This is a genomic window from Paraburkholderia sp. 22099 (assembly GCF_052045835.1).
Taxonomy (GTDB): domain Bacteria; phylum Pseudomonadota; class Gammaproteobacteria; order Burkholderiales; family Burkholderiaceae; genus Paraburkholderia; species Paraburkholderia terricola.
In genome coordinates this window covers 1-56,713 of the sequence record NZ_JBQEPU010000015.1, presented here as the reverse complement: position 1 = coordinate 56,713, position 56,713 = coordinate 1, and the positions used below count along the sequence as shown (strand labels likewise).

Annotated in this window: 50 protein-coding genes and 2 pseudogenes (1 of these 52 cut by a window edge); 25 read left to right on the top strand and 27 right to left on the bottom strand. The window is 64.8% G+C overall.

Annotated features, from left to right (window positions below):
- A protein-coding gene (locus tag ACTJLC_RS16000; protein WP_310133056.1) for a penicillin acylase family protein crosses the window boundary here: on the top strand, positions 1 to 305 show its 3' end. Its footprint begins 2,119 nt before the window's first position; the window shows 305 of its 2,424 coding nt (coding positions 2,120-2,424); its start codon lies beyond the left edge, outside the window; the stop codon is at positions 303 to 305.
- A 24-nt stretch (positions 306 to 329) separates the two neighbouring features.
- Here ACTJLC_RS16000 and lipA read toward each other — a convergent pair whose 3' ends face one another.
- From lipA to ACTJLC_RS15975, 5 genes are all read right to left on the bottom strand, one after another.
- The gene (gene lipA, locus ACTJLC_RS15995; protein ID WP_310133052.1) at positions 330 to 1,325 is read right to left on the bottom strand and encodes a lipoyl synthase; all 996 of its coding nucleotides are present in this window, start codon (positions 1,323 to 1,325) and stop codon (positions 330 to 332) included.
- Between the two features lie 2 nt (positions 1,326 to 1,327).
- Positions 1,328 to 2,440 (bottom strand): acetoin dehydrogenase dihydrolipoyllysine-residue acetyltransferase subunit, encoded by a 1,113-nt coding sequence (locus ACTJLC_RS15990; RefSeq protein WP_310133050.1) that lies wholly within the window; start codon positions 2,438 to 2,440, stop codon positions 1,328 to 1,330.
- 3 nt (positions 2,441 to 2,443) lie between these two features.
- On the bottom strand, positions 2,444 to 3,448 hold the full coding sequence (locus ACTJLC_RS15985; protein ID WP_073428382.1) for an alpha-ketoacid dehydrogenase subunit beta: 1,005 nt from the start codon (positions 3,446 to 3,448) through the stop codon (positions 2,444 to 2,446).
- A 158-nt stretch (positions 3,449 to 3,606) separates the two neighbouring features.
- Positions 3,607 to 4,590, bottom strand: a complete 984-nt coding sequence (locus ACTJLC_RS15980) for a thiamine pyrophosphate-dependent dehydrogenase E1 component subunit alpha (RefSeq protein ID WP_114164545.1) — start codon at positions 4,588 to 4,590, stop codon at positions 3,607 to 3,609.
- Positions 4,591 to 4,639: 49 nt separating this feature from the next.
- Positions 4,640 to 5,722 carry an ATP-NAD kinase family protein gene (locus tag ACTJLC_RS15975; RefSeq protein WP_114164544.1) on the bottom strand — a complete coding sequence of 361 codons (1,083 nt, stop codon included), beginning with the start codon at positions 5,720 to 5,722 and terminating at the stop codon, positions 4,640 to 4,642.
- Positions 5,723 to 6,172: 450 nt separating this feature from the next.
- Between ACTJLC_RS15975 and ACTJLC_RS15970 the strand changes: the two genes are divergently transcribed.
- The 4 genes and pseudogenes from ACTJLC_RS15970 (at position 6,173) to ACTJLC_RS15955 (ending at position 12,282) form a co-directional block, all read left to right on the top strand.
- A complete protein-coding gene (locus tag ACTJLC_RS15970) occupies positions 6,173 to 8,161 on the top strand; it encodes a sigma-54-dependent Fis family transcriptional regulator (RefSeq protein ID WP_310133046.1) in 1,989 nt (662 codons plus the stop codon).
- A 306-nt stretch (positions 8,162 to 8,467) separates the two neighbouring features.
- Complete coding sequence (locus tag ACTJLC_RS15965; RefSeq protein ID WP_440844587.1) at positions 8,468 to 10,528, top strand: TonB-dependent siderophore receptor; 2,061 nt, start codon at positions 8,468 to 8,470, stop codon at positions 10,526 to 10,528.
- Between the two features lie 157 nt (positions 10,529 to 10,685).
- Positions 10,686 to 11,901 (top strand): annotated as a pseudogene (gene chrA / locus ACTJLC_RS15960) (chromate efflux transporter).
- 210 nt (positions 11,902 to 12,111) lie between these two features.
- Positions 12,112 to 12,282, top strand: a complete 171-nt coding sequence (locus ACTJLC_RS15955; RefSeq protein ID WP_167363278.1) for a hypothetical protein — start codon at positions 12,112 to 12,114, stop codon at positions 12,280 to 12,282.
- Between the two features lie 141 nt (positions 12,283 to 12,423).
- Here ACTJLC_RS15955 and ACTJLC_RS15950 read toward each other — a convergent pair whose 3' ends face one another.
- Entirely contained in the window at positions 12,424 to 13,620 is a 1,197-nt protein-coding gene (locus ACTJLC_RS15950; RefSeq protein ID WP_310133040.1) for a GNAT family N-acetyltransferase, read from the bottom strand.
- Between the two features lie 286 nt (positions 13,621 to 13,906).
- Between ACTJLC_RS15950 and ACTJLC_RS15945 the strand changes: the two genes are divergently transcribed.
- Both ACTJLC_RS15945 and ACTJLC_RS15940 read left to right on the top strand, forming a co-directional pair.
- Positions 13,907 to 14,950, top strand: coding sequence for a rod shape-determining protein (locus ACTJLC_RS15945; protein WP_073428388.1), 1,044 nt, complete (start codon positions 13,907 to 13,909; stop codon positions 14,948 to 14,950).
- A 129-nt stretch (positions 14,951 to 15,079) separates the two neighbouring features.
- Positions 15,080 to 16,675, top strand: a complete 1,596-nt coding sequence (locus tag ACTJLC_RS15940) for a gamma-glutamyltransferase family protein (RefSeq protein WP_310133037.1) — start codon at positions 15,080 to 15,082, stop codon at positions 16,673 to 16,675.
- 45 nt (positions 16,676 to 16,720) lie between these two features.
- Here the strand turns inward: ACTJLC_RS15940 and ACTJLC_RS15935 are convergent, their stop codons facing one another.
- From ACTJLC_RS15935 to ACTJLC_RS15925, 3 genes are read right to left on the bottom strand one after another with little or no spacing between them, the layout of a single operon-like run.
- A complete protein-coding gene (locus ACTJLC_RS15935) occupies positions 16,721 to 17,311 on the bottom strand; it encodes a flavin reductase family protein (protein WP_310133034.1) in 591 nt (196 codons plus the stop codon).
- An 8-nt stretch (positions 17,312 to 17,319) separates the two neighbouring features.
- Complete coding sequence (locus ACTJLC_RS15930; RefSeq protein ID WP_310133031.1) at positions 17,320 to 18,054, bottom strand: GntR family transcriptional regulator; 735 nt, start codon at positions 18,052 to 18,054, stop codon at positions 17,320 to 17,322.
- Positions 18,051 to 19,016 carry a polysaccharide deacetylase family protein gene (locus ACTJLC_RS15925; RefSeq protein ID WP_310133028.1) on the bottom strand — a complete coding sequence of 322 codons (966 nt, stop codon included), beginning with the start codon at positions 19,014 to 19,016 and terminating at the stop codon, positions 18,051 to 18,053. Before ACTJLC_RS15925 ends, ACTJLC_RS15930 begins: the two co-directional genes overlap by 4 nt.
- Positions 19,017 to 19,332: 316 nt before the next feature.
- Here ACTJLC_RS15925 and ACTJLC_RS15920 point away from each other — a divergent pair, with 316 nt between their 5' ends.
- The 6 genes from ACTJLC_RS15920 (at position 19,333) to ACTJLC_RS15895 (ending at position 25,651) form a co-directional block, all read left to right on the top strand.
- Positions 19,333 to 20,391, top strand: a complete 1,059-nt coding sequence (locus tag ACTJLC_RS15920) for an ABC transporter ATP-binding protein (protein WP_073428490.1) — start codon at positions 19,333 to 19,335, stop codon at positions 20,389 to 20,391.
- 112 nt (positions 20,392 to 20,503) lie between these two features.
- Entirely contained in the window at positions 20,504 to 21,799 is a 1,296-nt protein-coding gene (locus tag ACTJLC_RS15915) for an ABC transporter substrate-binding protein (RefSeq protein ID WP_310133023.1), read from the top strand.
- Positions 21,800 to 21,820: 21 nt separating this feature from the next.
- A complete protein-coding gene (locus ACTJLC_RS15910) occupies positions 21,821 to 22,735 on the top strand; it encodes an ABC transporter permease (RefSeq protein WP_310120638.1) in 915 nt (304 codons plus the stop codon).
- A 2-nt stretch (positions 22,736 to 22,737) separates the two neighbouring features.
- Positions 22,738 to 23,643 (top strand): ABC transporter permease, encoded by a 906-nt coding sequence (locus ACTJLC_RS15905; protein ID WP_310133019.1) that lies wholly within the window; start codon positions 22,738 to 22,740, stop codon positions 23,641 to 23,643.
- 143 nt (positions 23,644 to 23,786) lie between these two features.
- A complete protein-coding gene (locus ACTJLC_RS15900) occupies positions 23,787 to 25,058 on the top strand; it encodes an acyl-CoA dehydrogenase family protein (RefSeq protein ID WP_154873259.1) in 1,272 nt (423 codons plus the stop codon).
- A 74-nt stretch (positions 25,059 to 25,132) separates the two neighbouring features.
- Entirely contained in the window at positions 25,133 to 25,651 is a 519-nt protein-coding gene (locus ACTJLC_RS15895) for an SLATT domain-containing protein (RefSeq protein ID WP_073428395.1), read from the top strand.
- A gap of 11 nt (positions 25,652 to 25,662) precedes the next feature.
- Here the strand turns inward: ACTJLC_RS15895 and ACTJLC_RS15890 are convergent, their stop codons facing one another.
- Positions 25,663 to 26,367: a YceH family protein gene (locus tag ACTJLC_RS15890; RefSeq protein ID WP_310120643.1), complete on the bottom strand. Its 705-nt coding sequence runs from the start codon at positions 26,365 to 26,367 to the stop codon at positions 25,663 to 25,665.
- A 226-nt stretch (positions 26,368 to 26,593) separates the two neighbouring features.
- Between ACTJLC_RS15890 and ACTJLC_RS15885 the strand changes: the two genes are divergently transcribed.
- Positions 26,594 to 27,166 carry a helix-turn-helix domain-containing protein gene (locus ACTJLC_RS15885; protein ID WP_310133015.1) on the top strand — a complete coding sequence of 191 codons (573 nt, stop codon included), beginning with the start codon at positions 26,594 to 26,596 and terminating at the stop codon, positions 27,164 to 27,166.
- Between the two features lie 6 nt (positions 27,167 to 27,172).
- Positions 27,173 to 27,700 carry a GNAT family N-acetyltransferase gene (locus ACTJLC_RS15880; RefSeq protein WP_073428398.1) on the top strand — a complete coding sequence of 176 codons (528 nt, stop codon included), beginning with the start codon at positions 27,173 to 27,175 and terminating at the stop codon, positions 27,698 to 27,700.
- An 82-nt stretch (positions 27,701 to 27,782) separates the two neighbouring features.
- On the opposite strand, the gene ACTJLC_RS15875 is transcribed toward ACTJLC_RS15880, so the two are convergent.
- The 3 genes from ACTJLC_RS15875 to ACTJLC_RS15865 all read right to left on the bottom strand — a co-directional run bounded on the left by ACTJLC_RS15875 (position 27,783) and on the right by ACTJLC_RS15865 (position 32,060).
- Positions 27,783 to 28,415 (bottom strand): LysE family translocator, encoded by a 633-nt coding sequence (locus ACTJLC_RS15875; protein WP_310133012.1) that lies wholly within the window; start codon positions 28,413 to 28,415, stop codon positions 27,783 to 27,785.
- An 81-nt stretch (positions 28,416 to 28,496) separates the two neighbouring features.
- Positions 28,497 to 29,654: an acetate/propionate family kinase gene (locus ACTJLC_RS15870; protein ID WP_310133010.1), complete on the bottom strand. Its 1,158-nt coding sequence runs from the start codon at positions 29,652 to 29,654 to the stop codon at positions 28,497 to 28,499.
- Between the two features lie 12 nt (positions 29,655 to 29,666).
- Complete coding sequence (locus ACTJLC_RS15865) at positions 29,667 to 32,060, bottom strand: phosphoketolase family protein (protein WP_310133007.1); 2,394 nt, start codon at positions 32,058 to 32,060, stop codon at positions 29,667 to 29,669.
- Positions 32,061 to 32,271: 211 nt separating this feature from the next.
- Here ACTJLC_RS15865 and ACTJLC_RS15860 point away from each other — a divergent pair, with 211 nt between their 5' ends.
- Positions 32,272 to 32,460: a hypothetical protein gene (locus ACTJLC_RS15860; protein ID WP_073428402.1), complete on the top strand. Its 189-nt coding sequence runs from the start codon at positions 32,272 to 32,274 to the stop codon at positions 32,458 to 32,460.
- A 161-nt stretch (positions 32,461 to 32,621) separates the two neighbouring features.
- On the opposite strand, the gene ACTJLC_RS15855 is transcribed toward ACTJLC_RS15860, so the two are convergent.
- A complete protein-coding gene (locus ACTJLC_RS15855; RefSeq protein WP_440844538.1) occupies positions 32,622 to 33,323 on the bottom strand; it encodes a PAAR domain-containing protein in 702 nt (233 codons plus the stop codon).
- A 294-nt stretch (positions 33,324 to 33,617) separates the two neighbouring features.
- Here ACTJLC_RS15855 and ACTJLC_RS15850 point away from each other — a divergent pair, with 294 nt between their 5' ends.
- Complete coding sequence (locus tag ACTJLC_RS15850) at positions 33,618 to 34,160, top strand: ankyrin repeat domain-containing protein (protein ID WP_310132999.1); 543 nt, start codon at positions 33,618 to 33,620, stop codon at positions 34,158 to 34,160.
- 61 nt (positions 34,161 to 34,221) lie between these two features.
- Here ACTJLC_RS15850 and ACTJLC_RS15845 read toward each other — a convergent pair whose 3' ends face one another.
- From ACTJLC_RS15845 to ACTJLC_RS15830, 4 genes and pseudogenes are all read right to left on the bottom strand, one after another.
- Positions 34,222 to 34,914, bottom strand: coding sequence for an HAD family hydrolase (locus ACTJLC_RS15845; protein ID WP_310132994.1), 693 nt, complete (start codon positions 34,912 to 34,914; stop codon positions 34,222 to 34,224).
- A gap of 27 nt (positions 34,915 to 34,941) precedes the next feature.
- Positions 34,942 to 35,061, bottom strand: a pseudogene (locus tag ACTJLC_RS15840) (phosphogluconate dehydrogenase (NAD(+)-dependent, decarboxylating)); the annotation flags it as partial.
- A 64-nt stretch (positions 35,062 to 35,125) separates the two neighbouring features.
- Positions 35,126 to 36,448, bottom strand: coding sequence for a sugar efflux transporter (locus tag ACTJLC_RS15835; RefSeq protein WP_310132992.1), 1,323 nt, complete (start codon positions 36,446 to 36,448; stop codon positions 35,126 to 35,128).
- A 247-nt stretch (positions 36,449 to 36,695) separates the two neighbouring features.
- Positions 36,696 to 37,037 (bottom strand): DUF2628 domain-containing protein, encoded by a 342-nt coding sequence (locus tag ACTJLC_RS15830; RefSeq protein WP_310132989.1) that lies wholly within the window; start codon positions 37,035 to 37,037, stop codon positions 36,696 to 36,698.
- A gap of 418 nt (positions 37,038 to 37,455) precedes the next feature.
- On the opposite strand from ACTJLC_RS15830, the gene ACTJLC_RS15825 reads away from it, so the two are divergent.
- The 3 genes from ACTJLC_RS15825 (at position 37,456) to ACTJLC_RS15815 (ending at position 39,397) form a co-directional block, all read left to right on the top strand.
- A complete protein-coding gene (locus ACTJLC_RS15825; protein WP_073428408.1) occupies positions 37,456 to 37,776 on the top strand; it encodes a thioredoxin family protein in 321 nt (106 codons plus the stop codon).
- 62 nt (positions 37,777 to 37,838) lie between these two features.
- Positions 37,839 to 38,258 (top strand): secondary thiamine-phosphate synthase enzyme YjbQ, encoded by a 420-nt coding sequence (locus ACTJLC_RS15820; RefSeq protein WP_440844534.1) that lies wholly within the window; start codon positions 37,839 to 37,841, stop codon positions 38,256 to 38,258.
- Positions 38,259 to 38,377: 119 nt separating this feature from the next.
- Positions 38,378 to 39,397 carry a class I fructose-bisphosphate aldolase gene (locus ACTJLC_RS15815; RefSeq protein ID WP_154873247.1) on the top strand — a complete coding sequence of 340 codons (1,020 nt, stop codon included), beginning with the start codon at positions 38,378 to 38,380 and terminating at the stop codon, positions 39,395 to 39,397.
- A gap of 49 nt (positions 39,398 to 39,446) precedes the next feature.
- On the opposite strand, the gene ACTJLC_RS15810 is transcribed toward ACTJLC_RS15815, so the two are convergent.
- From ACTJLC_RS15810 to ACTJLC_RS15795, 4 genes are all read right to left on the bottom strand, one after another.
- Complete coding sequence (locus ACTJLC_RS15810) at positions 39,447 to 42,743, bottom strand: CheR family methyltransferase (protein ID WP_440844532.1); 3,297 nt, start codon at positions 42,741 to 42,743, stop codon at positions 39,447 to 39,449.
- Between the two features lie 6 nt (positions 42,744 to 42,749).
- Positions 42,750 to 43,706, bottom strand: coding sequence for a chemotaxis protein CheB (locus ACTJLC_RS15805; RefSeq protein WP_440844530.1), 957 nt, complete (start codon positions 43,704 to 43,706; stop codon positions 42,750 to 42,752).
- A 150-nt stretch (positions 43,707 to 43,856) separates the two neighbouring features.
- Positions 43,857 to 44,135: a hypothetical protein gene (locus tag ACTJLC_RS15800; protein WP_073428411.1), complete on the bottom strand. Its 279-nt coding sequence runs from the start codon at positions 44,133 to 44,135 to the stop codon at positions 43,857 to 43,859.
- 141 nt (positions 44,136 to 44,276) lie between these two features.
- Positions 44,277 to 46,433 (bottom strand): hybrid sensor histidine kinase/response regulator, encoded by a 2,157-nt coding sequence (locus ACTJLC_RS15795; RefSeq protein ID WP_193615229.1) that lies wholly within the window; start codon positions 46,431 to 46,433, stop codon positions 44,277 to 44,279.
- 216 nt (positions 46,434 to 46,649) lie between these two features.
- Here ACTJLC_RS15795 and ACTJLC_RS15790 point away from each other — a divergent pair, with 216 nt between their 5' ends.
- From ACTJLC_RS15790 to ACTJLC_RS15770, 5 genes are all read left to right on the top strand, one after another.
- Positions 46,650 to 48,230, top strand: a complete 1,581-nt coding sequence (locus ACTJLC_RS15790) for an FAD-dependent oxidoreductase (RefSeq protein WP_310132978.1) — start codon at positions 46,650 to 46,652, stop codon at positions 48,228 to 48,230.
- An 84-nt stretch (positions 48,231 to 48,314) separates the two neighbouring features.
- Entirely contained in the window at positions 48,315 to 48,509 is a 195-nt protein-coding gene (locus ACTJLC_RS15785; RefSeq protein WP_073428414.1) for a hypothetical protein, read from the top strand.
- Between the two features lie 101 nt (positions 48,510 to 48,610).
- A complete protein-coding gene (locus tag ACTJLC_RS15780; protein WP_310132975.1) occupies positions 48,611 to 49,744 on the top strand; it encodes an HlyD family secretion protein in 1,134 nt (377 codons plus the stop codon).
- The gene (locus tag ACTJLC_RS15775) at positions 49,741 to 51,330 is read left to right on the top strand and encodes a DHA2 family efflux MFS transporter permease subunit (protein ID WP_310132972.1); all 1,590 of its coding nucleotides are present in this window, start codon (positions 49,741 to 49,743) and stop codon (positions 51,328 to 51,330) included. Before ACTJLC_RS15780 ends, ACTJLC_RS15775 begins: the two co-directional genes overlap by 4 nt.
- A gap of 1 nt (position 51,331) precedes the next feature.
- The gene (locus ACTJLC_RS15770; RefSeq protein ID WP_310132969.1) at positions 51,332 to 52,954 is read left to right on the top strand and encodes an efflux transporter outer membrane subunit; all 1,623 of its coding nucleotides are present in this window, start codon (positions 51,332 to 51,334) and stop codon (positions 52,952 to 52,954) included.
- On the opposite strand, the gene ACTJLC_RS15765 is transcribed toward ACTJLC_RS15770, so the two are convergent.
- The 5 genes from ACTJLC_RS15765 to ACTJLC_RS15745 all read right to left on the bottom strand — a co-directional run bounded on the left by ACTJLC_RS15765 (position 52,951) and on the right by ACTJLC_RS15745 (position 56,601).
- On the bottom strand, positions 52,951 to 53,097 hold the full coding sequence (locus ACTJLC_RS15765; RefSeq protein WP_310132966.1) for a hypothetical protein: 147 nt from the start codon (positions 53,095 to 53,097) through the stop codon (positions 52,951 to 52,953). The genes ACTJLC_RS15770 and ACTJLC_RS15765 overlap by 4 nt on opposite strands.
- 63 nt (positions 53,098 to 53,160) lie before the next feature.
- Complete coding sequence (locus ACTJLC_RS15760; protein ID WP_310132964.1) at positions 53,161 to 54,147, bottom strand: PoNe immunity protein domain-containing protein; 987 nt, start codon at positions 54,145 to 54,147, stop codon at positions 53,161 to 53,163.
- A 40-nt stretch (positions 54,148 to 54,187) separates the two neighbouring features.
- Entirely contained in the window at positions 54,188 to 55,327 is a 1,140-nt protein-coding gene (locus tag ACTJLC_RS15755; RefSeq protein ID WP_310133213.1) for a hypothetical protein, read from the bottom strand.
- Between the two features lie 295 nt (positions 55,328 to 55,622).
- Positions 55,623 to 56,351 (bottom strand): immunity 52 family protein, encoded by a 729-nt coding sequence (locus tag ACTJLC_RS15750; protein WP_440844525.1) that lies wholly within the window; start codon positions 56,349 to 56,351, stop codon positions 55,623 to 55,625.
- Positions 56,352 to 56,358: 7 nt separating this feature from the next.
- Positions 56,359 to 56,601: a Tox-REase-5 domain-containing protein gene (locus tag ACTJLC_RS15745; protein WP_310133203.1), complete on the bottom strand. Its 243-nt coding sequence runs from the start codon at positions 56,599 to 56,601 to the stop codon at positions 56,359 to 56,361.
- Positions 56,602 to 56,713 lie beyond the last annotated feature (112 nt).

Below are 56,713 nucleotides of genomic sequence, written 5' to 3'. Positions count from 1 at the left end.
TCAACGTCGGCCCCACCGGCAAGGGCGGCAGCGCGTACACGCCGAACCAGTCGACGTATCGTGCGAGCGACTTCCGGCAAACCAACGGACCGTCGTTTCGCGTGATCGTCGACGTGGGCAATTGGGACAACTCGCGCGCGGTGAATCTGCCGGGCGAATCCGGCGATCCCGACAGTCCGCACTATCGCGACCTCGCGACGATGTGGCTCAACGGCGAGTACTTCCCCCTGCTCTACTCGCGCGCGGCAGTGGAAGCCGCCGCCGAAAAACGCATTCGCCTCGTGCCGGGCGCGCAAACCAGGTAGCGACATGGCGCGCCCGACCCAGGCTCATGCCTGCTCGCGAATCAACGCATGGCTAGCCGCGTCCGCCACCCGGTCCGCATGATACGAGGACCGCACCAGCGGACCGGCCACCACCTCGCGAAAGCCCATCTGCAAGCCCGCCTCGCGCCACGCGGCAAACTGCTCGGGCGTCGCATACCGGCGCACCGGCAGATGAAAACGCGACGGCGCGAGGTACTGGCCGAGAGTCAGAATATCGACACGATGCGCGCGTAAATCGCGCATCGTGTCGAGCAATTCGTCGTCGGCTTCTCCAAGGCCGACCATCAAGCCCGACTTCGTCAATACCGACGCGTTCGCCTCTTTCACACGCGCCAGCAATTGCAGCGAGCCGCGGTAATCCGCGCCGGCGCGCGCCGCCCGATACAGCGACGGCACCGTTTCGAGGTTGTGATTGAAGACATCCGGCCACGCTTGCGAGAGCGCGGCCAAAGCCCGCTCAACACGGCCACGAAAATCCGGCGTCAGCACTTCGACCCGGATGCCCGGCATGCGCTCACGCAACAACGCGACGCAGCGCGCAAAATGCGCGGCGCCGCCGTCGCGCAGATCGTCGCGATCCACCGAGGTCACGACGACATAGCGCAAGCCGAGCGCCGCGACCGCATGGGCGAGGCGTTGCGGTTCCTCGTCATCGAGCGGCGCGGGGCGGCCGTGCGCGACGTCGCAAAACGCACAACGCCGCGTGCAGATGCCGCCCATGACCATGAAGGTGGCCGTGCGTTGCGCGAAACACTCGCCGATGTTCGGACACATTGCCTCCTCGCAAACCGAATGCAAGCGGTGTTCGCGCAAGACCGCCGCAATGCCGGCCACCGTCTCGCTCATCATCGGTTTCGCGTGCAGCCACGAGGGCTTCGACAAGACTTCGCCGTCGGACACCGGCACGATCTTCACCGGAATCCGCGCGAGCTTCTCGCCGCTGCGCTTGCCGTGCTGACCGAGCGCGGTAACGCTATCGCCATGCAGTGCGGCGCTCATCGTCAACGTCCCAGAAAATCGTCGAGCAGGCGATTGACCTCGGAGGCCGCTTCCATCTGCACCATATGCCCCTTGCCTTCGAGCACATGGACGCGAATGTCGCCCTCCAGGCTTTGCGCATGCGCGGCCGGAATGATCTGATCGTCGGCGCCCCAGATCACCAGCGTGCGCGGCGCAAGCTGAGCGAGCCGATCGCGATAGCGCGTGCGCTGCACGTTGCCGTCGAAAGCCTCGGATGCGATCTTGCGCAGCGTGTCGTTCACACCTTCGAGCCGCTTGTACTTGACGATATCTTCCACCAGTTGACGCGTGACGAGCGCCGGGTCGGCAAAGAGTTTCATCAGATGCGGCTTGAGCGCATTGCGGCTGCTGCCCTCGGCAAAGCCGGCGAGGTAGTCGCCGTTGATCTCCTCGCCCAGCCCCGCGCCCGCGATCAACGCAAGCGAAGCGACGCGTTGCGGTGCTTTCGCCGCCACCGTCATCGCGACCAGCGCGCCCATCGAATGCCCGATCAGATGCGCGTTGCCGATGCCGCGATCGTCGAGGAACGCGATCACGCTGTCCGCGAGTTCATCGACGCTGCCTGTTTCGACCGCCTTGCCGGACTCGCCGTGGCCCGGCAAATCGAGCGCCCACACGGTGCGATGCGCGGCGAGGTCCGCGTGATTGAACAACCAGTTGTTCAGATCGCCGCCGAAGCCGTGAATCAGCACCGCGGGCGTGCCGCCTTCGCCGAGTTTCAGATAGCGCACGGTGCGCCCGCCGATTTGCGCCTTCTCCGGTTGCGGGCCGCTCTCGCCCGCTTCCGCGCTGGCCGGCACGAAGTCGCGCTGGAACGCTTCGACCGCCGCGTCGATTTCCGCGTCCGGCGTTTGCGCGTCGGCCACCACGGCGAGCAATGCGCCGATCGGCAGCGTGTCGCCCTCTTGCGCGACCTGCCGCCGCAAGAGGCCGTCGAACGGGCACTCGACGCCGGACGAAATCTTGTCGGTCTCCACGTCGAGTATTTCGTCGCCTTTCGCCACCTTGTCGCCGACGTTCTTGAGCCAGCCGTTGACTTGCCCCTGCTCCATCGACAAGCCCCATTTGGGCATCGTGATCATATGAATCGGCATCGCTTAACCTCTCACTTTCAGAACGGCTTCGGCGATCTGCTGCGCCGACGGGATATACATGTCTTCGAGCACGCCGGCAAACGGCGTGGGCGTGTGCGGCGCGGTGACCATTTCGATCGGCGCCTTCAGCGAGTGAAACGCGCGCTGCGCGATCAGCGCGGAGATGTCGGTGGCGATCGAGCAACGCGGATTCGCTTCGTCGACCACCACCACGCGCCCCGTGCGAGCGGCGCTCTCGAGGATCGTTTCCTCATCCAGCGGCGAGGTGGTGCGCAGGTCGATCACGTCGACTTCGATGCCGTCTTTCGCGAGCTTCTGCGCGGCCTCGGTGGCGTAATGCACCATGCGTCCATACGTGACGATGGTGGCGTCGTCGCCGTCGCGCACCACGTTGGCCTCGCCGAACGGAATCGCATACGACTCTTCCGGCACGTCGCCTTCGCGGCCGTAGAGCAGTTTGTGCTCGCAGAAAATCACCGGGTCGTTGTCGCGGATCGCCTGAATCAGCAGCCCCTTCGCGTCGTACGGCGTGGACGGGCACACCACTTTCAGGCCGGGAATGTGGGTGAACAACGAAGTCAGCATCTGCGAATGCTGGGCCGCCGCGCGCAAGCCCGCGCCCTGCATCGCGCGAATCACGACGGGCGTCACCGCCTTGCCGCCGAACATGTAGCGGAACTTGGCGGCCTGATTGAAGATCTGGTCGAAGCACACGCCCATGAAGTCGATGAACATCAGCTCCGCCACCGGCCGCATGCCGCATGCGGCCGCGCCCACCGCCGCGCCGATATAGCCGCCTTCGGAGAGCGGCGTGTCGAGCACGCGGCCCGGATATTTGTGAAAGAGGCCTTTCGTCACGCCGAGTACGCCGCCCCACGCGTCCTGTTCGCCGGGCGAGCCTGCGCCGCCCGCGTTGTCCTCGCCCATCACGATGACGGTTTCATCGCGGGCCATTTCCTGGCTCAGTGCTTCGTTGATTGCCTGAGAGAATGTGATCTTGCGTGCCATGTCTGTCTCCTGTCGGCCGGAGTTAGCGCTTTAGCGCTTACTTCGGCCCCACGCAAAGCGAGTCGACAGGAGTTAGCGCTTCAGCGCTTACTCCTGTCCCACGCGTCGCGAGTCTCATAAAAAAAGGTTGGCAAATCGCTTACGTTGCAACGCAAGCGTTAGGGATACGACACGTAGACGTCGCTCAACAAGTCCTCGGCGGTCGGCAGCGGTGCGGCCTTGGCCTGCGTCACCGCGCTGTCGATCAACGTCTTGACCTCGGCATCGACGCCCCGCAACTGATCCGCCGAAAGCATCTCCGCGCGCACCACGCGCTCCTCGAAGCGCTTCAGGCAATCTTTCTCGTCGCGCAGCTTTTGCACTTCGCCCGGCGCGCGATAGGTTTGCGCGTCGCCTTCGAAGTGGCCGAAATAGCGCGAGAACTTCACCTCGACGAGCGTCGGTCCGCCGCCGTGACGCGCGCGCTCGATCGCTTCGCCAAGCGCCTCGTGCACCGCGAAGAAATCGAAGCCGTCGACGATCACGCCCGGCATGCCGAAGCCGCTCGCGCGATCCGCGATGTTGTCGGTCGCCACCGACCACGTCGACGAAGTCGCTTCCGCATAACCGTTGTTCTCCGCGACGAAAATCGCCGGCAGGCGCCATACCGAAGCCAGATTCATCGACTCGAAAATCACGCCCTGATTCGACGCGCCGTCGCCGAAAAAGCACACGCCCACGCCGCCCGACTTCTTGTACTTCGCCGCGAGCGCCGCGCCGCAAATCAGCGGCCCGCCCGCGCCGACGATGCCGTTCGCGCCGAGCATGCCCTTCGACAGATCGGCGATATGCATCGAGCCGCCCTTGCCGTGGCACACGCCGGTCTTGCGGCCGTAGATTTCGGCCATCATGCCGTGGACGTCGACGCCCTTGGCGATGCAATGGCCGTGGCCGCGGTGCGTGGTCGCCACATAATCCGCGTCGTTCAGATGCAGCATCGTGCCGACCGCCGACGCCTCCTCGCCCGCGTACAGATGCACGAAGCCGGGAATTTCGCCGGTGGCGAATTCCACATGCAGACGCTCCTCGAACTCGCGGATCGTGCGCATCATGCGATACGCCTTCAGCAGTTCGTCCTTGCTCAAATCACTCGAAACCGACATGGTGTGTCTCCTTTCAGTTAACAGCCTTGGTTTGCTTGCCGATCAACCCCTACTTGTGATGCGCGGCCACGTTCGCCACCTCCCGCACGAGTTGCCGCGACGCCGAATAACGCAGCGTGCGTTCGACGTCGACGGTGAGCGGTCCGTCCCAGTCGAGCGCGATTTCATAACGGTCGCCGCGCTCCAGTTCGATTTCGCGCTCGCCGTCGAAGGCGAGCGTGCCGTGCTCGGTGTCGAGCGGCATCCAGACGCCGACTTCGAAGCGCTCGCAGGTGCGCATGAACACGCGCTCGACGCGGCCAGGCGCGATCGGCGCGACGATCGGCACGCCGATCGCGCCGATGGCACCGACTCCGCCAGGCCGCGCGAAGCGCAAATGCAAGCCGTGCGACGCCGTGCGTTCGACCGGCGCCCACGCGCCGCCGATCGACGACAAGCCGATGCCGTCAGGCGAGGCGAAGGTGAGAAAGAGCGCTTCGATATCGGCCGGATCGGACACGGCTCGCGCGCCCACGAAACGTTGGCGGCTCACGCATACGTCGACCAGCGCGATTTCCTCGCGACCGCGATTCGGCCCGTCGACACAACGCACCACGAGGCGCTTGTTGCGCATGAGCGCCACCTCGGCCGGCACCGCGCCCGAGGCGACCAGGGCGCCGGCGAGGCCCGCGACGGTCGCCTCGCGCAGATCGGGAAACGCGTTGTTGGTGCCGGTCGACAAGGTCAGCAACGGCACCTTGCCGCAATGCGCGGCGACCGCGCGATGCGTGCCGTCGCCGCCGAGCACGGCGATCAGTTCGACGCCCGCTTGCAGCATCGCCGTGACGCCCGCGTGCGTGTCGCTCACGCTGTCGGTGATCGGCTGTTCGATGAACTCGACTTGCGGCCAGCGCTGTTGCGCGGCGACCGCCGCATGCGTGTCGAGCGCGCGCAGCAGCAACGCGGCGACGCCGGTCCGATCGCGCAGCGTCAGCACGCGGTCCACGCCGAGCACGCCGAGTCCCGCGAGCAAGCGCACGACCATGTTGGCTTTTTCAGCGGTCGGAAACACCGACGCATACGTGGTGAGGCGGCGAATGTCGCGACCCGAGGCGGGGTTCGCGATCACGCCGACGGTGACGGGTGATGGCACTGGGCTTGTCTCCTGCCCGCGTCGTGCGCGGACTCGTAATTGGAAGCGCCGTGTTCGAGCAACGGCGCTTGTATCGTGCGGAGAACACTGCAAGGCCTGTGCCAATTTTCGCGGCGAACGGTGGATGTGCCGGAAAGTGCCTTGTTTAAAGGGCTAAAAGCGAGCGTCGCGTATTCGACGCCGTCGAAAAACGCCGTGCAACGCAACCTGCGCGGCGTCTCAAGGCCAGGCATTGCGACGATGCGAACGCGAACTCGCGGCCTGCACACAACCGGCAAAACCTTTCCACGCTTGAACGCCGCGCATGACAGGCGTGATACCTGCCGTCTCAAGCGCGTGTGAGACGAACGTCTCACGCGTCTCGCGTGCTGCATTGCAGTGTGATTGATGAAGCCGGATGTGCTACAAGAACAGCCTGTACTCACTGGCGTCGCTCGACCGGAGCCGACCATGCCCTACGTTTCGCAGACCCAGCATATCGACCGCGTGCGCGGCGCCATCGAAGGAAGGCTGCCCGCGCCCGCCGATTCCGCGCGCCTCGTCTCGTCGTGGCAGCGATCGTTCGAACAGTACCGGCTCGATCCCGGTGCCGTGATCGGACCGCGGGTGCTGACGTCGGCGGAATTGCGCGAGGTGCAAGGCAGGCAGGAAGCGTTTTTGCGCGCTTCGGGCCAGTGCCTGACGCGCCTGCACGACATGATTCGCGTGGCCGACTATTGCGTGATGCTCACCGACGCGCACGGCGTCACGATCGATTACCGGATCGATCGCGAGCGCCGCGGCGACTTCAAGCATGCGGGGCTGTACATCGGTTCGTGCTGGTCGGAGCGCGAGGAAGGCACCTGCGGCGTGGCGAACGTGCTGACCGATCTCGCGCCGATCACCGTGCACAAGACCGATCATTTTCGCGCGGCCTTCACGACGCTCACCTGCAGCGCCGCGCCGATCTTCGCGCCGACCGGCGAGATGATCGGCGTGCTCGACGCGTCGGCGGTGCAGTCGCCGGATAACCGCGACAGTCAGCGGCTCGTGTTCCAACTCGTGCGGCAAAGCGCCGGTCTGATCGAGGACGGCTACTTCCTCAATCAAACCACGCAGCACTGGATCCTGTTCGGCCACGCGAGCCGCAACTTTGTCGAGGCGCAGCCCGAAATACTGATCGCCTTCGACGAGTGCGGCAACCTGGTCGCCGCCAATCGCAAGGCGCGCGAATGCATTCCGGCGCTGAACGGCCCGCGTCAGATGGACGAAATCTTCGATACCTCCGACGTGCATCTGCATGACGTGGCGCGCACCGATGCGATTGTCGGACTGCGTCTGCGCGCAACCGGCTCGACGCTGTACGCGCGCATTCGCGCGCCGCTCAAACGCGTCTCGCGTGGAACCGCTGGCGTGGCGGACGGCGTCGCGGGATCGCCGCATTCGGCTTCGCGCAACGAGCCGCCGATCGGCGCGCTCGGCCGTTTTCTGCACAGCGCGGACCCGCGCATCGCGCGCAACGCGGCGGTGGCGTTGCGCATCATCGGCAAGCGGCTGCCGATTCTGATTCTCGGCGAGACCGGCGTCGGCAAGGAGGTATTCGCGCACGCGCTGCACGATGCGGGCGCGCGGCGCACACGGCCGTTCATCGCGGTGAATTGCGGCGCGATCCCCGAGTCGCTGATCGAGAGCGAACTGTTCGGCTATGCGCCCGGCGCGTTCACCGGCGCGCGCAGCCGCGGCGCGCGCGGCAAGATCGCGCAAGCGCATACCGGCACGCTGTTCCTAGATGAAATCGGCGATATGCCGCTCAATCTGCAAACGCGCCTGCTGCGCGTGCTGGCCGAAGGCGAAGTCGTGCCGCTCGGCGGCGATGCGCCCGTGCGCGTGGATCTGGATGTGATTTGCGCGACCCACCGCGATCTTGCCGGCATGGTCGCCGAGGGATCGTTCCGCGAGGATCTCTATTACCGGCTGAGCGGCGCGAGCCTCGCGATGCCGCCGTTGCGCGAGCGCGCGGATATTCGCGACGTGATCGAAGCGGTGTTCGACGAGGAAGCGCGGATGGCCGCTCACGTGCTCACGCTCGATGCGCGTCTAGCCGACCGGCTGGCCGCGTTTCACTGGCCCGGCAATATTCGCCAGCTACGCAATGTGCTGCGCTATGCCTGCGCGGTTTGCGATTCTTCCCGCGTGGAGTTGCGGCACGTCGCGCCGGATATCGCGGCGCTGCTGGAGCCTGACGGCGCGAGCAATCTCACGCTGATGCACGCGAAGCCACTCGCCAACGCACTCGCCAACACCCAGGACGATCCACGCGACGAGCGCGCCCGGATCGTCGACGCGCTGACGCGCCATCAATGGCGGCCCAACGCCGCCGCCCAGGCGTTGGGTATTTCACGCGCGACCTTGTACCGGCGCATTGCGAAGCTCGGCATCGTCGGACCGCATCGCGGTTGATCCTCGCGCTCGATCTTCGTGCTTGCCGCTCGCCGACGAGCCATTGCTTGCGCACGCCATCGCCGATTTTTTTAGAGACTTGTTGATAACGATTCGCATCTACTTTAAGCTTCGGCATCTTTCACTTCCCTTGTACGTTGCTACATCTTCCTTGCTGCGTCCTCGCGCGGGTTGGCGTGCCGTCTCTCCTGACACATGCGTTTTCTGCGAACTACCGCGCTCCCTGGCCGCCACGGCCGTCATCGTCGTTTTCACATTGGCCTGCGGGCCGCCTTGCTGATGTGCACCGCCACGGCGCACGCGGCGATGGCCGCCACGCCCGATGCCGGCGGCGACCCGCCGTCCAACCCGCAAGAACTGCCCGCGGTGTCGGTGCATGCGTCGCCGACGGTCGAGCCCACGGCCGGTTACCGGCCGCTCACCAGCGAGACGTCGAGCGGCGTCGAGCGCAAGATCAGCGAGATTCCGCAGTCGGTCGCGGTCGTCAGTTCGAGCGTGATGCAAGACCAGCAGGCACGCAGTCTCGACGACGCGCTCGGCAACGTCAGCGGCATCACGCAGACCAACACGCTGGGCGGCACGCGCGACGCGTTCCTGAAGCGCGGCTTCGGTTCGAATAACGACGGCTCGATTCTCGTCGACGGCATCCGCTCGCCGATCCTGCACAACTATCTGGCGACGATCGATCGCGTCGAGGTATTGAAGGGCCCGGCTTCGCTGCTGTACGGCATTCAGGAGCCCGGCGGCGTGATCAACATGATCACGCGCAAGCCGGAGGACACGCTGCAAGGCTCGGTCTCGGCAACCTACACTAGCCACCGCGGCAGCGGCACCAGCTTCGACCTGACCGGCCCGATCGGCCAGCCGGGCCAGGTCGCGGGCGGCACGCTCGCGTTTCGCCTGACCGGCGAGTACAACACCGTGCGTTACTGGCGCAGCTTCGGCCGCCAGCGCGACGCGCTGATCGCGCCGTCGCTGTCGTGGCACGATGCGAATACGTCGATCGACGTGAGCTATCAATATGTCGACTACACGACGCCGTTCGACCGCGGCACGGTGCTGGTCAACGGCCATCCCGACGACGCGCTGCGCTACACCCGCTATGAAGAAGCGTGGGCGCAAAGCTCGGGCTTGCAGGAGACGCTGCGGGCCAAGCTGGAACATCGCTTCTCCGATCAATGGCGCATGCGCGCCACCTACGGATGGAGCCGCGACCGCTACGACCAGTACCTGACACGCGCGAGCGCATTCAACAGCAGGACCGGCATCATGAGCCGCTCGTCGGATGCGAATCTCGGCCGCAACGATTCCGACGAGATCGCGACAATCGGCGCGATCGGCGATCTGAACCTCGCGGGCATGCGCCACGAAGTCTATGTGGGCGGCGAGTACGAACGCCAGCGCTCGTTCCGCGGCGACACGATCCGCGGCAAGGCGGTGTCCGGCTTCGATCTGTTCGACCCGGTCTACGGCAGGCTCGCCGCGGGCGGCACGCCGAGCGCCACGCAAAGCGACAGTCTGTCGAAGGTCCACACCTACTCGTTGATCACGCAGGACACGGTGCATCTCACCGATCGGTTGATCGCCGTGGCCGGCGTGCGCTGGGAAAACTGGCAGCAGCTTTCGGGTGTCGGGCGGCCGTTCGTCGTCGCGGACCATTCACATGGGCAAGTGTGGCTGCCGCAATTCGGCCTGGTTTATAAGCTGACCCCGGCGTTGTCCGCCTACGCGAACTTCAGCAAGTCGTTCGTGCCGAACGTCGCCACCGAGGTGAGCGAGCCGCTCTCGCCCGAGCGCGGCCGGATCTATGAAGCCGGCCTGAAATTCGACCTGAAACCCGGCATCACCGGCACGCTCGCGGTCTATCAGATCGACAAGAGCAACGTTGCCGTGACCAACGGCGATGTCACGTCGACCATCGGCAGCGCGCGTTCGCGCGGCGTCGAACTCGACGTGGCCGGCCAGTTGACGCGGCACGTCAGCCTGATTGCCAGCTACGCGTACACGAACGCCACCGACCGCGACGACGGCACGCGCCTCGCCAATGCCGCGCGCCATACGGGCAGTGTGTTCGCCGTGTACGACACGATGCTGCCGTATCTGCCGGGGCAATGGCGTTTCGGCGGCGGTGCGCGGCTGGTCGGCCGGCGCGCCGGCGACACCGCCAACAGCTTCACGCTGCCGGGCTACGTGGTCGCGGATCTGTTCGCCGCCTACGAAACGAAGCTCGGCAAGATTCCGACGCGCGTGCAACTCAACGTGAAGAACGTGTTCGACAAGACGTACTACCCGTCGAGCAACAGCAATCTGATCATCGCCGAGGGCGAGGCGCGGCTCGTCATGCTGAATACGACGTTCTCGTTCTGAGGCGGATGTCGTGACGTATGGCTGGCCGACGGCCTTGCCCAAGCGCGGGCAGCGAAGCGGATGGATGCCGGTTGCGTGTGGTATTTTGCAGGGCCGATCAGGCCGCGCGCATCCGGCGCTTCGCCGCTGACTACCCGCATCCGCTCCGTCAATTCGAATGAACCTTGCAGACACCGAGTCGACTGCCGCCGTGCCGGCGCGCACCTCGCCGTGGGCGCTCCTCTTCATCTTTCTGCGTCTCGGACTCACCTCGTTCGGCGGTCCGGCCGCGCACCTGGGCTATTTCCGCGACGAATTCGTCAAGCGGCGCCGCTGGCTCGACGAACACACGTTCGGCGACATCGTCGCGTTGTGCCAGTTCTTGCCGGGGCCGGGCAGCAGCCAGGTCGGCATCGCGATCGGCTGGCTGCGCGGCGGACTCGGCGGCGCGTTGGCCGCGTGGCTCGGCTTTACGCTGCCCTCCGTCGTGCTGCTCGTCGGCTTCGCGTATGGCTTCACGCATCTGACCGACGCAACCTCGCTGCATCTCGTGCACGGACTGAAGCTGGCGGCGGTGGCGGTGGTCGCGCAGGCGGTGTGGTCGATGGGACGCACGCTGTGTCCCGACCGCGCGCGCCACCTTCGCCATCGGCGCGGCGGTGGCGGTCGTGATGCTCGGCGCGACCTACGGACAGCTCGCGTCGATTGTCGTAGCCGGCGTGGCCGGCGCGGCGTTGCTGAAGACGTCCACCGAGGTGCCGGGTGCGCCGCTCGGCATGCCCGGCACGAAAGCCGGCGCGTTCGTCTGTCTGTGCGCCTTCGTGCTGCTGCTGTTCGGCCTGCCCGCGTTGGCGGCATCGCTGCGCGTCCATGCGCTCGACCTGTTCGCGGCTTTTTATCGGGTCGGCTCGCTGGTGTTCGGCGGCGGTCACGTGGTGCTGCCCCTGCTGCAAGCCGTGGTCGTGCCGCGCGGCTGGCTCTCGACCAATGAATTCATGGCCGGCTATGGCGCGGCGCAAGCGGTGCCGGGTCCGCTGTTTTCATTCGCGGCCTTTCTCGGCGCGGCCAGCAAGGGTCAGCCGTCGGGCATTGGCGGCGCGCTGATCGCGACGGTGGCGATCTTTCTGCCCTCGTTCCTGCTGGTCGGCGCGGCGCTGCCGCTTTGGGGGCAACTGCGGGCGTTCGCCTCGATGCGCCGGGCGATGGCCGGCATCAACGCGGCGGTGGTCGGCATTCTGCTCGCCGCGCTCTACGATCCCGTATGGACGAGCGCGGTGCACGGCGGCGCGGACTTCGTGCTCGTGCTGATCGCGTTGCTGCTGCTCGGATGGTGGCGCGCGCCGTCGTGGGCCGTGGTGCTCATCACCACCGCGCTCGCCTGGTGGGTCGCTTGAGGCGGCGGCGAACGCATGCCGATTGCTCGTTTGACGCTAACGGATAGCGCCGGGGCGGGCGCGGAATCTGCTACTCGATAGAACCGTCGATCGCGCTCGCGCGGCACCGCGGAAGCGGGATAAACGCGCATCGACGGCTCACTCGGCGACCGGCGGCGCTTCCTAACGAGCAGCCCGCTTCGTCCGTCGAATCGAACAAGGGAGAAAACGATGACCCTGGTCATTTACCTGCTCGGCTGGATCATTCTGATCGGCGGCGTGTCGTGGGGATTGCTGGCGCTGCATGTCGCCCAGCATACGATTGCGATCGTGGCGGTCATTCTGCTCGGCGTCGCGGTGATCACCGGCGCCACCCGGGCACGCAGCCGCGACCGCTCCTAGCGGCCGGCGTTTTTGCCGGCGCTTTTGCCGACGTGCGCGCCATGTCGGCCGACATGGCGCTCGCACCTGTCGGAGCATGGGCCTGCGGATTACCGTTCCGTTATCCGTGCACCCCTCGCAACTGACCTTCACACGCCTGAATCACGAAACCCGCGTCGCACGCTTGCCGTCACGCGCAAAGACGCGCGCCGCTTCCGGCGAGGCGGCGCCGGCCTCGCGCAAGCCCTTCACGCGCGCGCCGAGATATCGCGCGAGACGCCACCCACGAATCGCCAGCAGGCCCCACAACGAATTGACGGTTCGCACGGTCCATGCGGTGGACGCCTCGCCGCGCGACCAGTAAGCCTTGAAGCGTTCGTTTCCCACGCCGAAATCGAGATCGAAGCCATTGTCGAACGCCCATTTGACGCATGCCTCGACCGCGACGAGGCCAGGGCAGCATCGACCGTAGTACGGGTCGTAACCGGCAAAGATCGCGCTCGCCCAGGGGTTGCCCACACTGACGATAATCGCGGCCACCGGCGCTTCGTTCAGCGTGACCACGATCAGGCGCGCCATCGAAGGCACGTCGGGCGAATGGATCAGCTTGGCCAGAAAACACTCGTACTCGGGCGAATCGAGCCACGCGCTACGCTTGCCGACGCGATCGCTCCAACTGCGTTTGCAATTGAGCATCCATTCGACGATGGACGCGGTTTCGCTCTCCTCGGCCGGATCGACGACGCGCACGGCCACCTTGCCTTCCCTGGACAAGCGTTTCGCAAAGCCGCCGGGCCGCTTGCCGAACAAGGTGCCGAGCGTGCGGCAATAGTCGTCCCAGCCGTTCCGCTCGCCCCGGCCGCGCAGTCGCGCGGCAAACGCGTTGTGGGCCTCGGCGAACAACACGCTGCGTTCCCGCGACACGAGCGTGTACAGCTCGAGCGTCTCCCGCACGTATTGCAGATGGATGAAATCGGCGCCGCAGCGCCGGCGCGCGGTGTCCCACGCACCGGCAATCAAGGCCGGCGCCGCTTCGCCGTCCTGCACGAGCACGCTCGTGTAGTCGCCGCCTTCGGGCCCGAGCGGCACGAGGTACGTCCAGAGCGCGCGTCTGCACGTCTCCAGCGGCCAGATCATGACCAGTTGCCCGCCCTCGCGGCACACGATGCATTTGAGCCTGCGGCCATGCGGCTTCGACACGTGCCGCCATGCCAGCCAGCAATAGCTGAACGACTGATAGTAGTGGCCGTGCGCCCTCGACCACAGCCCGTCCCATTCGCGCTGCAACGCGCGAAATGCGGCTTCGTCGCCGATGACCTCGTAGCGCCGCGCTGTCCGCGCCGCGTGCGCTGGCTGCATGGTTCTCTCTCCCTATCGACTCACGACAAGCCGGGCCGCTTTCGTTGTCCGCGCCCGGTCGATGCGAAGGCACGCCAGCGTGGATCGAAACCGATGAGACGAGCATGCACTGAGCGTGTGCCGAGGTGTGTGCGCCGCCGCACGCTGACCCACGCCGGACCGGCGCTCGCACCCGAAGCTGTTATTCTTCCCACTCTTCCGACCGTCACCTGGTCGCCTGCCGTCCATGAGCGGCATCCCCAAGCGGCGCGCTCACGCGCCCGGCATCCGAGAGACAGGAATTTGCATGTTCGGTTTTCTGCGCGGCTATTTTTCCAACGACCTCGCCATCGACCTCGGCACGTCGAACACGCTGATCTATATGCGCGGCAAGGGCATCGTGCTCGACGAGCCCTCGGTGGTCTCGATCCGTCAGGAAGGCGGACCGAACGGCAAGAAGATCATTCTCGCCGTCGGCAAGGAAGCCAAGCAGATGCTCGGCAAGGTGCCGGGCAACATCGAGGCGATCCGCCCGATGAAGGACGGCGTGATCGCCGACTTCAACATCACCCAGCAGATGATCAAGCGCTTCATTCAGATGGCGCATGAATCGCGAGTCTTCGCGCCGTCGCCGCGCATCGTCATCTGCGTGCCGTGCGGGTCGACCCAGGTGGAGCGGCGCGCGATCAAGGAAGCCGCGCACAGCGCCGGGGCCTCGCAGGTGTATCTGATCGAGGAGCCGATGGCCGCGGCCACCGGCGCGGGCTTGCCGGTCTCGGAAGCCACCGGCTCGATGGTCGTCGACATCGGCGGCGGCACCACCGAGGTCGGCGTGATCTCGCTCGGCGGCATCGTCTATAAAGGCTCCGTGCGCGTGGGCGGCGACAAGTTCGACGACGCGATCGTCAACTACATTCGCCGCAACTACGGCATGCTGATCGGCGAACAGACGGCCGAGTCGATCAAGAAGCAGATCGGCTCGGCGTTTCCCGGCTCCGAAGTCAAGGAGATGGAGGTCAAGGGGCGCAACATGTCGGAGGGGATTCCGCGCAGCTTCACGGTATCGAGCAACGAGGTGCTCGAAGCGCTGACCGATCCGCTCAACCAGATCGTCTCCGCCGTGAAGATCGCGCTCGAACAGACGCCGCCGGAACTGGGCGCCGACATCGCCGAGCGCGGCATCATGCTGGCGGGCGGCGGCGCGCTGCTGCGCGATCTGGACCGGCTGCTCGCCGAGGAAACCGGCCTGCCGGTGTTCGTCGCCGAAGCGCCGCTGACCTGCGTGGTGCGCGGCTCGGGCATGGCGCTCGAACGCATCGACAAGTTCGGCGGCGCGTTCTCTTACGAGTGAAGCCGCGAGGCGGCCAGCCTCGATAACTTGATCTCTCTCGCGCGCGCCGATTTTTTCCACGGCGCGCGCGAACTTATACTCCGTACTCCGACGAGCGCACTCGCGCCTCATTTCCGCAGCGGAGCAGCGATGTCCGACACCCAACTCGCCCGCTCGAACAGCGGCATGGTCACCAGCCCGCACGGGTTGGCGAGCGAGGCCGGCCGCGAGGTCTTGCGCGCGGGCGGCAATGCGATCGAAGCCGCGATTGCGATCGGCGCGGCGCTCTGCGTGACCTATCCGCATTTCACCGGCCTGGGCGGCGACGCCTTCTGGGTGATCGGCGATGGCGACGGCATGCTGCGCACGCTGTCGGGCATCGGCCAGGCCGCCGCCGAGTTGCCGGCGCAGACAACCTCGCCCGGCGCGATTCCCTTGCGCGGCGCGGCAGCGGCGCTCACCACGGCGGCCACCGTCGATACATGGGCACAGGCTTACGAGATCAGCAAAAGCGCATGGGGTGGCGAGCAGTCGTGGTCGTCGCTATTCGACCGCGCGCTCGGCCATGCAAGCGAGGGTTTCCCTGTCACGCCCTCGCAGCATTTCTGGCAAAGCCTGCGCGCCGATGAATTGCGCGCGCTGCCCGGCTTCGCGGCGACCTTCGCCCCGAACGGCGTGATTCCCGCGATCGGCGAGCGCTTCGCGCAGCCGGCGCTCGCCCGAAGCCTCGAACGGATTGCCCGCTTCGGCGCGCGCGAATTCTATAACGGCGAACTCGCGGAGCGCATCGCCCACGGCTTGCAGCAGGCCGGTTCGCCATTGAGCGCAAGCGACCTTGCGAGAACTCGCGCGCGCGACGAAGCGCCATTACGCGTGCCCTATCGCGGCGGCGAACTGGTGAGCCTGCGCCCGCCCACGCAAGGCGTGACCACCTTGCAGATCATGGGCACGCTAGCGCGCTTCGACCTTGGCGCGATTCCCGAAGGCAGCGCCGATTACTACCATCTGCTGGTGGAAGCAGTGAAATGCGCGTTCGTGGATCGCGACCGTTTCGTGTCCGACCCGGAGTTCAACGACGTGCCCGTCGACGACATGTTGTCGCCGGCCACGCTCGACGCGCACGCGCGCTCGATCGACCTGCGCGCGGCGCGTGCATGGCCGCATGTTTTCCGTCCGGGCGACACCGTGTTCATCGGCGCGACCGACCGCCACGGCCGCAGCGTCAGCGTGTTGCAAACGGTGTATTTCGACTGGGGCAGCGGCGTGGTGGCGGGCGACACCGGCATTCTGTGGCACAACCGCGGCGCGTCGTTCAGCACGCACCCCGCGCATCGCAACGTGATCGAGCCCGGCAAGCGGCCGTTCCATACGCTCAATCCGGGCATGTATCTGCAAGACGGCCGCCCGCGCTTGCTGTTCGGCACGCAAGGCGCCGATGGTCAGCCGCAAACGCTGGCCGCGGTGCTCACGCGCCTGATCGATTACGGCATGGACCCGCTCAGCGCCCTCGCCCGTCCGCGCTTTCTGCTCGGCAAGACCTTCTCCGATACGCGCGACGCGTTGAAGCTCGAAGAGGACGCCGGCGCCGACGTGTTCGCGGCGCTCGCCGCGCGCGGTCACGAGGTGAGTGCGATCGCGGCGCAGAGTCCGTTGGCGGGTCATCCAGGCGTGATTCGAATCGAGCCGGATGGATCGGCCTCGGGCGCGCATGATCCGCGCAGCGACGGGCGCGCGCTCGGCGTGTAGCTCGGCGGGTAGCAACCGCGGCGTTCAGGCTTCGGGCCGGCTGGCTCAACCCAGCGTGAAACGGTCGCGCGTCGTGACATAGTCGCTCGCGCCGAAGCGGCCCACCGGAAAGTAGTGCTGCAAACGCACGCGCCACGTCCCGGTATCGATCAACTCACCGCGTGCATGCAGCCGATGCACCCGGCCGATGAAAATCTGCCGGCTGGCCGTTTCCAGCGTCTCCCATGTGGTGCATTCGAAGGCCACCGGCGCTTCGGCGATGCGCGGCGGCGCGACGTGCGTGCTCGGCACCGGCGTCAAGCCGACCGCGGCAAGCTCGCTCACATGGGGCGGCAACCGCTCGCCGCAGCGATGCATTTTCTCCGCGATCGCTTCGTCCGCGAGATGCACGACGAATTCGCCCGTGCGCACGATATTCACGGCGGTGTCCTTCAGCGTGCCGTCGGCCACGCGATTGACGCTGATCATCACGATCGGCGGTTCCTCGCCGAGCATGTTGAACATCGAAAACGGCGCCGCGTTGATGGTGCCATCCGCGCCGAGCGTGGTGACGAGGGCGATGGGACGCGGCACGATCAGGCTCGCCATCAGCTTGTAGCGCTGGTATTCGGTGATCGCTGCGAAATCGATTTCCATGTTCGTGCCTAGGTTTGAGTCGCGTGTCCGGCGATGCCGAGCAACTGGCCGAGGCTCTTTTCGCCGCGCATCCGCGATGTTTCGATGCGCTCTTCGAGGTGGCGCAAATGCGCTTCCATATGCGCCATCGCGCCCGCCGCGTCGCGCGCTTCCAGGCAAGCGACGATCGCCGCATGTTCCGCGTGCTCGCACGGCGCATTGCCGGGCGGTTCATACACGCCGAGGATCAGCGAGCAGCGCGAGACCAGTTCCCTCAGGTAGTTCTGCAAAATCGAATTGCCCGCCAGCGCCGCGATCTGCATATGAAAGCCGCTGGCGAGCGTCGCCCATGACGGCTGATCGAAGCGATGCATCGCCTCGTGCTCGCTCGCGAGTTGCTGGCGCAACGCCTCGATGTCTTTTGCGCTCGCGCGCTGCACCGCGAGCTCGACCAGCATCCGCTCGACGGAGCGCCGCGCTTCGAAAATCTCGCGCGTTTCCTCCGGCGTGGGCTCGGCGATGACCGCGCCCTTGTTCGGACGCAGCACGACGATGCCGTCATACGCGAGCTTTTCCAGCACGCGCCGCACCACCGCGCGGCCCACGCCGAACAGGTGGCACAACTCGGGCTCCGGCAGCTTGGTGCCCGGCGTCAGACGATGATTCAGCACGCCGTCGAAGATCGATTGATAGATGCGCGCGTCGACGTCCGCCTCTTCTTTCGGCGCTTTCCTCGCGGCGGCCGCGCCGGCTTTCGCGCTCATGCAAGCGCGGCGCGCAGCGCGCCGTCCCGCTCCAGTTGATCCATGTGCCGCGCGATCGCGCCTGGCGTGGTGAACCAGACGTCGCCTGTGCTGCGCGCCGCGGCGATATGCTGGAGTGCGCGGCGCAAATGCCGCAAGCGATACGGCTGCCCCACCAGATAAGGATGCAGCGCGACGCCCATCACCAGCGCCTGCGGCTGCGCGCCGCGATTGGCCTGTTCGAGCATCTCGTCGAACTGATCGACGATCATGTCGGCGAACGCGCGGCCATCCATGTGACGGCCCACCATCATCGGCAAATCGTTGAGTTCCTGCGGATACGGAATCGACCAGAGCGGCGCGCCGCGCGTTGTCATGCGCACGGGGCGGTCGTCGTGGCACCAGTTCAGCGTGTAGCGGTAGCCGGTTTCGGCGAGCAGATCGGGCGTCGAATGCGACTCCGAGATCCACGGTGAGAGCCAACCGTCTGGAGGCATGCCGGATTCTGCCGCGATACGTTCGCGGCAATGCAGAAGCAACTCGCGTTCGCCGCTTTCGTCGAGGTCGCTCTGGCGCTGCGCGTTCGTATGGCCGTGGCCGATCAACTCATCGCCGCGCGCCACGCAAGCCGCGATCAGTTCGGGACAGTGATCGTAGAGCGCGGTGTTGATGAGCGTGCCCACGGGCAGATCGAGTTGGTCGAACAGTTCGATGCAGCGCCACGCGCCCACGCGATTGCCGTACTCGCGCCAGCTATGGTTGAGCACATCGGGTTGCGGCGAGACTGGGCCGAGCGCGGCGCCGAGCCCTCCGCCGAAAGCAAAATGCTCCAGGTTGAAGCCCAGATACACCGCGAGTCCGCTGCCGCCGGGCCAGCGGAACGCGTCGCTGTCCGTGATCGGCCGGTAGGCAAAGCGGCCGTGCGTGGCAAGCAAGCGATGCGCGCGGCTCGCGGCCGTAGGCACATTCCGTGTGTCGTTCATTTGAAGAAGCCGAGGGATGACGAAAAGCGACGCGGCGCGCCACGGATGAACCGGCTTGGCCGGTTCATGCCCCGCGACGGACCGAAGACGCACCGTGATCGCGCAAAACAATGCCGCCGATCGCTAACGATCGACGCCGCGGATCGTGTGCAATATGTGAGCCAACTCGTAGACGTTAGGCGCACCGCGCGTTTGCAATCGACGCGCGCGCCGGGGCAACGGATGGCACATGTCTTGCGTTTGCATGGCTTCGCTTAAGGCTCCGCGTCGCGTCGACGCTTGCCTGCTCCGCGCCGTTTATGAGGACACCGCCTTCATGAGTCAACCTGCTTCGACCGTGCTCGAAACCAAGGCCGCCGACATCGAACTCGTGCACGTGTCGAAGCAATACGGCGACGCGCTCGCCGTCGACGCGATCGATCTGCGCATTGCGGGCGGCCAGTACTGCTGCCTGCTCGGGCCGTCGGGATGCGGCAAGACCTCGACGCTACGCATGATCGCCGGGCATGAATCCGTCAGCGAAGGCGACATTCTGATCGCGGGCCGCAATGTCACGCGCGCGGAACCCGCGGCCCGCGGCACCGCGATGGTGTTTCAGAACTACGCGCTGTTTCCGCATCTGAACGCGCTCGATAACGTGGCGTTCAGCCTGAAGATGCGCGGCGTCGCGAAGGACGTGCGCCGCAAGCGCGCGGGCGAATTGCTCGAACTGGTCGCGATGTCCGCGTATGCCGAACGCAAGCCGGCGCAACTCTCCGGCGGCCAGCAGCAGCGCGTGGCGCTCGCGCGTGCGTTGCTGAATCAGCCCGGCTGCCTGCTGCTCGACGAACCGCTCTCCGCGCTCGACCCGTTCCTGCGTGTGCAGATGCGCGCCGAACTCAAGCGCTGGCAGAAAGAACTCGGCATCACGTTCGTGCACGTCACGCATTCGCAGGAAGAAGCGATGGCGCTGGCCGATCTCGTCGTCGTGATGAGCCACGGCCGCATCGAACAGAGCGGTACGCCGCATGAAGTATTCAACCGTCCGCGCACCGAATTCGTCGCGCGTTTTCTCGGCGGTCACAACGTCTTCAACACCAATGGCCGCTTGTTCACCGTGCGCGCCGATCATCTGCGGGTCGTGCCGCATGGCGTGACGCCGGTACAGGCGGCGAGTAGCGACGGCGGCCTGGCTCGCATCGGCGGCGTGCCCTGCACGGTGCGCGAAGCGGAGTACCAGGGCACGCATTTGCGCATGACGCTCGATCCGCTCGACGGTTCGCCCGAATTGGTCTCGCTCGTGAGCGACGGCGACTATGACCCGGCGCGGCTCGGGCCGCAGGCGCGCGTGGTGGTGTGGTGGAACGAAAAGGACGCGCATCCGCTGGCGGCATGAGCATCGAGCGGCAGCGCCGCGACGCGGCGAACAACGTCCGATCGGGAACCACAAGCAAACGACAAGCGCACGACAGGCAAACGACAAGCGAACGTCAACTGAGGAGAAAGCAATGAGTGAAGCGAACGAGAGCCCGGCAGCGGCCGCAGTGGATGTCAAGGACACAGGCCTGTCGCGCCGCACGTTCATCAAGGGCGCAGTGGCGGCGGCCGGCATTGCCGGCTTCCCCTACGTGCATGCGCAGGAAAAGTTCACGTTGCGCTATCTCGGCACGGCGGTCAATCAGAGCGCCGACATCGCGAGGAAATTCAAGGAGGACACCGGCATCGAGATTCAATACGTGCCCGTGACCACCGACGACGTCGCCAAGCGCATCATCACGCAGCCCAACTCGTTCGATATCGTCGACACCGAATATTTCGCGCTCAAGAAGCTGATTCCGGCCGGCACGCTCGCGGGCATGGACGCGAAGCGCATCAAGCTCGCCGACAAGATCACACCCGTGCTCACGCGTGGCGAAGTGAACGGCAAGAAGATCGGCGACCAGGGCACCGCGCCGAAAAAGGTCATGTTCCTGACCGGCCCGCGCTCCACCGAATTCTCCGCGACGCCCACCGAATGGATGACGCTGATCCCCACCACCTATAACGCGGACACGCTCGGCATTCGCCCCGACCTCATCAAGCGGCCGATCGACAGTTGGGCCGAACTGCTCAATCCGCAGTTCAAGGGCAAGGCCGCGCTTCTGAACATTCCCGCGATCGGCATCATGGATTCGGCCATGGCGATCGAGGCGATGGGTCACGTGAAATACGGCGACAAGGGCAACATGACCAAGGCCGAGATCGACCAGACCATCAAGATCCTGATCGAAGCCAAGCGCGCGGGCCAGTTCCGCGCGTTCTGGAAAGACTTCAACGAAAGCGTGAACCTGATGGCGTCCGGCGAGGTGGTGATTCAGTCGATGTGGTCGCCGGCCGTGACGAAGGTGCGCACGATGGGTGTGGCCTGCAAGTTCCAGCCGCTCAAGGAAGGCTATCGCTCATGGGCGTCGGGTTTCGGGTTTCCGCGCTCGCTGCAAGGCAAGAAGCTCGACGCCGCCTATGAGTTCGTCAACTGGTTCCAGAATGGCTGGGCGGGCGCCTACCTGATGCGCCAGGGCTATTACTCGGGCGTGCTCGAAACCGCGAAAGCGCACATGCAGCCGTATGAGTGGGACTACTGGATCGAAGGCAAGGCGGCGGCCAAAGACATCAAGGCGCCGGACGGCCAGTTGCTCGAAAAAGCCGGCGCCGTGCGCGACGGCGGCTCGTACACCCAGCGCATGGGCGCGATTGCGTGCTGGAACGCGGTGATGGACGAGAACATCTACATGGTTCAGAAGTGGAACGAGTTCATCGCGGCCTGATGAAGAGATAGACACCTCCACATGGCAACGATCGACCTTCCCTCGCGCGCGCAGGACGAGCCCGTCAAGCACCGGCGCGCGCCGGCGTGGCTGCAGGCCACGCCGCTCTCGCTGACCTTCCTGCTGTTCTTCATCGTGCCGCTCGTCATCACGTTGATCGTCAGCTTCTGGGACTTCAACGAGTATCAGATCATCCCCGCGTTCACGCTGAAGAACTACGCGGCGATTTTCAACGGCTGTTCGTCGATGACCGACCTGTGCGTGACCTTCAAGACCTATTGGTCGACGCTCAGGTTCTGCGCGATCGTGTGGGCCACAACCTTGCTGCTCGGTTTTTCGATCGCTTATTTCCTCGCGTTTCATGTGCGCACGACGAGCATGCAGACGGTGCTGTTCCTCGTCTGCACGATTCCGTTCTGGACCTCGAACGTGATCCGCATGATTTCGTGGATGCCGCTGCTCGGCCGCAACGGCCTCGTCAATCAGGCGCTGCTCGGCGCGCATGTGATCGATCAGCCGCTCGAATGGCTGTTGTATTCGAACTTCTCGGTGGTGCTGGCGTTCGTGCATCTGTACACGTTCTTCATGATCGTGCCGATCTTCAACGCGATGATGCGCATCGACCGGTCGCTGCTCGAAGCCGCGCGCGATGCCGGCGCGAGCGGCTGGCAGGTGGTGCGCAACGTGGTGCTGCCGCTTTCGAAAACCGGCATCGTGATCGGCTCGATCTTCGTGATCACGATCGTGATGGGCGACTTCCTGACCGTCGGCGTGATGGGCGGCCAGCAGATCGCGTCGGTCGGCAAGATCATTCAGGTGCAGACCGGCTACCTGCAATTTCCCGCCGCGGCGGCCAACGCCATCATTCTGCTGGCGGTGGTGCTGATGATCGTGTGGGCTTTGACGCGGGTGGTCGATATCCGCAAGGAGCTGTGAGGATGCAGACGGTTCGGCTCAAACATCGGGAACATCGTCCGGCCAGCTTCTATTGGCTCGCGCTGCTGTTCGGCCTGTTCGTGCTGTTTCTGTACGGGCCGGTGATCACGATTTTCATTCTGTCGTTTCAGGGGCCCGAGGGCGGGCTCACGTTTCCGATGCGCGGGGTTTCGCTGCACTGGTTCGCCGTGCTGCGCGACGGTGTGGGCGACATCGACATATGGGCCGCGTTCGGGCGCTCGGTGCGGCTTGCGCTCGCCGTCACGATGCTGACCGTGGTGTTTTCCGTTGCCACGGGATTGGCGTTTCGCCGGCGCTTTCGCGGCGATACGGCCGTGTTTTATGTGTCCGTCGCCAGTTTGATCATGCCGTCCATTATCGTTTCGCTCGGCATCGGCTTGACGTTCCGGCTGCTGGATAACGGCGCGAAGTATCTCGCCACCGCGTGGGGCTATCAGTCGTTTGCCGACAGCTACACGACCTCGATGGGCCTGTTTTCTTCCGCGCTCGGCGCGCATTTGACGTGGACGCTGCCGTTCGGTTTGCTGGTGATGTTCGCGGTGTTCAACCGTTTCAATCCCGCTTACGAAGAAGCGTCGCGCGATCTGGGCGCGACGCCGTGGCAGAGTTTCCGGCATGTGGTGCTGCCGATCATCGGACCTTCGGTGGTGGGCGTGGCGATGTTCGGCTTCACGCTCTCCTGGGACGAAATCGCCCGCACCTCGCAGGCCATCGGCGATCAGAATACCTTGCCGCTCGAACTTCAAGGCCTCACGACTTCGGTGACCACGCCGGTCATTTACGCACTCGGCACGATGACCACGGTGCTTTCGCTGACGGTCATGGCGGTGTGTCTGATTTCGGTGCGATTGCTGGCACGCAGGCGCGCGGTCGCGGGAATGAAATAGCCCGCGTATCCGCGAATGCAAAAACCCAAAAACCATTTCACCGCCTGTTCTAAGAATCGGCCAAATACTTCGTTGCAAGGCAAGCGGCTCGTCCCGTACCGTTCTCTGATTGCGCCTCGCGCGCGCCTAGCATTGGAGAACCCATGTCAGCATCGGAGACGCACGACGGTCCGACTCACACTATCGCCGACGCCGCGCAACTGTTCGACGAAGATCATTTGACGCGGCGTTTCGCGGCCAGATTCGCGCCCGTGTTCGAGCGCATCGCGCAGGGCGCCGTGGAACGCGAGCAAAAGCGCGAACTCGCCTACGCGCCCGTGGAATGGCTGCGTGAAGCCGGGTATACCAAGCTGCGTGTGCCTAAAGAGTACGGCGGCGAAGGCGTCTCGCTCACGGAATTCCTCGCGCTGGTCACGCGCCTCGGCGAGGCGGATTCGAATCTCCCGCAGATCCTGCGCGTGCATGGCGGCTTCATCGAATCGCTGCTGGAAAGCGGCGACGAACCGCTGCGCGACCGCTGGCTCTCGCGTATCGCGCAAGGCCAGATCGTCGGCGGCGCGGTATCCGAGCGCACCGGCGTCACCAACAACAGCGTGCGCCTCACGCAAGCCGACGGCGCGTGGCATCTCGACGGCGAGAAGTACTACACCACCGGCACGCTGTACGCCGATTGGGTGGACGTCACCGCGCACGACGGACAAAGCGACGTGCGCGTACTCGTGAAGTCGGACGCGCCGGGTCTTGCCCGCATCGACGATTGGGACGGTTTCGGCCAGCGTCTCACCGGCAGCGGCACGGCGCGTTTCGACCATGTGCCGGTCGCGCCCGAGAATCTCTACCGGCGCTTCAACGCCGCGGAGCCGCGCCGCAACAGCCTGCTCACCGCGTATTACCAGGCGCTGCATGTCGCGAATCTCGCGGGCATCAGCCGGGCGGCGCTGCGCGATGCGGTGGCGTTCACGCAAGGCAAGACGCGGACCTTCGGCATTCCGGGCGAGTCGAGTCCGCGTGAGAATCCGCTGGTGCATCGCGTGGTGGGCCGCCTCGCGAGCCTCGCTTATTCGACGCAGAGCATCAGCACGTCGCTCGCGCGCGCGCTCGACGAAGTTTCGGCCGCGCGGCAGGAAGGCCGCACCGACGAAGCGACCTACATCCGCCTCGACATTCAAACCTTCCAGGCGCAGCAGATCGTAATCGAGCAGACGTTGCAAGCCGCCACGCTGTTGTTCGAAGTGGGCGGCGCATCGGCCACCAGCGAGACGCGCCGCTTCGACCGCTACTGGCGCAACGCGCGGGTGCTGGCGTCGCACAATCCGGCGATCATTCGCGAGGCCGCGATCGGTGATTTTTATCTGAACGGGCGCGCGCATGAGGAGCGCTTCGGCGTGGCGCGGCAGGCGGTGTCGGGCCGATAGCGCGGCACGGTTCATGTGGCGCGGCGTCGAGCGCATGCGCTAAGCTTGCGGAATCAACAGCCCTGACGAGCGACATGAAGACCCTGCCCGCCTACGAGCCTCCGGTCGATGAAGAACAGCTTTTGCTGAAGTGGATCCGGCGCGCGCGCGAATCGCAGATGAGCCATTACGACATGGCCGACCTGCTCTCCGCGCGTGAGCGCACGATGGGCTGGCTGGTGACCGCGTTGACCGCCTTCGTGGGCACGGCGGTATTTGCATCGTTGAATTCGACGGCCGTGTCGCCGGCGCTCAGAATCGTCGTGGGCCTCGTGAGCGTGACGGCCGCGGTCTCCGCCGCGCTGCAAACGTTCCTCAAATACGCCGAGCGCGCGGAGAAGCATCGCGCCGCCGGTGCGCGCTATGGCGCGGTGCGGCGCAAACTGGAAGCCGTCTTCGCAGGCGACGCCGACGCGCGCAACGGCCACTATCTGGCGGCGATCCGCGAGGAGCTCGACCGGCTCGCCGAAGATTCACCGAACGTGCCGCCACGCGTTTTTTATCGCACGCAGCGAACGCTCGCCACCGACTCGCAGCGAAGCCGCGATGCGTGACAGCTTCGTTCTCAGGCGCTGCCGCCGAGATCGTCCACGTTGATGCCCAACTCGGCCGCCATGCGCCGCACTACCGTCTGAAGCCGGTTCACTTCGTCGGCGAGCCGCTTCTGTTCGGCCTTCACGGCTTCGAACGCGGAGAGCGGCACCATGTCGTCGTCATCGCCCGGCTGCGCCAGTTCGCTCGCGCTCACCTCGCCGCACAGCAGATGCGTCCAGCGGTTCTCGCGCTCGCCCGGCGTGCGGGCCAGCTTCACCACGCGCGGCGGATCGTTCGCGGCGAGTTCGTCGAGAAATGCTTCCACCGACGAGATGTCGGCGAAACCATGCAAGCGCGCGCTGTTCAGGCGCAACTCCGCCGCGGTTTGCGGGCCGCGCAGCAGCAAGGTGGTCAGCAACGCAGCCGATTGACTCGGCAGTCCCAGCACACGGTTCATGTTGTGCTCGAAGCGCGGCACGCGGCTGCTGCTGCCTTCCATCACGAGGCTTAGCCGCTTCAAACCGTCGACGGCGGTCAGCACTTCGGCTTCCGTTGCGTTCATGACCGGCGCGCGGCCGGTTTTCTGGTTGCAGCCCAAGGTCAACGCATTCAACGACAGCGGATAGCTGTCCGGCACGGTGTGCTGTTTTTCGACGAGTACGCCGAGCACGCGCCCCTCGAGCAAGGTCAACGCGCGGATGGGGGGACGGGAAGGAGCGTCGGGAGTGGTGTTCATAAATGGATGTTGCGGCATGAGTCGCCGGGTCTCGTGGATGATGTGCCTGACAGTCGCACAGCCGGGCGGCGATTTCTGGTTGGTGGGCATCATGATAAACGGCCCGGCGGTTCGTGGTGGACGAATCGCAGGTGAGCGGATCGTGCGGGCCGACGCGGACGGAATTGGCGGCAGAGACGATTTTGGCGCGTTGACTTCATCTCATATTAGAGATAGTTTCCCGGATATGGAAACAGACGCCACCGAAGACAACGCCATCGACCGCCGCATCGCCCAGCGTCTTCGCGCGCTGCGCGCCGAGCGCAACTGGTCGCTCGACCATCTCGCGAAGCTGAGCAACGTGAGCCGCGCGACGCTCTCGCGCCTCGAAAACGCGGCCGTGAGCCCCACCGCGAGCGTGCTCGGCAAACTCTGCGTAGCGTATGGCCTGCCGATGTCGCGCCTCATGCACATGGTGGAAGAAGACTTCGCGGCGCTCGTGCCGCGCGCCGCGCAGCCGCTGTGGACCGACGCCAGCGTGGGCTTTCGGCGCCGTTCAGTGTCGCCGCCTGCGCAAGCGCTGAGCGGCGAAGCGCTGGAATGCGAACTCGACGCGGGCGTGCGCATCGACTACGACGCGTCGCCGCGGCCCGGGCTTGAACATCATCTGATTTTGCTCGAAGGGCAATTGCAAATCACCGTCGACGGCCAGAGCCATGATCTCGAACCGGGCGACTGTCTGCGTTATCAACTGTTCGGCCCGAGCGCATTCGTGACGCCCGCGCATAGCGCCGCGCACTACATCCTCTTCATCGTGTGAGCCAGCATGAGCGCTATTACCATCACGTCCCTTTCCGCCGACGACCTCGTTCGCCATCTTCCCGAACTCGGCGCGCTGCTGCGTGCCTGTGTGCATGACGGAGCCAGCATCGGTTTTGTGTTGCCGTATGGCGTCGAGGAAAGCGAGGCGTTCTGGAGCGGCAAGGTGCTGCCGTCGCTGCGGGCGGGCGGACTTAAGTTGTTCGTCGCGCGGCTGGGCGATGCGATTGCCGGCACCGTGCAACTGGATTACGACACGATGCCGAATCAGCGTCATCGCGCGGAAGTGCGCAAGCTGCTGGTCCACCCCGCGTTTCGCCGCCGGGGTGTCGCGAGAGCGCTGATGATGGAACTGGAAAGCCACGCGCGGCGACTCGAACGCAGCCTGCTCACGCTCGATACCCGCACCGGCGACAGCGCCGAGCCGCTTTATGCGGCGCTGGGTTATCAGACGGTGGGTGTGATCCCGGCTTATGCGCGCGCACCGCATGACGATGGATTCGATTCGACCACCATCATGTATAAGGCGCTATAGCCGCGGGTTGAGCGTGACAGGGTGTCGATGGCGAGGTCGAACGACATCACGCCATGGCTATCGCTCTCTTCGCTCTCTTCGCTCAGCGCCGCGGATCGAGCGCGATGCGCACCGCGAGACCGGCCAGCACCGTGCCCATCAGCCAGCGCTGCACTTGCAGCCAGAACGGCCGCCCCGCGAGAAACCCGGCAATCGATCCGGCCATGCTCGCGATCAACGCATTCACCGTCACCGCGATGACGATCTGCACGCAGCCGAGCGCGATCGATTGCGTCAGCACGCTGCCGTGTCCCGGTGAAATGAATTGCGGCAGCAGCGACAGATACATCACCGCGATCTTCGGATTCGCGAGGTTCGTGACGAGGCCCATCGTAAACAGCTTGCGGCTGCTGTCGTGCGGCAGGTCGCGCACCTCGAACGGCGAACGGCCGCCGGGTTTGACCGCCTGCCACGCCAGATACAGCAGGTAGAGCGCGCCGCCGAAACGCAATGCGTCGTAGGCGTAGGGCACCGTCAACAGCAACGCGGTAATGCCGAACGCCGCGCAGAACATGTAGAACACGTAGCCGAGCGCCACGCCGCCGAGCGAGACAAGCCCCGCGCGCCGCCCCTGGCAGAGCGATCGGGAGATCAGGTAGATCATGTTCGGCCCAGGCGTCAGCACCATGCCGAACGAGACGAGAGCGAAAGCGAGCAGCGTTGCGGCGGTGGGCACGGCATTCTCCTGGGCGATTGTTGTGAGTCGGACAATGCCGCCAAATATAGCCGATGTGGCGGATTCCAGCTTGCAGGCGAATCAGCCCGAATCCGCTTGCAGCAGTGCCCGGCAATGCCGTGCGATCTGCTTTTCTTCCTCGGTATGAATCGCCCTCACCTTGCCTGCCGGATCGCCTTCGGCGAGTCCGAGGAACGACAGCCCGTCGCATACGCGTTTGCGAATCTCCTGACTGTGCTCGCCGATCCCGCCGGTAAACACCAGCAGATCGATGCCGCCGAGCAACGCCGCATAAGCGCCGATCGTCTTGCGCACGGCGGTGGCGAACGCGTCGAGCGCAAGCGCCGCATTCGCATCGCCGGCCGCGGCGCGTTTTTCGAGCGCCTGCATGTCGCTCTCGCCGTCCGCGTAACCGGCGAGTCCGCTGTGGCGATTCAGGAGCGTTTCCAGCGCGTCGGCATCGAGCTTCTCCACGCGCATCAGATACAGCAGCACGCCCGGGTCGAGGTCGCCGCTGCGCGTGCCCATCGGTACGCCGCCCGTCGGCGTCATACCCATCGACGTATCGACCGATTTGCCGTCGCGCAGCGCGCACACGCTCGACCCGCTGCCCAGATGCGCGAACACGGCGTGCGCCGGTAAGTCGGCACCGAGGCGCGTCACCAGCGATTCATACGACAGACCGTGAAAGCCGTAGCGAATCACGCCCGCCGCCGCATAACGGCGCGGCAATGCGAGCTGTGCGGCAAGCGGCGGCAGCGTCGCGTGAAACGCCGTATCGAAGCAGGCGAAATGCGGCGCGTCGCCGAAAATCTTCGCTGCTTCGTCGATCAAGCCGAGCGCGGGCGGGATATGCAGCGGCGCAAAGTGCACCGCATCCTGCAAGCGCTGGCGCACTTGCGCCGTCAGGCGCTGATGCGTGCGCAGATGCGGCCCGCCATGCACGACCCGATGCCCCACCGCCGCGGGCCGCGCGTGGTTCTGCTGCGCGAGCACGGTGGCGAGCTTTTGCAGCGCATCGGTTTGCGACTCCAGCACGTGCGCCTGCTGCGCCAGCACGCGGCCGTCGGGCGACTTGATGCGCAAGCTGCCGTCGCGCCGGCCGATGCCTTCGGCGCTGCCTTCCAGCAGCAAGGCTTCGTCGTCGCCCGAGCGCGTGAAGAGCCCGAACTTCAGCGACGACGAACCGCTGTTCAGCACCAGAATCGGCGCGTGGCCCGGATGATCTCGCGTGTTCATGACAGACCTCGCTCAGCTTCGCCACGTCCAGTTGCTGATTTCTTCCTTGTCGATACCCTCGGCATGTGCATGAGCGAGATGCTCGATGATCTGCCCGCGCAGCCATTCCTTCGCATGATCGCCGACGCCGCGCAGCTTCGGCACGCGGTCGATCACGTCGATCGCGAGCGAGAAACGGTCCACCTGATTGATGATCGCCAGTTCGAGCGGCGTATTGATGTTGCCCTTCTCGTGATAGCCGTGCACGTGCAGATTGTCGTGATTGGTGCGGTTATACGTGAGCTTGTGCACGAGCGACGCATACGAATGAAAGTTGAAGATCACCGGCTTGCTGGTGGTGAACAGCGAATCGAAATCGCGATTGCTGAGGCCGTGCGGATGCGCATGCTCGGGCATCAGGCGAAACAGATCGACCACGTTGACGAAGCGGATCTTCAGATCGGCGAAGCGCTCCTTCAGAAGCTGCACGGCGGCGAGCGCTTCCATCGTGGCGATGTCGCCGGCGCAGGCGACCACCACGTCGGGCTCGGCGCCCTGATCGGTCGACGCCCAGTTCCAGATGCCGATGCCCTTGGTGCAATGCGTGACGGCGGCGTCCATGTCGAGATACTGCAAATGCGGCTGCTTGTCGGCCACGATCACGTTGACGTAGTCGCGCGAACGCAGGCAATGGTCGGCGACGCTCAGCAGGCAGTTGGCGTCCGGCGGCAGATAAATGCGTACCACGTCCGGGCTTTTATTGGTGACGACGTCGAGAAAGCCGGGGTCCTGATGCGTGAAGCCGTTGTGATCCTGGCGCCACACGAGCGACGTGATCAGCAGATTGATCGACGGCACCGGCTGGCGCCAGCGAAGCTCGCGCTTCGACTTTTCCAGCCACTTGGCGTGCTGGTTGAACATGGAATCGATCACGTGCACGAACGCCTCGTAGGTGGCGAACAAGCCGTGCCGGCCGGTCAGCACGTAACCCTCGAACCAGCCTTCGAGCGTGTGCTCGCTGAGCATTTCCATCACGCGGCCGTCCGGCGCGAGCGCGCCGCCGTCCGCGTCGTTCGGCTCGCTCTGCGCGAGCCAGGTTTTCGCCGACGCGTCGTAGATCGCGGTCAGCTTGTTGCTCGCGGTTTCGTCGGGCCCGAACACCCGGAAGTTCGTCATGTTGTGGCGCATCACGTCGCGCAGAAACTTGCCGAGCGCGTCGGTGGGCGAGGTGTAGGAGCCGCCCGGTTTTTTCACGGCCACCGCATAGTCGCGAAACGGCGGCAGATCGAGCGCCTTGCTCAGCAAGCCGCCGTTCGCATGCGGATTGGCGCTGATGCGGCGCGCGCCCTTGGGCGCGAGTTCACGCAGCTCTTTCACCAGACGCCCGCTTTCGTCGAATAGCGACTCGGGCTCGTAACTACGCAGCCACTCCTCGACCAGTTTCAGGCTCTTGCCGTTCGTGACCGGATCGAGCACCGGCACCTGATGCGCGCGCCACGAGCCCTCCACCTTGTGGCCGTCCACTTCCTTCGGACCGGTCCAGCCTTTCGGCGAACGCAGCACGATCATCGGCCAGCGTGGGCGCGATGCGTCGTTGGTTTCACGCGCGTGCTGCTGAATCGCGCGAATCTCGCCGATGCATTGATCGAGCGTCGCCGCCATGTGCTGATGCATGGAGTCGGGATCGTCGCCCTCGACGAAATACGGTTTATGGCCGTAGCCGGTCAGCAGGGCTTCGAGTTCCTCGCGGGGAATGCGCGCGAGAATGGTCGGATTGGCGATCTTGTAGCCGTTCAGATGCAGAACCGGCAGCACCGCGCCGTCGCGGATCGGATTGAGGAATTTGTTCGAATGCCACGCGGTGGCGAGCGGGCCGGTTTCGGCCTCGCCGTCGCCGATCATCACCGTGACGATCAGATCGGGGTTGTCGAACGCGGCGCCGTAACCGTGCGACAGGCTGTAGCCGAGTTCGCCGCCTTCGTGAATCGAGCCTGGCGTTTCCGGCGTGCAGTGCGAGCCGATGCCGCCCGGGAACGAGAACTGCCGGAAGAAGCGCCGCATGCCGGCTTCGTCCTCGCTGCGGTCGGGGTAGATTTCGGCGTAATGGCCCTCCAGATAGCTATGCGCCAGCGTGGCCGGCGCGCCGTGACCGGGGCCGGCCACGTAGATCATGTCGAGATCCAGCTTGTTGATCAGCCGGTTCAGATGCACCAGCAGGAAACTCTGCCCAGGGTCCGAGCCCCAATGGCCCAGCAGGCGGTTCTTGATGTGTTCGGGTTTGAGCGGTTCGCGCAGCAGCGGATTGTCGCGCAGATAGATCATGCCGGCCGAAAGGTAGTTGCAGGCGCGCCAGTAGCGGTCCATGTTGCGCAACGTGTTCGGGTCCAAGGTTTGTGGCGGCGTGGGACGGGAGGTTGCTTCGGCCATGACGTGACTCCTCGAAAGGGACTCTCAGGCAGGTTAGCGGATGCGGCAGCGGTGTGACAGGCGGCGTGCGTCAGCGTTCGATGCAATCGCGCAAAGCTTGATCTGGCTCCGGGTGCGCGTGTTATGCATGCGCGCCGTGCATGCGTCGCCGTACGCATTGTGCGAGTATTAAGACCATATTAAGCGAATGTGTTTAAGCTCCTCATGCTGAATGCGCGACGGCGGACCGCATCTGGCGTATTCCGCATTGTTCGCCTTTCATATCAACCTCACCATGTCGACTCCCAGCCGCTTCAAGACGCCCCTGATCGTTGTTCTCTCGCTCGTGCTGTTGTGCGCGGGTCTCGCTGTTTTGGTCGGCATTTTTGGGCTGCTGGTTAAGGTGTTTGGTGGTGGGTAGCGCGGTGCTGTTGGGGGTGCGGCGGCGCAGCATGTTTGTGCTGGTTGAGGTCTCCGGCGCCGCCGGCTAGCGGCTGCGCTCCCTATCCATTCATGGGTAAAGAATTCTGCAAGCTTGTGAATGGAGCGCTGCTTAACCAGCGATACCACTCAATGCGCGGATCATGCGACCTCGCTTTGATTGAGCCCCTGCTCTCGCATCCGCGCGTCAGTAACGACCTCGAAACTTTCCGGACTCGCGGCTCCCTTGCGCTCGGGACTATCGGTGATGATGTCGCCGTTATCGAGCACGCTACCCACATACGCGAATCGGGCGAGTTCTGGATCGGTTCGCATCGCGAGCCCGCTAACGACTCGCGCGGTGGTTCCGTCCGCATACTGCACGCGGTCGCCGATCACGCCGACGTTCACCCGCGCACCGTCCACATTCCATTCGCCGCCCGGCTCTCGCAGCACGCCGCCGCGCGCGGTAGTCGATCCACAAAGCGCAAGACGCAAACCCGGCCGATGAGGCGGCGGGACATATGACGGATCGAACAGCCCCTCGGCTGTTTCATCCGCGCCGACGAACAGGCCCGACTCGCCATCGTCCCACGGAGTGGATACGATCCTGTCGCCGTTGCTCAGGCGGCTCCCCACAAGCGCGAAACAGCGATCGCCATCTGACCCGAGCGAGCCCGAGCCATCGATAACGACAGCTTCGCTACCGTCGCGATAGCTGACGATATCGCCGACCAGCGCCACCTGAAGCCCACCAATAACCCTCTCCGACGACGCGCAAGTGACATAGCCGCCGCGCCCGGTGCGCGCGCCAATGGTGGCGAATGCGTACCTCGTGCCTTCACGTTCCCGTCTGTCCGACATCTCCATCCCTCCACGAGTAGGTGCAGCGCAACCGGGCTGAAATCACGACCGGCGCGATAGAGCGGTTTCTCTCCGCTGGCCCGAAATCCTCGGTGGAAGCAAGCCGTCCTCATATCGGACAAGTATGAAAAAGGCACGAATCATGCGTATCGCATCGAGCACGCATTCAATTGACATGCGACAAATCCGATATGGCGAATTGGGTGCGCGCGGGCATGCGCATGCATGCGGGGCACGGAATGTGTATGCTGGCTGAGATTCCCGGCGTGCATGACGCGCGCCGACTGAAAGGAGATGCCATTGACGGACCGCACTGAACCTTCCCCGTCCGCGAAGCCGCAACTCGATCCCGAGTTGCTCGAACTGGCGCATGAAGTCTTCGACCTCGCGCGGCGCGGCGACGCCACCATGCTCGCCGCCGTGATCGAAAAAGGCGTGCCGCCGAACCTGCGCAACGATAAAGGCGACAGCCTCGTCATGCTCGCGAGCTACCACGGTCATGTGGATGCCGTGCGCACGCTGCTCGAACTCGGCGCCGATCCGAATCTGCGCAACGACAACGGGCAAACGCCGATCGCGGGCGCCGCATTCAAGGGCTTCGATGCGGTGATCGAAACCTTGCTCGCGCATGGCGCGGACGTGGAAGGCGCGTCGCCGGACGGCCGCACCGCGCTGATGGTCGCCGCGATGTTCAATCGCACGGCGATCGTGGACTTGCTGATTGCGCACGGCGCGAACCCGCAGGCCCGCGACGCCAACGGCGTGACGGCCACGGATGCGGCGGGCAGGATGGGCGCGCGAGACGCGCAAGCGCGCTTGAAGGAACTGGGTTCCTGAGGGTTGCGTTGCGCGCCGGGGTTGGTGTAAGGATCGGCGTCCGGAAACCAACCCCTGCCCGCTACCCTTTCGCGCCCATCAGCAACGCCACATCGATCTCCGCCAATTCGCCGATCCTTTCTATCGTCACATCGGCCGGCGGATTATTCGCAATCTCTTTCGGATCGAAAGCATAGTGGCCCTGGCGGGGAAACACCGTGGTCAATTCCGCGCCCCACGCCTTTTTCATGGCCGCGAGAATCCGCAATTTGTCGTCCACCATCACATAGCGGCGCGCCGGATAACACGCCATCACCTGATCGAGCATCTGCTCCTTATGGACGTAAATCAGCACGCGGCCCTCCACCTCTTCCCATAGGCCCGAACGGGCGATCTTGCGCGGCTGGAACACCACGTCGCCATCGGAGAGAATCACCGTGGGCCCATGTTTCGCCAGATTCCGAAGCGCGTCCAATGCGCCGGGATACAGGCGGTTCGCAAACGGATAGTCGATCAGGAACGACGACATCAACAGCAGGCGCGTATCTCGCGGATGCCCCACCCTATAACGCTGCAACGCGCCCAGGTAGTCGGCATAGCCGAGCTCGGCGCGCAAGTCCTCGAAAATTGCCCAGTACTGCGCGCTGTTCTCCGCGCCGAATTCGCGCATCATGTGCGCGCGCAAATCCGTCAGCACATGATCGTTGTCGAGCAAGGTGTTGTCGCAGTCGAACAGGAACACGACGTCGTGCGGCGCGGCTTGAGTGGCTTGCATCGAGATTCTCCGGGTTGGCGCTGTCAGTCAGGTCTTCGGCCCGCCGTCCAGCGTGGCCGCTTTCTCGAGGTGGCCGCCGAAGTCATGCCGCATCGCCGACAGCACGCGGTTCGCGAAGTCCGCCTCGCGCACAGGACAAAAGTTAGCAGCGTTGCAGCGCCCGTGCAGCGAACCTGACATCGCCCGGCTCATCGGCCACCCCAGCGGCGCGCTATTGCCGCCGCGCCTGCACCCTGCCGTACTGCTCGCGCGCGATGCGCCGCAGCGCGCGCCACATCAGCGGATAGCGATAACCCGGCACCGCGAACAGCATCAGCGCGCACAGCGCCAGCAAACCGCAGATCAGAAACGTGCCGCGATAGCTGAACGCCTGCACCAGCAAGCCCGACAACACACCCGAGAGAATCGAGCCGACCCGCGCCGCGTTGAAGAACAACGCGGTGGCGCGGCCGGGCGACTGCGGCATCAGATCCTGCACGTAGGTCATGCCGAGGCACGATGTCACCGCGACGACGAACGCGTTGAGAATCTGCATCGGGATCAGCACATGGACGCTGCCCGCCAGCGACATCGCGACGAAATACGCCGCGTGAACCGCCGCGCACGCCGCGAGCCAATTGGGCTTGTGCAGCGCGGACGACTTCGCGCCCAGCGCGAGCATCATCGGAATTTCCATCAACGCGCCGAGGCCGAGCATGATCGACACGTCCAGGTGCGTGCCCTCCAGGCCGTGCACGATGTAGAGCGGCAGCACGATCATGGTGGCGTTCGCGGCGAGGCCGAGCAGCGTGAGCGCGGCCACCGCGCGGCGAATATCGTTCGGCGACGCGACGCCGGGCAGATGCTCATGCGCCTCTTCGCCGGGCGTGGTCAGCGGCGGCACGGTAATGGAAGCCGACGGCTCCGAGGCCGTGTCTTCCACCGTGTGATCGCCCAGGTGGCCTTGCGGCTCCCGCATGCGCCAGACGATAACCGCGCAGGCCGCGAAACTGGCGGCGGCGAACAGGAACAGCCCATAAAAGCCGGTGCCCGCGAGCACCAGCGCGCCCACCGACGGGCCGAACACCCACGCCGCCGACAGAATGGTCCGCAAGGTCGCGCTGGCGAACGCGCGCTCCGCCGCATCCGGCACGGGCAAGGCCGCGCGGCTGAACGAAAACACCATCGAGATGGCTGAGCCGCCCGCGCCGATAAAAACGATGCCGACCACCAGCAGCAACCGGTAGTCACGCACCACGCACAGACACAGATAGCCGAGCGCGGCGGCCACGAGCGCCGCCAGCAAGAGCGGCCGATGCCGTCCGCTCGCATCGCTCCAGCGGCCCGCAAAGGTGCTGGCCAGCACCCCGCTTGCCGCGATCAGCGTCATGAAAACGCCGAGCCTGAACGGCGTCATGTCGGCGCGTTCGACGCCGAACAGCGAAAGATACGGAGCGGTGAAGGACATCGCCACCCCGAGCATCAGCGTGGCGGCGGCGAGCGGCTTGAAGCCGGGAATGCGCAGCAGGTCGAAAAAACGGGAGGTTTTCAACACAGGGGGCGGTGGGGTCAGGGAAAGAGAGCCTGCGGGCGCGACGCGCGCCGCCGACTTCGTGGCCGGAACGACCGGGGCATTATCGGCCGAGGCCGCGCTCGCGTAAACCCGCGTCGCCGCATCCCAACTTATATTTCACGCGCTGATCGGCGAACGGTGGAGGCGGCGTGAGCGACTTGCCGCGCGTTGCGCGCAGGGTTGCACCGCGGCCTTGCAATCGCCGGCGAGGTGGAACCCGGCATGAGGGTCACGAATGCCTGGCGCCTGGCGATATCCGGTCCCCGCCTGCGTCTTGCAAAAGCGTGTAGCCGCGCCGCTCCAGTGTCCGGCGGTGCCACTCATTGCCATAGGCGCCGCACGCCACGCCGAACACGACCGACAGCACCAGCCCGATCAAGCCGGCCGTTTCACCCCACAGCCCCGCGAAGAACAGCACCGTGCTGATCCCGAACATGACGAACGAGGCGAACCACATTCTCTTCGACAAGGCCCACACGAAACCGAGCAACAACGCGCCCCAACTGAAGCCGGTCGCGACCGCGACGGTTTCGTCCTTGCCCGGATGGCGCAGATAAAGCCTTTCTTGCATTTGCCTTCCTGAATCCTTCGTGACCGCTAACGGCGAGTGGACCGCGCGAGTCGATCATCCGAGTCGATCATCCGAGTTGACCATCCGAGTTGACCATCCGAGTTGACCATCCGAGTTGACCATCCGAGTTGACCATCCGAGTTGACCATCCGAGTTGACCATGCGAGTTGACCATGTTCTCACGCCGCGTCGGCAAGACCGCAAGTGTGCATCAAATTCGCGCGCCCACGCGTCCCGCCGCAAGCCGCCCGACACCGCGCCCCGGCACTCAACGCGGCAAGCGCGGCCTCGCTGACGATCCCGAGCATAGCTGCTACTCTTGACAGATGCCTTATCCAACCACGCGCCAACCCACGCGCGGGCGCTTCCCTGGCAGCGGAAACAGCGCCCGCACGGATCAACGAGCTTCGGAGCAAGCATGGCAACACGAACCGCCTATTCCACCCGCGCCCCCTCGCGAGCCGAACTCGACGCCCTGCCGGGCGCCACGGTGATCGAATTCGGCACGGACTGGTGCGGCTACTGCCAGGGCGCGCAAGCGTCGATTGCCAAGGCGTTCGAGCCGCATGCCGGCGTCAGGCATCTCAAGATCGAGGACGGCCCCGGCCGGCCGCTCGGCCGCTCGTTCAAGATCAAGCTCTGGCCCACGCTGATTTTCATGCGCGACGGCGTCGAAGTCGCGCGCGTCGTGCGTCCGACCAGCGCCACGGAGATCGCGCAAGCATTCGCGTCGCTATGAATCGGGCGCGTCGCGTCGATCGAACCCACTGAAGAACCCACCCGCAGCATCGCCTGCCCATCATGCGACAAGCCCTCCACCACCTGAGCGTCAAGGCCCGCAGCCGCGGGCTCGTCGAATTCACCGACGAAGCGCGCCGCTTCGTCGCCGCGCAGTCGATCGGCACCGGACTCCTCACGCTGTTTTGCCGTCACACGTCCGCCTCGCTGCTGATCCAGGAAAACACCGACCCTTCGGTGCAGCGCGATCTGGAGCGCTACTTCGCGAGCCTCGCGCCCGAGGACGCCGGGCGCTACGAACACAACGCCGAGGGCCCCGACGACATGCCCGCCCACCTGCGCACGGCGCTCACGCAAGTGCAGTTGACGGTGCCGGTCGAGCACGGGCAGATGGTGCTCGGCACATGGCAGGGTTTGTATCTGTTCGAGCATCGCCGGCACACGCAGGCGCGCGACATCGTGCTGCATCTGATCGGCGAATAAGGCTAATGAGGCGCTAATCAAGCGCTAAAAAAGCGCGAATAAAGCGGCGCGGGCAACGTTGTTCGAGCTGCGTTTGCTGCAAGATTCATCCGCGAACCGGATCAAAGGGAGCACATCTCATGGACACCCGTAGCGAACTGCAAGCCACCGTCAGTGCAATGGTTCAACCCGGCAAGGGCCTGCTCGCCGCCGACGAAAGCGGCCCGACCATCGCCAAACGCTTCAAGACGATCGGCGTCGAATCCAGCGAGGAAAACCGCCGCGCCTATCGCAACCTGCTGCTTACCACGCCGGGCCTCGGCGAGTTCATCAGCGGCGTGATTCTCTACGAGGAAACGCTCGGCCAGAAAGCGGACGACGGCACGCCGTTCCCGCAACTCGCCGCCGCCAACGGCATCGTGCCCGGCATCAAGGTCGACCTGGGCAAGATCCCGCTCGCGCTGGCTCCGGGCGACGAAATCACCCAGGGTCTCGACGGCCTCGCCCAGCGTTTCGTCGACTACAAACGGCAAGGCGCGCGCTTCGCCAAATGGCGCGCGGTGTACAACATCACGGCGAGCTTGCCGAGCCGCCTCGCGATCGAGGCGAACGCCGATTCGCTGGCGCGCTACGCGGCCATCTCGCAGGAAGCCGGCATCGTGCCGATCGTCGAGCCGGAAGTGCTGATGGACGGCGACCATTCCATCGAACGCTGCGCCGAAGTCACCGAGACCGTGCTGCACGAGGTGTTTCATGCGCTGCACCGGCACCGCGTGGCGCTCGAACACATTCTGCTGAAGCCGAGCATGGTGCTCGCCGGCTCCGAACACGCGCAGCAGTCGCCTGTCAGCGACATCGCCGCCTACACCCTGCGGATACTCAAGCGCACGGTGCCGTCGGCGGTGCCGGGCATCGTGTTTCTGTCGGGCGGACAAACCCCGGAAGAAGCCACCGCCAACCTCGATGCAATGAACCGGCTCGGGCCGCTGCCGTGGAATCTGAGCTTCTCGTATGGCCGCGCGTTGCAGGAACCGCCGCTGCAAGCGTGGCGAGGCGACCCGAGCAAGGTGCTGGAGGCCCAGCAGGCGTTGCTCAAGCGCGCGCGTCTGAATCGCGACGCGGCGCTCGGCAAGTACGAGGCGGTGCAGGAAAAGGGCTAGCCTTCCGGCGAGGCGCTGCGCCGGGTGGCAGGCGGCACTGCGCCCAGGCTCAGGCCATGCCGGTGCGGTTGGTGGTGATGCGCGCGATCTTGTCGAGCAACGCGTGCAGTGAAACCGGCTTGCCGAGATGACCGTCATACCCCGCGCGGATCGCCCGCGCGGCGTCTTGCGGGCGCCCGAAGCCGGTCAACGCGAGCGCCGGCACCGAGGCCGTGCCCGGCAGCTTGCGCAGCGCGGCGATCAGTTCGTAGCCGTCCATGCCGGGCATGCCGATATCCGACAGGATCAGGTCGAACTGCTGATGCGCGGCGATCGCCAGCGCCGCCGCGCCATTGGTTTGCGGCCACACTTGCGCGCCTTCGAGTTCGAGCAGGCTCTGGAACGCCTGCAAGCTTTCCGCCGCATCGTCGACCAGCAGAATCTTCATGCCCTTGAGCAAGCTGGCGTCGCAAGGCGTTTCGCGGGTTTCGTTCGGCATCGTCGTGCTGTCGGCCGGCAACCAGACGCGAAAACGCGCGCCCTTGCCGACGCCCGCGGATTCCGCCTGCACATGCCCGCCGTGCATTTCCGTCAGTTGCTTGACGAGCGCGAGTCCGATGCCCAATCCGCCGCTGTGCCGGCGGTGCGCGCCCTCGGCCTGGCTGAACATGTCGAACACGTTCGGCAGGAACGACGGTTCGATGCCGCGTCCGGTATCGCGCACCTCGACGCACGCATAGCCTGCTTCACGCGACAAAGTCAGCGCGATGCGCCCGCCCGGCGGCGTGAACTTCACCGCGTTGCTGGCGAGGTTCCACAGAATCTGCTCGAAGCGCACCGGGTCCGCCTCGATGAAGAACGGTTCGCTCACGCCCTTCACGCTCACGCTCACCTGGTGCGCCAGCGCCTCGGCCTCGATCGCGCTGGTTACCGACGCCGTGATCGCCGCGATGTCCACCCGCGAGCGATCGAGCGCCAGCTTGCCGGTCCGCACGCGCGACAGATCGAGCAGGTCGTCGATGATCTTCGCGAGGCTGATCACCGAACGGCGGATCGCGTCCGCCGCATCGTGCACGACCGGCAGGCCCTGCGTGGAGGGCGCGCGGTCCAGCATGTCGGCCTTCACGTGAATCAGGTTCAGCGGGTTCTTCAACTCGTGCGAGAGCACCGCGAGGAATTCGTCCTTCAGGCGGCTCGCCGCCTCGACCTTCTGCCGGACCGAGCGTTCCAGCGAAATCTTGCGTTGTTCGAGCGCCTCGGTGCCCTTGCGCTGCGTGAGGTCGCGCACGATCTTCGCAAAGCCGCGGAAACTGTCCGACGCCACCGGCGTGATCACGCCGCTGCAATAGAGCCGCGTGCCGTTCTTGTGGATGTACCAGCGCTCGTCCTCCACGCGGCCGTCGGACTGCGCGCGCTGCCGCTCGGTGGCGGGTTCGTTCGCCTCGCGCTCTTCCGGCAGATAGAGCCGGTCGAGCGTCTGCCCCGTCATCTCGCTCTCGCTATAACCGAAGATCCGCTCCGCGCCCTTGTTCCAGGTCACCACGCGGCCTTCCATGTCCTGCACGATGATCGCGAAGTCGTTGGTGCTTTGCGCGGCGAGATGCAGGCGTTCCTCGCTGACACGCACCAGTTGTTCGGCGCGCCGCAGCGCCGTGATGTCGACGATGGTCAGCACCGCGCCGTCGATGTGGTCGTCGGTGGTGCGGTACGGCGAGAGCCGCGTGAGGAAATAGCGCCCGTCGGTGCCGCGAATCTCGCGCTCGATCAGTTGCAGCGATTCGAAAACGGTCGCCGTGTCGTCGGCGAGCTGCGGGTAATCGAGCCGGTGCGTGATGTCGTGCAGCGGTCGCCCGAGGTCGGAGGGAATCACGTTGAACAGTTCCGTCGCGGCCGGCGTATAGCGCTTGATGCGCATGTCCCGGTCGACGAACAGCGTGGCGATGCCGGTGGAGGCGATCACGTTCTGCAAGTCGTCTTTCGCCTTGCCGGTTTCCTCGATCTTGGCCTGCAACTCCGCGTTGACGGTGAACAATTCCTCGTTCAGCGATTGCAGTTCTTCCTTGCTGGTCTCGAGTTCCTCGGTGGCGGCGCGCAGTTCCTCGTTGATCGCCTGCAATTCCTCGTTCGAGGCCTTCAGTTCCTCGGTCGACGCCTCCGATTGCTCCACCGTCGAGCGCAATTCCTGTTTCGTGCGATGCAGTTCCTCCTCCAGATGCACCAGCAACGAATCCTGCACCGTCGGGCTCGCGGTCTCGCCTCGCCTCGCGGCGGACGCGACGGCGGGGATCTCCTCGAACAGCACGAGCGCGAATTCCGGCGCATCCTCGGTGCGCCGGTGCGCGCGCACGGTGATCCGCACGCTCGCCTGCGGCGAGAATTCGATCGCGGGCGTCGTCACCTCCTGATTGCCGCGCAGCGCCTGGAACAAGGCGGCGCGCAGTTGCAGACGCAGCGCCGGATTCACCAGCATGATCAGGTTGTACGACGGCTCGCCGCGCACGAAACGCAGAAAGCGGCCGGCATGCTCGGACATGTGCAGAATGTTCGCGTCGGTGTCGACCACGACGCTCGGCGGCGCGTACAGCTCGAGGATCCGATGATGCAGCGCGGAGAACGGCAAGGCCTGCGGCAGCGGCTGCGGCTCTCCCGCGCTGGCGGTGGTGGCCGCGCCGCCATGCTGAACGACCGGCATGCTGATCGGCGGACGCACGGCGCTCGTCACCATGTTCGCGCGATAGATGCGGTGTTTCTTGTCGACCGGCGTGAACAGGTCGCCCGCGGCTTCCGCGGATTCCGAACTGCCGAGCAGCAGATAGCCGCCCGGCTGCAACGCGAAGTGAAACATCTGCAGCACCTGGGTCTGCACGTTGCGGTCGAGATAGATCAGCAGATTGCGGCACGACACCAGGTCGACGCGCGAAAACGGCGGATCGCGCAGCACGTTGTGCACGGCGAACAGCACCCGCTCGCGGATCGCCTTGCTCACCCGAAAGCGCGAGCGTTCCGGCGTGAAGAACTGGCGCAGGCGCGGCGCGGATACATCAGCGGTGATCGACTCGGGGTAGAGGCCCGCGCGCGCGAAGGCGATCGCGTGTTCGTCGATGTCGGTGGCGAATAGCTGGATCGGTATATCTTCGTGCCGCTCGGGATATTCGGCGAGCAGCATGGCGAGCGAATACGCTTCCTCGCCCGTCGCGCAGCCGGCGACCCACGCGCGCACCGGGTCGTCCTCGGATTTCTTGTGAAAGAGCCTCGGCACGATCTCGCGCTCGACGACCTCGAAGGTATCCCGATCGCGAAAGAAATTGGTCACGCCGATCAGCATGTCCTTGAGCAGCGCCGGCGTTTCGTCAGGGTGCGTGAGCACGTAGTCCTAGTAGGCCTGCAGATCGGGAATGCCGTTGACCTGCAGACGGCGTTCGATGCGCCTCAGGATCGTGGCGCGCTTGTAGTGGCGGAAATCGTGGCCGGTGCGGGCGCGCAGCGTGGCGAGCACGCCGAGCAACGCGCGCTCGGCGGTGGAAGCGGGATCGGGCTGCGCGAGCGCGAGCGTCTCGGGTTCGTCGTCCACGGGCGGCAGGTGAATCGCGCGGGCGTTCTCAGCCAGCTCGCGCAGCTTGCGCGGCATCTCCGCGACCGGCAGCACGATGTCGATCATGCCGGTGGCCAACGCGTTCTGCGGCATTTCCGGGTGCTCGGCGTCCGCCGGATCCTGCGCGAACGTCACGCCGCCCTGCTCCTTGACGCGGCCGATGCCGGTCGCGCCGTCGGCGCCCGTGCCCGACAGCACGATGGCGATGGCGATGGCGCGTTCGCGATGCGCGTCGGCGAGACTGCGGAAAAACAGGTCGATGGCGATGGGCCGGCCACGCGGGCGGTCGGCTTCGATGGGCGTGAGATGGCCGTCGTCGAGCGAAAGATCGTGCGAGGGCGAGATGACGTAGACGTGGTTCTTCTGCACCTGAACCCGCTCCCGCACCTGGTTCACCGGCATGCCGGTGGCGTGCTGGAACACCTCGTCCGCGCTGCTCGCATGATCGGGCGACAGATGCAGCACCACGACGAAGGCCATGCCCATGTCGGCCGGTGCGTTCTCGAAGAAGCGCAGCAGCGCCTGCACGCCGCCCGCGGAAGCGCCGATGCCGACGACCGGAAAGTCGAGTGCGCCGGCGCCGGGCGTGACGGACCCCGCCGGCGTGCCGACGGCCTTGCCGGACTCCGCCTCGATGCCCGCTTGTGCGCCTGCCTGCGCGTCTGCACGCGTAGTCGCGTCCGCTTGCGCGTCTGCCCGCGTAGTCGTTGGAGACGCCCCTGCCTCACTGCCGCCCATACTCATCCTTGTGTGCTGCGCCTCTGCCGGCCTCGCCCCGTGGCGCGATGCGCGCCGCCGCCTCCAACCAGTATTGTCGCGTGTGTTGGGGCGCATTGCAAAGGCTGGCATGCCTCCAGCCAGGGACGCATGCCGTGTTCCGTGCGCGCCTTACTGCCCTTTCGTATCGCTGCTCGCGTTGGCGCCCGGCGTGTTGGTCGTATCGGTGGCCGGCTTGGCCGTCTTCGACTTCTTCATGTGATGCATCTTCGACTTCGAATGGCTCATCGCGCCGGAAGCCTGCATGTCGCCGCCTTCGCGCGTCGAAGTGTTGACGCCGGTGCTGGCCGGGTCGGTCCCGGCGGCGCCGCCACCGGCCCCGCCCTGGGCCATCGCGAGCGACGAAGCGGCGGCCAACGTGGAAACGAGCAATGCATGCCTGATCTTCATGACGGTTCTCCTGTGCAAGAAAAAAGCGGGTGCGCGACCCGGTCCACCGGATACGCAATCTCCCGACCTTTTTTCAGCAAGGGATGTGCCGCGCGTCATGCGATGCGCCGAACGCGCCGGCCGGCGCGGCCCGGCCGGCCACTAGGTTTCGCAAGCCACCAGTGCATGAAGTTCGTCGATATTGAACGGCTTCGCGAGGATCGCCACGCCCAGGCGGCGTGCGCGTTCCAGTTCGTCGGCGTAGCCCGTCATCAGCGCGATTTTCTGCGCCGGCCACGCGCTGCGGACTTTTTCCGCCAGATCGATGCCGTTCAGCTTGCCCGGCATCTGGATGTCGGACAGCACGAGTTCGAAGCGCGCGCCGCCCGACAGCACGTCGAGCGCCTGGTCGGCGGTGGGCTCGTGCCGCACCTCGCAGCCGAAGGTTTCCAGCACGGCGGTCACGCCGGCCGCCACCTCCTCGTTGTCTTCCACGAGCAGCACCATGCCGGCCGCGCCGGGCTCCGGTTGCCGCGCCGTTTCGACGTCGGCGGCCGGCGCCGGGCGCGGGCGCTCGCGATAGCGCGGCAAATACAGCCTGACCGTGGTGCCGCGGCCCGGCACGCTGTCGATTTTCGCGGTGCCGCCCGCCTGCTCGCACATCGACAGCACCTGCGCGAGACCGAGCCCCGTGCCCGAACCGCGCAGCTTGGTGGTGAACAGCGGTTCGAACGCGCGCCGGGCGACGGCCTCGGACATGCCCTCGCCGTCGTCGGAACAGGCGATCAGCACATACTCGCCGTCGGGCAACAAGGTGTCGCTGCCGACCAGGCGGTTGTTCTGACAGCGGATCACGAAGCGGCCGCCATGCGGCATCGCATCGCGCGCGTTGACCGCCAGGTTCATGATCGCGAATTCGAGGTCGGTGGGATCGGCCAGCACCGGCCAGACGTTGTCGACCAGATTCAAGGCCAGTTCGACCTTGTCGCCGAGCGCCGCGTCGATCAGTGGCGTGGCGGCCGGCAGCCATCTGGAAAGATCGAGCGGTTCCTGCTTGAGCGGCTGCTTGCGCGCCACGCTCAAGAGACGCCGCGTGAGCGACTCGGCGGTGGCGGTGGCGCGCTGCATCGCGAGCACTTCCTTCTCGACGTGGTTGTAGCGCTTGAGCCGCGCGAGCTCGATATTGGCCGACACCACCATCAGCAGATTGTTGAAATCGTGCGCCACGTTGGCGACCAGATTGCCGAGCGCGCCCATGCGCTGCAACTGCCGGCTCGACGCTTCCGCCGACAGCCGCATCGCCACCTCGCCTTGCCAGCGCTCCCACGCGCGGCGCTCGGCTTCGAGCTGACGCAACGAGTACAGGACCAGCAGCCAGATCGCGATGCAGGGCGCCGCCGTGAGCGCGGCGATCATCAGGAAATGCCGGCGCCATGCGTCGGCGATGGCGCTCGTCGCGTAGGCGCTCATCACATAGAGCGGATAGTCGCCGACGCGGCGAAACGCGAGCAGACGCTCCACGCCGTCCACCGTCGAATTCAGCCGAACGTGGCCGAACACCTGGCGGTCGCGCAGCGCCGTGGCGAACGCGCTCTGCGCCTTCGGATTCGCGCCCGCGGGCCACGGCGGATAGCGCACCAGCAGATTGCCGTCCTGGCGATACAGGCCGAGCGAAAGCGACGGGTCGCCATTGGTCAGGTCACGATAGAAGCGCGAAAAGTAGTCGTTGCGCAGCGCCACCGACACCACGCCGAGAAAGCGCCCGTCCGCGCCCGAGCGGCCGGTCGCGCTGCTGAACACATCGGTTTTCGACAACGGCCCGAACATCGGCAGCGAGAAATAGGTTTGCGGCCGCATGGCTTTCGCGCTCGTGAAGTCCTCGCGCTGCGGGATCGAGCGCGGCGGCGCGGGATATTCGCGGCTCGACACCAGCAGGTCGCCGTTCGCGCCGAGCAGGGAAATCGACGCCACCTGCGGAAAGTCGCCGCCGATTTCCTGCAGGCGCTCGTGCAATTCGGCTTCGCGCGCGCGGATTTGCGCATCGTCCTGATTGTCGACCAACTCGACGATGCGCGAGGCCATCTGCTGGCTCAGATCGAGCACCTTGACGGCCTGCTCTTCGGTCACGCGCGCGAGCCGGTCGATCACGTTGTCGGAATCGGCGATGCGGCGCTGGTAATCGAAATAGCCGTAGCCCGCGAGGCAGGCAAGCGGAAACACGATCGAAACGGCGAGCACGATGAGAAGCATGCGCCGCGTCGCCGCAAAATTGCGCGAGGGCATGGGGAAATCGACTGCGGCACGCTCCGCCCGTTGCACGGTCAGCCTCTCCATAAAGGTCGATACAGATCAGCAAAGTTGCACACATCGTGCCGCGACGCGATGTTCGTGCGCTATTTCCTTTCTCATGATTTATACCTCACTTCCGCGCTTCTCCAAAGGACGCCTTGCAAGCCGACCGGCGCGCGAGGCGGCGGGTTGGTCGGGCACGTCGATTGCTATTCGTCACACCATCCCCTTGCGCGAGAACCCGCCATGCAAACCATTGCCCGCCGTGTCGCCCGCTTCTCGGACCTGCGGGAGGATCGCGCCGAGCGCGTGGTGGTGGACGGCGAGAACATCCTGCTCGTGCGCCACGGCGACACGGTGCGCGCCTATGCCGCCGACTGCCCGCATGCGGGCGGTCCGCTGGAACAGGGCGGGTTGTGTCACGGCCGCATCATCTGCCCGTGGCACAAGGGCACGTTCGACGCCGCCACCGGCAACGTGCTCGAACCGCCGCCGCTGGTCGCGCTCGACCGTTACCCCGTGGTGGTGAGCAGCGACGACGTGATCGTCGCGCCGCGAAAGCAGCCGCAAGCGGTGCGCCATGCCGCCGCCGCGCAACCGCATTACGTGGTGATCGGCGCGGGCGCGGCGGGCGCCGCGGCTTGCACGGCGTTGCGCGAATACGGTTTCGGCGGACGCCTCACGCTGATCGGCGATGACCCGCATGCGCCTTACGATTGCACCGCGCTCACGAAGTTCGTGCTGTCCGCCGACATGGCGCCCGCCGACGTGCCGCCGCTGCTCGCGCCGGACTGGCTCGCGCGGCACGACGTGGAGCGGATCGTCGCGAAGGTTGCCCGTCTCGACGTGCCCAGGCGCACGATTCATTTCGCCCACGGCGGCGAACTGACCTACGACACCGCCCTGCTCGCCACCGGCAGTGTGCCGAAACTGCCCGCGATCGCCGGCATCGAACTCGGCGGCGTCCACGTGCTGCGCAATCGCGACGACGCCGCCGCGCTCGTCGAGGCAATCGGTGAGGACGCGGAACACACGCGCGTCGCGATTCTCGGCGGCAGTTTCATCGGACTGGAGACGGCCGCCGCGTTGAGGAAGCGCGGCACGCCGGTCACCGTCATTTCACCGGAGAAAACGCCTTTCGCGAGGCAGTTCGGCGAACGCGCGGGTGCGATGTTCCGCACGCTGCACGAGCGCAACGGCGTGCTGTTTCACCTCGACACAAAGGTCGCTTCGCTCGAAGGCGAGGCGGGCCGCGTTCACGAACTCACACTTGAAAACGGCGACCGCGTCGCCGCCGATGTCGTGCTGCTCGACACGGGCGTTGCACCGGCCACCGGTTTCGTCGAGGGACTGCCGCTGCAAAAGGACGGCGGCGTGATCGTCAATGCGGGCATGCAAGCTGCGCCGGGTCTCTATGCCGCCGGCGACATCGCGGTGTTTCCATTGCACGAGCATCAGGAGCCCTTGCGCATCGAGCATTGGCGGGTCGCGCAGCAGCACGCGCGCATCGCCGCGCAAAACATGTGCGGCGCGCGTCATCGCTACGCCGGGGTGCCGTATTTCTGGACGTATCACTTCGGCAAGAATTTTGAATATCTCGGCCATGCCAGCGAGTGGGACGACATCGTGATCGACGGCGAACTCGAACGCCAGCAATTCATCGCGCTGTATGTGAAAGACGGAAAGGTGGTCGCGGTGCTCGCGTGCGAACGCCAGGCGCACACCGCGCGCCTGATCGACGCGATGCGCGGCGGCGTGTCCTGCGCGGACGCGCTGGCGCTCGTGCAAAGCGTCGTCGCGAGGAACAGCGCACGGCCCCTCCCCTGACCAACAACTACATGCCCATGTAAAAAGCACCCGCGTCAATCCGTGTAGCTCACCGCTCATTTGATTATTGAAGGAGAAGTCGCCATGACAGACACCAAGGAGAAACATCCGCACGCCGACAAGAGCGAAAAGCAGATCGACGAACAGGTGGAGGAGAGCTTTCCGGCAAGCGATCCGCCTTCCACCGGCGGCACGACCAAAATCGTCCCCGACGAGGACGCCTCGAAAGAAAAGCCGTCGACGGATAAACCGTCGACCGACAAGCCAGCCAGGCGCTAGCCCGCCTCACTGCATCGGGACCGCCGCGCGCACTTCCGCCCGGCGGTTTTTCTCCACGCTCGCATTTGCCATCGATCCGGAAACGACAGGAACGTATCGCCATGTCAGACGAGACCGGCTCCGCTCAGGAACAGCACGATCAACGCGAAACCAGGGACACGAAAGACGGCGGCAAGAACGGCAACGATAAAAGCCGCCGCACGCCCGGCAAGAAGCCGCTGATCATTCTCGCCGCCGTGGTGGCGCTGCTGGCGATCGTCGCCTTCGTCTGGTGGTTCGCGACCCGCAACCAGGTTTCCACCGACGACGCCTACACCGACGGCAACGCCATCATGATGGCGCCGAAAGTCTCCGGCTACGTGGTGCGGCTCGCGGTGAACGACAACGTCTACGTTCACAAAGGCGACCTGCTGGTCGTGATCGACAAGCGCGATTATCAGGCGCAGGTCGATCAGGCCGAGGCGCAACTCGGACTCGCGAAAGCGCAACTGAATGCCGCGCTGATTCAGCTCGACATCGCGCGCATTCAGTATCCGGCGCAATACCGGCAAGCGAGGGCGCAGACCTCGTCGGCGGAAGCGAACTTCCGTCAGGCCGAGGCCGCTTATCTGCGCCAGCACGCCGTCGATCAGCGCGCCACCTCGCAACAGAACATCGACACCGCCGACGCCCAGCGCCAATCGGCCAGCGCCGGCGTGCAGCAGGCGCGCGCGCAATTGGCGAGCGCGAGCCTCGTGCCGCAGCAGATCCGTCAGACCGAGGCGAGCGTCGAGGAACGCCGCCAGCAGGTGCAGCAAGCCGAGGCGCAACTCGAACAGGCGCGGCTGAATCTCTCCTACTGCGAAGTGCGCTCGCCCTCCGACGGCTGGATCACGCGGCGCAATGTGCAACTGGGCAGCTTCCTGCAAGCCGGCGTGTCGCTGTTTTCGATCGTCACGCCGCAAGTGTGGGTGACGGCGAACTTCAAGGAATCGCAACTGGAGCGCATGCGTCCCGGCGACAAGGTGAAGGTCGAGGTCGACGCCTATCCGAAGCTCGATTTGCGCGGCCATGTGGATAGCGTGCAACTCGGCAGCGGTTCGCGCTTCTCGGCCTTCCCGGCGGAAAACGCCACCGGCAACTTCGTGAAGATCGTCCAGCGCGTGCCGGTGAAGATCGTCATCGACGAGGGCTTGCCGCGCGATCAGCCGCTTGGGCTCGGCTTGTCCGTCACGCCGAAGGTGTATCTGAAATGAGCGCGTCGAACACCGCGAACGGCGCTCAATCGAACTGGAAGCCCGCGGCGAATCCGTGGCTCATCGCCATCGTGGTGACGCTCGCGGCTTTCATGGAAGTACTCGACACGACCATCGTGAACGTGGCGTTGCCGCACATCGCCGGCACCATGTCGGCCAGTTACGACGAAGCCACGTGGACGCTCACCTCGTATCTGGTCGCCAACGGCATCGTGCTGCCGATTTCCGGTTTTCTCGGGCGGCTGCTGGGCCGCAAGCGCTACTTTCTGGTGTGCATCATCGCGTTCACCGTCTGTTCGTTCCTGTGCGGGATCGCGACCGACCTGTGGCAACTGATCATCTTTCGCGTCCTGCAGGGCTTTTTTGGCGGCGGCCTGCAACCGAATCAGCAGTCGATCATTCTCGACACGTTCCCGCCCGAACAGCGCGGCCGCGCGTTTTCGATTTCGGCGGTGGCGATCGTCGTCGCGCCGGTGCTCGGTCCCACGCTCGGCGGCTGGATCACCGACAACTTCTCGTGGCGCTGGGTGTTCCTGCTGAACGTGCCGGTCGGCATTCTGACCAGTCTCGCGGTGCTGCAACTGGTGGAAGACCCGCCGTGGAAAAAGACCGGCGACACGAAGGTGTCGATCGACTACATCGGCATCACGCTGATCGCCGTCGGGCTCGGCTGCCTGCAAGTGATGCTCGATCGCGGCGAGGACGACGACTGGTTCTCGTCGAACTTCATCCGCACGTTCGCGGTGCTGTCGGCGGCCGGCATTGTCGGCGCGACGTTCTGGCTGCTCTACACCAAAAAGCCGGTCGTCGATCTGCGCTGCCTGAAAGACCGCAATTTCGCGCTCGGCTGCGCGACGATCGCCGCCTTCGCGGCGGTGCTGTACGGCAGTGCGGTGCTGGTGCCGCAGCTCGCGCAACAGCAGCTCGGCTATACCGCGATGCTCGCCGGACTCGTGCTCTCGCCCGGCGCCGTGCTCATCACGATGGAGATTCCGCTCATCAGCAAGCTGATGCCTTATGTGCAGACACGTTTTCTGGTGGCGACCGGCTTCGCGCTGCTCGCCTGCGCGCTCGCGTATTCGCATACGCTGGTGCCGAACGTCAATTACCCGACGCTCGTGAAAATGCGCAGCGCGCAATCGCTCGCGATCGGCTTCCTGTTCGTGCCGATCACCACGCTCGCCTATCTCACCGTGCCGCAGCGTTTGAACGACGATGCGTCCGCACTCTTCACGATGTTCCGCAACGTGGCCGGCTCGGTCGGCATTTCGCTATCGACGGCGCTGATTCGCGAGCGCAGCCAGGCGCGCATGGCGCATCTGTCCGAACACATGTCGACGCTTTCGCAGAACTACAACGACGCCGTGCAGCGCGGCGCGCAAACCATCGCCGAGATGACCGGCGTGCCGTTTTCGCAAGCGCTGCAAACGGCGACCGGCCGCCTGTACACCACGTTCATTTCGCAGTCGACGATTCTCGCCTACGTCGACGTGTTCGCGATTCTCGCCGTGTTCTGCGCGCTCTGCATTCCGATGACGTTGTTTTTCTCGCCGGTCAAGGCGGCCGGCGGCGCGGGAGGACACTGACATGAGGCGCGCCGTTTTCAGCCTGCGCATGCCGGTGCTTTCGCTCGCGGCGTGGCTCGCCGCGTGCACGGTCGGGCCTGACTTCCACGCGCCGAACGCCGACGCGCCGCGGCAGTGGCACGATACGCGGCACACCGCCGCAACGGCCGCGCCCGCTGCACCCGCTTCCGGCGCGGACGTGGCATCGGTCCCCACGCTCGATACCGATCCCGATCCGCGCTGGTGGCGCAATTTCAACGACCCCACGCTCGACGCGCTTATCGAGCGCGCCGCGCGCGGCAATCTGGACTTGCAGCAGGCCGTGTTGCGCATCGTCGAAGCGCGGACCCAGGTGCAGAGCGCGGCGGCCCAGGGGTTGCCGAATGTCCGCGCGACAGGCAGCTACCAGCGCGAACAACTCGGCCTGAAAGGCTTTCTCGAATCCAACGGCGTCTACGACAAGGTGAACCGGCTCGGCGCGCCGGATTCGCCGGTCAATGCAATCGCGCCGGGCGCGGGCCCCGCGCTGCAAAACGGCGCCAACAACGTGCTCGATCAGTTGACCTCGCCGACCAATCTCTGGCAAGCCGGCTTCGACGCCTCGTGGGAACTCGATCTGTTCGGCCGGGTGCGCCGCTCGGTGGAAGCCGCGAACGCGCAGACCGAGGCCGCGTTGGAAAGCCGCAACGACGCGCTGCTCTCGCTCGAGGCCGAAGTCGCGCAAACCTACATGCAGTTGCGCGGCGCGCAGGCGTTGCGCGACATCACCACGAGCCTCGTCGAGCAGCAACGCGATGTTGTCCGGTTGACGCAAAGCCAGGCGAAGGTCGGCCTCGCCAGCGAAGCCGACGTGAAAAGCGCGAGCGCGCAGCTTGCGCAGACCCAGGCGCAGTTGCCGCAATTCGAGCAGCAGATCGCGCAGGCGTCGAACGCGCTCGCCTGGCTGGTGGGCGAAGCGCCCGGCGCGCTGGAAGCGGAACTGTCCGCGCCGGCCGCCGTGCCGCCGGTGCCGCCCACGGTGCCGGTGGGCTTGCCGTCGACGCTCGCGCGGCGGCGTCCCGACATTCGCCGCGCGGAAGCCAGTCTGCATGCGGCGACCGCGAATGTCGGCGTGGCGGTGGCGCAGTTTTATCCCGACGTTTCGCTGACGGGCCAGGTCGGAACGCGCGCGACGAATGCGAGCGATCTGTCGCGCTGGTCGCATCTGTTCTATTCGTTTGGCCCGAGTGTTTCGCTGCCGATTTTTCAGGGCGGCGCACTCGTTTCCAACTTGCGGATGTCGGAAGCCCAGCAGGCCGAGGCGGCGCTCGACTACCGCAAAACGGTGCTGACGGCGCTACGCGACGTGGACAACGCACTCGTGGTTTATCGCACCGACCAGGCGCGGCGCGATTCGCTGGCGGACAGCGTGGCGGCGAACCAGACTGCGTTTGAACTCGCGCGCGACAGCTACCGCAACGGGCTCACCAGCTTCATCAATGTGCTCGATGCCGAGCGGCAGTTGGCGCAGGCGCGCCAGCAATATGCGCAGGGGACCATGCAGGTGAGCACCGATCTGGTCGCCTTGTACAAGGCGCTGGGCGGCGGCTGGCAGGATGGCGGTGGTGCGGCGGCGGCGTCCGCCTTATCCGGTTCCGCTCGTTAAGGAAATCGACTATCGATCGGGCCATCATGCGTCAAGCCCAGTTCCTTCGTCCGCGCGTAGGCTGCATTGAGCCGCTCGCGCAAGGTCGGATCGTCGGCCGGCGCGGGGTAATCACGCACGATATGCCCTCGGATGAAGTCCACGTAGTTGCTCTCCGTCTTCGTCACCTCGGTTAAACCACCAAGTTTCGCCGTTTTGCCATCGGCTCAGTTTTCGCGGGTCGGGCCACCGTCCTCGCGGCCCATCACGATCCACGTTACCGGGCCTTCCTTGCCGTCGCGACCAATGCCCTCGGGGAACACGTCGCCCTCCTTGAACATGCGTTCCTGGACGAATGCACCCGGCGATTCGAGCACGCCCCAGCGCCCTGCATGCGGACAGCGCTCGCCGGTCCTGCGCGAGATGTGCGGCTTCTGCACTTCACCCTGCGGGGCCTTCGCCTGTTCGCGTGCGAAGTCCACCAGGCCCTTGGGATAGAAGCGCATGTCTCGATAGGTGCTGTCGTCAATGTCCCACAGCAGCGTCACCAGTCCTGCCTCGAATGACCAGTAGCCAAAGAAGAACACACCCAAATTCTTGTGCCCGTCATACCAGTAACAGTTTTTCATGCCGCCATACCAGCGCTTCAGGTATCCGGCCATCGCCGTTTGCTGCGGCACGCCCTGCGTCTCTGTTGCGCCCAACAGATCAGCATAGGGCTTCTCGTGGATCAACGATTCACCGGGCAGCGACACGCCCAAGCGGCCAAACAGACGACTTACCAGCAGGTCCTGGCCGTCCTCTGGATCGGTGCTAATCCACGTCGCGATAGTCGGCACCCATTCCTTCAGCCCGAGCAGCACCGCCAGCGACAGCAGCCACATCGTGTACTGGTAAGCGTCGGGTTCCCATAGCCGAAGTCGTCCGTAGTCAGGGTACGACGCGTAGTGGGACTTAAACAATTCAAAACATCGAATAGCATCTGGCTTAAGCGATGACAGTTCCTCACCGGCTGAATAACGGGCAATCACAACTTCAAGTGAGATAGTCCCTCGATCCCACGAGAGGCCTTCCTTGTGCCCGGGAAATTTTTCTGGAGCAGCGAGCATTTGCTCAAGCTTTACCAAGCGTTGTTCCTTGTACTCCAGTTTCTGGCGATAATGATGCTCTGGAAGCAGAGTCTCACGCTTCACTTCGTCGAATGCTTCATTCATGTTCGTGACTGTTCCCTTAGATGCGTTCACATCGTCTCACTCAATCGGCAGGTATCGTAATCGGTTTTTTGGTTACAGCGTCCAGCAATGCGTTCCCCTTCTTGTCAAGCTGAGTGATGCTCGTTACCTTGCCATTCTCATCTACAACCATCAGCCAAACATCGTAGCCTTCGTCCATGATCGCGTCGGCCTTTTCGTCCTTTCCAACTGCTTGACGAAGCCGAGAGCGAATCCATGCATCGCTCCCCTGCTTAGCGGAAGGATATCCCGGCGAGCCTTTAGTCGTCCGCAAGTTCCTGGCGTCGAACTTGCCCCCCGTCCTGAACTTCGTTTCCGTCACCACGTAGGGCGGTGGCGGTTCGCCTGGCGGCTTGTGATATACGCCGTCGATACCCCGACCCGTCGGCTGCTGCTCCAGCAAGCGCATCTGCCGTTCCTCTGCCGGTTCCGACTCATAGCGCCGGGCCTTCATGAAGTCATCGCTGACCTTCTCGCCAAAGATACCCTTTCGCGCGCGGCTCATCTTTGCCACGTCGTCAGCATGCACGTTGCCGCTACCCGGCATCGGCTCGTGCGGTTCGGGCAAGGGACCGCCGCCGACCCCTTCAGCACCGTCACGCTTCATGGGCAGCACCTTCGGCGGCTCGCCGATACCCGAACTTACGCGCACCGTCGGCGGCTTCACCACCTCGGGCTTCGGGGCAGGGACACCCGCATAGGCCGGATGATACGTTGGCGGCAGCTTGTCCTTGAGCACCTTCTGCAACGCCTCGTCAAGCTTCGCCAGCGCCTGCGGTATCTCCTTCGCGCAGTTCGCCTGTACCGCGTAGAACGCCTTCTCCATGCGCTCCAGTTCCGCTAGCAGCGCCCGCGCCCGACCAATGTATTCGACCTGGCTGAGCAGCCCCTGCGCCTTTCTGATAAGCGCCTGCATGCCCTGAAAAAATTCCTTCAGCTTCGTCACCAGCGCATCGCCGTAGGCGGCGAAGTGAATCTTCTCCAGCAGCCTGACGATGTTGCCCTTCGTGAACCGCGCCAGAAAGCCGACCACCTTTTCCAGCACCTCGCCGCCCTTGTCGATCAGCAGCAGGCACACCGCGCGGATCACGGCGGCGGCCTCGTTACCGATCATTGCGCCGACCAGCGAACCCACCGCCGCGCAGATCACCGGACCAAACACCCCTAGCGCTTCTGCGTCGAGTGAAAGCGGTTAGTGATACACCGGGGCGCGTCGCGACGCTGCATGGCTTCAGAAGGTCATTTCGCGATTGGGCCAGCGAACACGGCTATGCGCGCGACCTTGCCGAACGTGCGCTCGCGCATGCCGTCGCAAACAAGGTTGAAGCGGCCTATCACCGTACCGACTTGCTCGAACAGCGCCGCCCGATGATGGAAGCATGGGCGGCGCGCGTGTGTGGAATGTCTAATTGATTGATAGTCCCGGCGTCGCAAACAGCGGCCGGGACAACACGCCGTCAAAGATCAACGAACCGCGGCAACAGGTCCTGGTCTGCCAGGCGGATTTCGATGTCGTTCGCCGCCTTGACATGATCCCGGTTGTTCACGTCGAACACGTCATCAGTCACGCTGACTATGATCGTGCCTAGTTGCTTGTCGTCACGCACGACCGGAATCAGGGCGCGCGCTTCAGGGACCTGCGCCGCAGTGAGAGCGTGCGGCAAGTAGAGCATCCAGCTTACGCTTGGACGATCTTCGAACACCTGCTTTCCCTGATATTTCCTCGGCCCAAACGTTAGATTCGACGGGGTATAAATTTCGATGACCTTTTCTACAACTTCCGCCGCCGATTTATAGTTCCCAAGCCTAGAGGTGTCGGCAGTCATTTCATTGACCGTCAACTCGAAAGTATTTGAAAACACAGTGCTGTCAATGCAAAATTCAATCGAGCCGCCACAACCTTTTTGCGAATCCTCATTCCATATTCCGATGAACTTGGCGTCGTCAATATCATCAGCGTTTTTTCTTCGCAATTCGTCAATTACTTCTGTTCTGATCGTACTTCCATTGAAAATCGGGAATCGTTGAGCGTCGGCAATACTGCTCCCGCCAAGAAACCAATCTCCACCCAATTTCGCATCCTTTTCAGCAAGAAGATCAATTACAGGTCGCAACCGTCGAAGGTGGAATTCAAAATCTGCCTTTCGTAGTGTTTCACTATCGCGATGCTGTGAAGTTAAGTACATGATATCCTCACGGCTGATAAATGGAGGGGACACCGGCGCGCACAAGCGTATCCATCAGATACAGTCGCGCTTGAGGTGTTTGAAAGTACCACATCAGTTTTGTTGGCGGATTTTTCTTAACAAGCGTGCCTTGCTTAAATATCTGCGTTTTTGTCGAGGTAAATCCATCGAAGTTGTATTTCGGATCGTCATTTTCGTCAAAGAATTTTTCCAGTAATTGATCGTAATTCCCCTTGGCCTCCTTGTACAGACCGGAGACATGGTTGACGAACGTGCGAGGACATCGTTGACACTTTATGGTCAGCGGTTTTCGCTCCTCAGGTCAAGGGTGAGGATGCGGTGATGGGCAAACCAGAATTCAA

Bases quoted from the DNA above. Each gene is read 5' to 3' on its own strand.
- lipA (WP_310133052.1), bottom strand. From the start codon at position 1,325: ATGAGCGCCGCACTGCATGGCGATAGCGTTACCGCGCTCGGTCAGCAC.
- ACTJLC_RS15990 (WP_310133050.1), bottom strand. From the start codon at position 2,440: ATGCCGATTCATATGATCACGATGCCCAAATGGGGCTTGTCGATGGAG.
- ACTJLC_RS15985 (WP_073428382.1), bottom strand. From the start codon at position 3,448: ATGGCACGCAAGATCACATTCTCTCAGGCAATCAACGAAGCACTGAGC.
- ACTJLC_RS15980 (WP_114164545.1), bottom strand. From the start codon at position 4,590: ATGTCGGTTTCGAGTGATTTGAGCAAGGACGAACTGCTGAAGGCGTAT.
- ACTJLC_RS15970 (WP_310133046.1), top strand. From the start codon at position 6,173: ATGCCCTACGTTTCGCAGACCCAGCATATCGACCGCGTGCGCGGCGCC.
- ACTJLC_RS15965 (WP_440844587.1), top strand. From the start codon at position 8,468: ATGGCCGCCACGCCCGATGCCGGCGGCGACCCGCCGTCCAACCCGCAA.
- ACTJLC_RS15955 (WP_167363278.1), top strand. From the start codon at position 12,112: ATGACCCTGGTCATTTACCTGCTCGGCTGGATCATTCTGATCGGCGGC.
- ACTJLC_RS15950 (WP_310133040.1), bottom strand. From the start codon at position 13,620: ATGCAGCCAGCGCACGCGGCGCGGACAGCGCGGCGCTACGAGGTCATC.
- ACTJLC_RS15945 (WP_073428388.1), top strand. From the start codon at position 13,907: ATGTTCGGTTTTCTGCGCGGCTATTTTTCCAACGACCTCGCCATCGAC.
- ACTJLC_RS15940 (WP_310133037.1), top strand. From the start codon at position 15,080: ATGTCCGACACCCAACTCGCCCGCTCGAACAGCGGCATGGTCACCAGC.
- ACTJLC_RS15935 (WP_310133034.1), bottom strand. From the start codon at position 17,311: ATGGAAATCGATTTCGCAGCGATCACCGAATACCAGCGCTACAAGCTG.
- ACTJLC_RS15930 (WP_310133031.1), bottom strand. From the start codon at position 18,054: ATGAGCGCGAAAGCCGGCGCGGCCGCCGCGAGGAAAGCGCCGAAAGAA.
- ACTJLC_RS15925 (WP_310133028.1), bottom strand. From the start codon at position 19,016: ATGAACGACACACGGAATGTGCCTACGGCCGCGAGCCGCGCGCATCGC.
- ACTJLC_RS15920 (WP_073428490.1), top strand. From the start codon at position 19,333: ATGAGTCAACCTGCTTCGACCGTGCTCGAAACCAAGGCCGCCGACATC.
- ACTJLC_RS15915 (WP_310133023.1), top strand. From the start codon at position 20,504: ATGAGTGAAGCGAACGAGAGCCCGGCAGCGGCCGCAGTGGATGTCAAG.
- ACTJLC_RS15910 (WP_310120638.1), top strand. From the start codon at position 21,821: ATGGCAACGATCGACCTTCCCTCGCGCGCGCAGGACGAGCCCGTCAAG.
- ACTJLC_RS15905 (WP_310133019.1), top strand. From the start codon at position 22,738: ATGCAGACGGTTCGGCTCAAACATCGGGAACATCGTCCGGCCAGCTTC.
- ACTJLC_RS15900 (WP_154873259.1), top strand. From the start codon at position 23,787: ATGTCAGCATCGGAGACGCACGACGGTCCGACTCACACTATCGCCGAC.
- ACTJLC_RS15895 (WP_073428395.1), top strand. From the start codon at position 25,133: ATGAAGACCCTGCCCGCCTACGAGCCTCCGGTCGATGAAGAACAGCTT.
- ACTJLC_RS15890 (WP_310120643.1), bottom strand. From the start codon at position 26,367: ATGAACACCACTCCCGACGCTCCTTCCCGTCCCCCCATCCGCGCGTTG.
- ACTJLC_RS15885 (WP_310133015.1), top strand. From the start codon at position 26,594: ATGGAAACAGACGCCACCGAAGACAACGCCATCGACCGCCGCATCGCC.
- ACTJLC_RS15880 (WP_073428398.1), top strand. From the start codon at position 27,173: ATGAGCGCTATTACCATCACGTCCCTTTCCGCCGACGACCTCGTTCGC.
- ACTJLC_RS15870 (WP_310133010.1), bottom strand. From the start codon at position 29,654: ATGAACACGCGAGATCATCCGGGCCACGCGCCGATTCTGGTGCTGAAC.
- ACTJLC_RS15865 (WP_310133007.1), bottom strand. From the start codon at position 32,060: ATGGCCGAAGCAACCTCCCGTCCCACGCCGCCACAAACCTTGGACCCG.
- ACTJLC_RS15860 (WP_073428402.1), top strand. From the start codon at position 32,272: ATGCGCGACGGCGGACCGCATCTGGCGTATTCCGCATTGTTCGCCTTT.
- ACTJLC_RS15855 (WP_440844538.1), bottom strand. From the start codon at position 33,323: ATGTCGGACAGACGGGAACGTGAAGGCACGAGGTACGCATTCGCCACC.
- ACTJLC_RS15850 (WP_310132999.1), top strand. From the start codon at position 33,618: ATGCCATTGACGGACCGCACTGAACCTTCCCCGTCCGCGAAGCCGCAA.
- ACTJLC_RS15845 (WP_310132994.1), bottom strand. From the start codon at position 34,914: ATGCAAGCCACTCAAGCCGCGCCGCACGACGTCGTGTTCCTGTTCGAC.
- ACTJLC_RS15830 (WP_310132989.1), bottom strand. From the start codon at position 37,037: ATGCAAGAAAGGCTTTATCTGCGCCATCCGGGCAAGGACGAAACCGTC.
- ACTJLC_RS15825 (WP_073428408.1), top strand. From the start codon at position 37,456: ATGGCAACACGAACCGCCTATTCCACCCGCGCCCCCTCGCGAGCCGAA.
- ACTJLC_RS15820 (WP_440844534.1), top strand. From the start codon at position 37,839: ATGCGACAAGCCCTCCACCACCTGAGCGTCAAGGCCCGCAGCCGCGGG.
- ACTJLC_RS15815 (WP_154873247.1), top strand. From the start codon at position 38,378: ATGGACACCCGTAGCGAACTGCAAGCCACCGTCAGTGCAATGGTTCAA.
- ACTJLC_RS15805 (WP_440844530.1), bottom strand. From the start codon at position 43,706: ATGGGCGGCAGTGAGGCAGGGGCGTCTCCAACGACTACGCGGGCAGAC.
- ACTJLC_RS15800 (WP_073428411.1), bottom strand. From the start codon at position 44,135: ATGAAGATCAGGCATGCATTGCTCGTTTCCACGTTGGCCGCCGCTTCG.
- ACTJLC_RS15790 (WP_310132978.1), top strand. From the start codon at position 46,650: ATGCAAACCATTGCCCGCCGTGTCGCCCGCTTCTCGGACCTGCGGGAG.
- ACTJLC_RS15785 (WP_073428414.1), top strand. From the start codon at position 48,315: ATGACAGACACCAAGGAGAAACATCCGCACGCCGACAAGAGCGAAAAG.
- ACTJLC_RS15780 (WP_310132975.1), top strand. From the start codon at position 48,611: ATGTCAGACGAGACCGGCTCCGCTCAGGAACAGCACGATCAACGCGAA.
- ACTJLC_RS15775 (WP_310132972.1), top strand. From the start codon at position 49,741: ATGAGCGCGTCGAACACCGCGAACGGCGCTCAATCGAACTGGAAGCCC.
- ACTJLC_RS15770 (WP_310132969.1), top strand. From the start codon at position 51,332: ATGAGGCGCGCCGTTTTCAGCCTGCGCATGCCGGTGCTTTCGCTCGCG.
- ACTJLC_RS15760 (WP_310132964.1), bottom strand. From the start codon at position 54,147: ATGAATGAAGCATTCGACGAAGTGAAGCGTGAGACTCTGCTTCCAGAG.
- ACTJLC_RS15750 (WP_440844525.1), bottom strand. From the start codon at position 56,351: ATGTACTTAACTTCACAGCATCGCGATAGTGAAACACTACGAAAGGCA.